General features: G+C 72.5%; 48 protein-coding genes and 1 riboswitch (2 of these 49 cut by a window edge). Of the genes, 17 read left to right on the top strand and 31 right to left on the bottom strand.

Translation table 11 applies throughout. The features are described from left to right. The 4 genes in view from ACGFRF_RS22525 to ACGFRF_RS22510 are tightly spaced (each overlapping or abutting the next) and all read left to right on the top strand, a layout consistent with a single transcriptional unit that may run on beyond the window. A protein-coding gene (locus tag ACGFRF_RS22525; protein ID WP_393742555.1) for a polyprenyl synthetase family protein crosses the window boundary here: on the top strand, positions 1–1,182 show its 3' portion. Its footprint begins 147 nt before the window's first position; 1,182 of the gene's 1,329 nt are visible here — the last part of the coding sequence; its start codon lies beyond the left edge, outside the window; the stop codon is at positions 1,180–1,182. Continuing rightward, positions 1,179–2,720 carry a phytoene desaturase family protein gene (crtI, locus tag ACGFRF_RS22520; protein ID WP_393742553.1) on the top strand — a complete coding sequence of 514 codons (1,542 nt, stop codon included), beginning with the start codon at positions 1,179–1,181 and terminating at the stop codon, positions 2,718–2,720. The genes ACGFRF_RS22525 and crtI overlap by 4 nt, the downstream gene beginning before the upstream one ends. After that, positions 2,717–3,736 carry a phytoene/squalene synthase family protein gene (locus ACGFRF_RS22515; protein WP_393742551.1) on the top strand — a complete coding sequence of 340 codons (1,020 nt, stop codon included), beginning with the start codon at positions 2,717–2,719 and terminating at the stop codon, positions 3,734–3,736. Before crtI ends, ACGFRF_RS22515 begins: the two co-directional genes overlap by 4 nt. Continuing rightward, positions 3,733–4,749, top strand: a complete 1,017-nt coding sequence (locus ACGFRF_RS22510) for a DUF5914 domain-containing protein (protein WP_393742549.1) — start codon at positions 3,733–3,735, stop codon at positions 4,747–4,749. The genes ACGFRF_RS22515 and ACGFRF_RS22510 overlap by 4 nt, the downstream gene beginning before the upstream one ends. A 164-nt stretch (positions 4,750–4,913) precedes the next feature. On the opposite strand, the gene ACGFRF_RS22505 is transcribed toward ACGFRF_RS22510, so the two are convergent. Both ACGFRF_RS22505 and ACGFRF_RS22500 read right to left on the bottom strand, forming a co-directional pair. Further along, positions 4,914–5,342 carry a hypothetical protein gene (locus tag ACGFRF_RS22505; RefSeq protein WP_393742547.1) on the bottom strand — a complete coding sequence of 143 codons (429 nt, stop codon included), beginning with the start codon at positions 5,340–5,342 and terminating at the stop codon, positions 4,914–4,916. A 111-nt stretch (positions 5,343–5,453) separates the two neighbouring features. Further along, a complete protein-coding gene (locus ACGFRF_RS22500; protein WP_393742545.1) occupies positions 5,454–6,524 on the bottom strand; it encodes a LysR family transcriptional regulator in 1,071 nt (356 codons plus the stop codon). A gap of 184 nt (positions 6,525–6,708) precedes the next feature. On the opposite strand from ACGFRF_RS22500, the gene snpA reads away from it, so the two are divergent. Further along, positions 6,709–7,398: a snapalysin gene (gene snpA / locus ACGFRF_RS22495; protein ID WP_393742543.1), complete on the top strand. Its 690-nt coding sequence runs from the start codon at positions 6,709–6,711 to the stop codon at positions 7,396–7,398. Positions 7,399–7,545: 147 nt separating this feature from the next. Here the strand turns inward: snpA and ACGFRF_RS22490 are convergent, their stop codons facing one another. Beyond that, positions 7,546–8,217 carry a PepSY domain-containing protein gene (locus ACGFRF_RS22490; protein ID WP_393742541.1) on the bottom strand — a complete coding sequence of 224 codons (672 nt, stop codon included), beginning with the start codon at positions 8,215–8,217 and terminating at the stop codon, positions 7,546–7,548. Between the two features lie 374 nt (positions 8,218–8,591). Between ACGFRF_RS22490 and ACGFRF_RS22485 the strand changes: the two genes are divergently transcribed. Then, positions 8,592–10,109, top strand: a complete 1,518-nt coding sequence (locus ACGFRF_RS22485) for an MFS transporter (RefSeq protein ID WP_393742540.1) — start codon at positions 8,592–8,594, stop codon at positions 10,107–10,109. Positions 10,110–10,504: 395 nt separating this feature from the next. Here the strand turns inward: ACGFRF_RS22485 and ACGFRF_RS22480 are convergent, their stop codons facing one another. The 6 genes from ACGFRF_RS22480 to ACGFRF_RS22455 all read right to left on the bottom strand — a co-directional run bounded on the left by ACGFRF_RS22480 (position 10,505) and on the right by ACGFRF_RS22455 (position 18,565). Next, complete coding sequence (locus ACGFRF_RS22480) at positions 10,505–10,840, bottom strand: STAS domain-containing protein (RefSeq protein ID WP_393742538.1); 336 nt, start codon at positions 10,838–10,840, stop codon at positions 10,505–10,507. Next, complete coding sequence (locus tag ACGFRF_RS22475) at positions 10,837–12,177, bottom strand: PP2C family protein-serine/threonine phosphatase (protein ID WP_393742536.1); 1,341 nt, start codon at positions 12,175–12,177, stop codon at positions 10,837–10,839. The genes ACGFRF_RS22480 and ACGFRF_RS22475 overlap by 4 nt, the downstream gene beginning before the upstream one ends. After that, complete coding sequence (locus ACGFRF_RS22470; protein ID WP_393742534.1) at positions 12,177–12,980, bottom strand: alpha/beta fold hydrolase; 804 nt, start codon at positions 12,978–12,980, stop codon at positions 12,177–12,179. Before ACGFRF_RS22470 ends, ACGFRF_RS22475 begins: the two co-directional genes overlap by 1 nt. Positions 12,981–13,084: 104 nt before the next feature. After that, the gene (locus tag ACGFRF_RS22465) at positions 13,085–15,376 is read right to left on the bottom strand and encodes a prolyl oligopeptidase family serine peptidase (protein WP_393742532.1); all 2,292 of its coding nucleotides are present in this window, start codon (positions 15,374–15,376) and stop codon (positions 13,085–13,087) included. Then, complete coding sequence (locus ACGFRF_RS22460) at positions 15,349–17,133, bottom strand: N-acetylglutaminylglutamine amidotransferase (RefSeq protein WP_393742530.1); 1,785 nt, start codon at positions 17,131–17,133, stop codon at positions 15,349–15,351. Before ACGFRF_RS22460 ends, ACGFRF_RS22465 begins: the two co-directional genes overlap by 28 nt. A 238-nt stretch (positions 17,134–17,371) precedes the next feature. Continuing rightward, positions 17,372–18,565 carry a YbdK family carboxylate-amine ligase gene (locus tag ACGFRF_RS22455; protein ID WP_393742528.1) on the bottom strand — a complete coding sequence of 398 codons (1,194 nt, stop codon included), beginning with the start codon at positions 18,563–18,565 and terminating at the stop codon, positions 17,372–17,374. Positions 18,566–19,089: 524 nt separating this feature from the next. On the opposite strand from ACGFRF_RS22455, the gene ACGFRF_RS22450 reads away from it, so the two are divergent. Next, a complete protein-coding gene (locus ACGFRF_RS22450; protein WP_393742526.1) occupies positions 19,090–19,683 on the top strand; it encodes a PRC-barrel domain-containing protein in 594 nt (197 codons plus the stop codon). Further along, positions 19,680–20,111 carry a PRC-barrel domain-containing protein gene (locus ACGFRF_RS22445; protein ID WP_393742524.1) on the top strand — a complete coding sequence of 144 codons (432 nt, stop codon included), beginning with the start codon at positions 19,680–19,682 and terminating at the stop codon, positions 20,109–20,111. Before ACGFRF_RS22450 ends, ACGFRF_RS22445 begins: the two co-directional genes overlap by 4 nt. 185 nt (positions 20,112–20,296) lie before the next feature. Here ACGFRF_RS22445 and ACGFRF_RS22440 read toward each other — a convergent pair whose 3' ends face one another. Continuing rightward, positions 20,297–21,169 (bottom strand): SGNH/GDSL hydrolase family protein, encoded by an 873-nt coding sequence (locus ACGFRF_RS22440; RefSeq protein ID WP_393742522.1) that lies wholly within the window; start codon positions 21,167–21,169, stop codon positions 20,297–20,299. A gap of 357 nt (positions 21,170–21,526) precedes the next feature. Here ACGFRF_RS22440 and ACGFRF_RS22435 point away from each other — a divergent pair, with 357 nt between their 5' ends. After that, the gene (locus ACGFRF_RS22435) at positions 21,527–22,081 is read left to right on the top strand and encodes a TetR family transcriptional regulator (RefSeq protein ID WP_393742520.1); all 555 of its coding nucleotides are present in this window, start codon (positions 21,527–21,529) and stop codon (positions 22,079–22,081) included. A gap of 187 nt (positions 22,082–22,268) precedes the next feature. Next, the gene (locus tag ACGFRF_RS22430) at positions 22,269–23,927 is read left to right on the top strand and encodes a catalase (protein ID WP_393742518.1); all 1,659 of its coding nucleotides are present in this window, start codon (positions 22,269–22,271) and stop codon (positions 23,925–23,927) included. A gap of 185 nt (positions 23,928–24,112) precedes the next feature. On the opposite strand, the gene ACGFRF_RS22425 is transcribed toward ACGFRF_RS22430, so the two are convergent. The 8 genes from ACGFRF_RS22425 to ACGFRF_RS22390 all read right to left on the bottom strand — a co-directional run bounded on the left by ACGFRF_RS22425 (position 24,113) and on the right by ACGFRF_RS22390 (position 30,911). Next, positions 24,113–24,955, bottom strand: a complete 843-nt coding sequence (locus ACGFRF_RS22425; RefSeq protein ID WP_393742702.1) for an oxygenase MpaB family protein — start codon at positions 24,953–24,955, stop codon at positions 24,113–24,115. Positions 24,956–25,020: 65 nt separating this feature from the next. Further along, on the bottom strand, positions 25,021–25,512 hold the full coding sequence (locus ACGFRF_RS22420) for an MSMEG_6728 family protein (RefSeq protein ID WP_393742516.1): 492 nt from the start codon (positions 25,510–25,512) through the stop codon (positions 25,021–25,023). A gap of 37 nt (positions 25,513–25,549) precedes the next feature. Next, complete coding sequence (locus tag ACGFRF_RS22415) at positions 25,550–25,783, bottom strand: DUF2945 domain-containing protein (protein WP_393742514.1); 234 nt, start codon at positions 25,781–25,783, stop codon at positions 25,550–25,552. Between the two features lie 54 nt (positions 25,784–25,837). After that, positions 25,838–26,719 (bottom strand): SDR family oxidoreductase, encoded by an 882-nt coding sequence (locus tag ACGFRF_RS22410; RefSeq protein ID WP_393742512.1) that lies wholly within the window; start codon positions 26,717–26,719, stop codon positions 25,838–25,840. 142 nt (positions 26,720–26,861) lie between these two features. Then, positions 26,862–27,314 (bottom strand): hypothetical protein, encoded by a 453-nt coding sequence (locus tag ACGFRF_RS22405; RefSeq protein ID WP_393742510.1) that lies wholly within the window; start codon positions 27,312–27,314, stop codon positions 26,862–26,864. Beyond that, positions 27,307–29,043 carry a phytoene desaturase family protein gene (locus ACGFRF_RS22400; RefSeq protein ID WP_393742508.1) on the bottom strand — a complete coding sequence of 579 codons (1,737 nt, stop codon included), beginning with the start codon at positions 29,041–29,043 and terminating at the stop codon, positions 27,307–27,309. Before ACGFRF_RS22400 ends, ACGFRF_RS22405 begins: the two co-directional genes overlap by 8 nt. Further along, positions 29,036–29,527, bottom strand: a complete 492-nt coding sequence (locus tag ACGFRF_RS22395) for an SRPBCC family protein (RefSeq protein WP_393742506.1) — start codon at positions 29,525–29,527, stop codon at positions 29,036–29,038. Before ACGFRF_RS22395 ends, ACGFRF_RS22400 begins: the two co-directional genes overlap by 8 nt. Before the next feature lie 211 nt (positions 29,528–29,738). Further along, on the bottom strand, positions 29,739–30,911 hold the full coding sequence (locus ACGFRF_RS22390) for a S1 family peptidase (protein ID WP_393742504.1): 1,173 nt from the start codon (positions 30,909–30,911) through the stop codon (positions 29,739–29,741). A 411-nt stretch (positions 30,912–31,322) separates the two neighbouring features. Here ACGFRF_RS22390 and ACGFRF_RS22385 point away from each other — a divergent pair, with 411 nt between their 5' ends. Next, complete coding sequence (locus ACGFRF_RS22385) at positions 31,323–32,315, top strand: glycoside hydrolase family 5 protein (RefSeq protein WP_393742502.1); 993 nt, start codon at positions 31,323–31,325, stop codon at positions 32,313–32,315. Positions 32,316–32,376: 61 nt separating this feature from the next. On the opposite strand, the gene ACGFRF_RS22380 is transcribed toward ACGFRF_RS22385, so the two are convergent. Beyond that, positions 32,377–33,864: a glycosyltransferase family 2 protein gene (locus tag ACGFRF_RS22380; protein WP_393742700.1), complete on the bottom strand. Its 1,488-nt coding sequence runs from the start codon at positions 33,862–33,864 to the stop codon at positions 32,377–32,379. A 521-nt stretch (positions 33,865–34,385) separates the two neighbouring features. On the opposite strand from ACGFRF_RS22380, the gene ACGFRF_RS22375 reads away from it, so the two are divergent. Beyond that, positions 34,386–36,818, top strand: coding sequence for a SpoIIE family protein phosphatase (locus tag ACGFRF_RS22375; protein ID WP_393742500.1), 2,433 nt, complete (start codon positions 34,386–34,388; stop codon positions 36,816–36,818). Between the two features lie 79 nt (positions 36,819–36,897). Here the strand turns inward: ACGFRF_RS22375 and ACGFRF_RS22370 are convergent, their stop codons facing one another. Together ACGFRF_RS22370 and ACGFRF_RS22365 are read right to left on the bottom strand one after the other, a co-directional pair. Beyond that, positions 36,898–37,155 (bottom strand): hypothetical protein, encoded by a 258-nt coding sequence (locus tag ACGFRF_RS22370; RefSeq protein ID WP_393742498.1) that lies wholly within the window; start codon positions 37,153–37,155, stop codon positions 36,898–36,900. Then, on the bottom strand, positions 37,142–37,399 hold the full coding sequence (locus tag ACGFRF_RS22365; RefSeq protein ID WP_393742496.1) for a DUF6400 family protein: 258 nt from the start codon (positions 37,397–37,399) through the stop codon (positions 37,142–37,144). The genes ACGFRF_RS22370 and ACGFRF_RS22365 overlap by 14 nt, the downstream gene beginning before the upstream one ends. 310 nt (positions 37,400–37,709) lie before the next feature. Here ACGFRF_RS22365 and ACGFRF_RS22360 point away from each other — a divergent pair, with 310 nt between their 5' ends. Beyond that, entirely contained in the window at positions 37,710–39,380 is a 1,671-nt protein-coding gene (locus ACGFRF_RS22360) for a TROVE domain-containing protein (RefSeq protein ID WP_393742494.1), read from the top strand. 78 nt (positions 39,381–39,458) lie between these two features. Continuing rightward, entirely contained in the window at positions 39,459–39,662 is a 204-nt protein-coding gene (locus ACGFRF_RS22355) for a hypothetical protein (RefSeq protein ID WP_393742492.1), read from the top strand. 63 nt (positions 39,663–39,725) lie between these two features. Here ACGFRF_RS22355 and ACGFRF_RS22350 read toward each other — a convergent pair whose 3' ends face one another. Beyond that, positions 39,726–40,292 (bottom strand): TetR/AcrR family transcriptional regulator, encoded by a 567-nt coding sequence (locus ACGFRF_RS22350; RefSeq protein WP_393742490.1) that lies wholly within the window; start codon positions 40,290–40,292, stop codon positions 39,726–39,728. Positions 40,293–40,378: 86 nt separating this feature from the next. Here ACGFRF_RS22350 and ACGFRF_RS22345 point away from each other — a divergent pair, with 86 nt between their 5' ends. Further along, positions 40,379–40,840, top strand: coding sequence for a nuclear transport factor 2 family protein (locus ACGFRF_RS22345; protein WP_393742488.1), 462 nt, complete (start codon positions 40,379–40,381; stop codon positions 40,838–40,840). Positions 40,841–40,927: 87 nt separating this feature from the next. Here the strand turns inward: ACGFRF_RS22345 and ACGFRF_RS22340 are convergent, their stop codons facing one another. From ACGFRF_RS22340 to ACGFRF_RS22310, 7 genes are all read right to left on the bottom strand, one after another. After that, on the bottom strand, positions 40,928–41,722 hold the full coding sequence (locus tag ACGFRF_RS22340) for an SDR family NAD(P)-dependent oxidoreductase (RefSeq protein WP_393742486.1): 795 nt from the start codon (positions 41,720–41,722) through the stop codon (positions 40,928–40,930). 136 nt (positions 41,723–41,858) lie between these two features. Further along, positions 41,859–42,857, bottom strand: coding sequence for a type I glyceraldehyde-3-phosphate dehydrogenase (gap, locus tag ACGFRF_RS22335; protein ID WP_393742484.1), 999 nt, complete (start codon positions 42,855–42,857; stop codon positions 41,859–41,861). 97 nt (positions 42,858–42,954) lie between these two features. Further along, the gene (locus ACGFRF_RS22330; RefSeq protein ID WP_393742482.1) at positions 42,955–43,911 is read right to left on the bottom strand and encodes a GlxA family transcriptional regulator; all 957 of its coding nucleotides are present in this window, start codon (positions 43,909–43,911) and stop codon (positions 42,955–42,957) included. Positions 43,912–43,953: 42 nt separating this feature from the next. Next, complete coding sequence (locus ACGFRF_RS22325; RefSeq protein ID WP_393742480.1) at positions 43,954–44,994, bottom strand: LacI family DNA-binding transcriptional regulator; 1,041 nt, start codon at positions 44,992–44,994, stop codon at positions 43,954–43,956. 64 nt (positions 44,995–45,058) lie between these two features. After that, positions 45,059–47,500, bottom strand: coding sequence for a glycoside hydrolase family 3 C-terminal domain-containing protein (locus ACGFRF_RS22320; RefSeq protein ID WP_393742478.1), 2,442 nt, complete (start codon positions 47,498–47,500; stop codon positions 45,059–45,061). A 31-nt stretch (positions 47,501–47,531) separates the two neighbouring features. Then, positions 47,532–49,286: a discoidin domain-containing protein gene (locus ACGFRF_RS22315; protein ID WP_393742476.1), complete on the bottom strand. Its 1,755-nt coding sequence runs from the start codon at positions 49,284–49,286 to the stop codon at positions 47,532–47,534. A gap of 48 nt (positions 49,287–49,334) precedes the next feature. Beyond that, the gene (locus tag ACGFRF_RS22310; protein ID WP_393742474.1) at positions 49,335–50,408 is read right to left on the bottom strand and encodes a DUF1996 domain-containing protein; all 1,074 of its coding nucleotides are present in this window, start codon (positions 50,406–50,408) and stop codon (positions 49,335–49,337) included. 296 nt (positions 50,409–50,704) lie between these two features. Here ACGFRF_RS22310 and ACGFRF_RS22305 point away from each other — a divergent pair, with 296 nt between their 5' ends. After that, the gene (locus tag ACGFRF_RS22305; RefSeq protein ID WP_393742472.1) at positions 50,705–52,507 is read left to right on the top strand and encodes a coagulation factor 5/8 type domain-containing protein; all 1,803 of its coding nucleotides are present in this window, start codon (positions 50,705–50,707) and stop codon (positions 52,505–52,507) included. A gap of 142 nt (positions 52,508–52,649) precedes the next feature. After that, positions 52,650–52,719, top strand: a riboswitch (guanidine-III (ykkC-III) riboswitch). A 10-nt stretch (positions 52,720–52,729) separates the two neighbouring features. Further along, the gene (locus tag ACGFRF_RS22300) at positions 52,730–53,608 is read left to right on the top strand and encodes an MBL fold metallo-hydrolase (protein ID WP_393742470.1); all 879 of its coding nucleotides are present in this window, start codon (positions 52,730–52,732) and stop codon (positions 53,606–53,608) included. Between the two features lie 117 nt (positions 53,609–53,725). On the opposite strand, the gene ACGFRF_RS22295 is transcribed toward ACGFRF_RS22300, so the two are convergent. Together ACGFRF_RS22295 and ACGFRF_RS22290 are read right to left on the bottom strand one after the other, a co-directional pair. Beyond that, positions 53,726–54,862 carry an XdhC family protein gene (locus tag ACGFRF_RS22295; protein ID WP_393742468.1) on the bottom strand — a complete coding sequence of 379 codons (1,137 nt, stop codon included), beginning with the start codon at positions 54,860–54,862 and terminating at the stop codon, positions 53,726–53,728. Next, positions 54,855–56,541, bottom strand: the 3' portion of a protein-coding gene (locus tag ACGFRF_RS22290) for a xanthine dehydrogenase family protein molybdopterin-binding subunit (protein WP_393742466.1). The gene runs 446 nt beyond the window's last position; the window shows 1,687 of its 2,133 coding nt (coding positions 447–2,133); the start codon falls outside the window, past its right edge — the gene reads right to left on this strand; the stop codon is at positions 54,855–54,857. Before ACGFRF_RS22290 ends, ACGFRF_RS22295 begins: the two co-directional genes overlap by 8 nt.

Raw genomic sequence — 56,541 nt, 5'->3', positions numbered from 1 at the left:
GGGGCCGGTGCGGCGCGCGCCGTCGACCGGGACGTGTACGCGGCCGTGGGCCGGGTGCTGGACGAGGTGCTGGCCGACCGGATCGACCGGGCCCGGAGCGTGGACCCGCTCTTCGCCGACGACCTCGCCGTGCGGGTCGCGCACTTCACCCGGCGGGGCGGCAGACGCGTCCGCTCGCGACTGCTCTGGTGGGCACTGCGCGCCTGCGGCGGCGACGACGCGTCCACCATGGCGGCCCTGCGGCTGGGAGCCGCGCTGGAGCTGCTGCAGACCTGTGCGCTCGTCCAGGACGACGTGATGGACGGTTCGCCGCGGCGCCGGGGCAGGCCCGCCCTGCACGCGGACGTCAGCGCCCAGTACGCCCGTACCGCCGGGCCCGGCCGTGTCGCGCGGTTCGGGGACGCGGCGGCCGTCCTTGCCGGGGATCTCGCCCTCGCGTGGGCGGACGACCTGGTGACCGAGACGGCTCTGCCCGCCGGCACCGAGCATGTGGTGCGCCGTCTGTGGAGCGACCTGCGCACGGAGATGGTGGCGGGGCAGTACCTCGATGTCCAGGGACAGGTCACGGCGTCCCGTTCGCTGCCGGGGGCGCTGCGCTCCGCCTGTCTCAAGAGCGCCCTGTACTCCGTCGAGCGGCCCCTGGCACTGGGCGCGGCACTGGCGAGGGCGGACGACGCCACGACGGGCGCCCTGTGCTCGGCGGGCCGCCGCATCGGCCTGGCATTCCAACTGCGCGACGACCTGAGCGACGTCTTCGCCGATGCGGAGCGAACGGGCAGGTCCGCGGGCGGTGACATCCGCGAGGGCAAGCCGACCTACCTGATCGCCCTGGCCCTCGCCGGGGCCGAGGCGGCCGGGGACCGGGCGGCCCTGGCCGTGCTCGACCGGTCGCTAGGCAAGGGCGACCTGACCCCGGAGGGCCTCGACGAGGTGCGGGAGGTCCTGGAACGCACCGGTGCCCGAGCCAGGGTCGAGACGAAGATCGGCCGCCTCGTGGCCCAGGGACTCCGCCATTTCGACGGTGCGCTGCTCGACCGGGAAGCCGGAAGCCGCCTGCGCGAGCTGCTCGTGGTCGCGGTGTCCGGCACGCCGACCGGGCCGGGCGCCGGGGCGTGGACGTCCGAGCCGGACCACGACGTCGCCGTGCCCCTGATCGCCGCCGGCGAGGAGACCCGCGTATGAGCCGCACCCTGCCCGGTCCCAGTGACCATGTCGTCGTCGTGGGCGCCGGGCTTTCCGGGCTGTCGGCCGCCCTGCACCTGCTGGGCGCCGGCCGCCGCGTCACCGTCGTGGAGCGCGACCCGCTGCCCGGCGGCCGTGCCGGACGCCTGGATCTCGTGGGCTACCGTGTGGACACCGGTCCCACGGTGCTGACCATGCCGGACCTCGTAGAGGAGGCGTTTGCCGCGGTCGGTGACAGTCTGTACGACCGCGTCGAACTGGTCGCGCTGCATCCCGCCTACCGCGCCCGCTTCGCCGACGGCAGCTCGCTCGACGTGCACACCGACGCCGATGCCATGGCCGCGGAGGTGACGCGATTCGCCGGTGCCGCGGAGGCGGCGGGCTACCGGCGGCTGCGGGGGTGGCTGGAGCGGCTCTACCGGGTACAGATGCGCCGGTTCATCGACGCCAACTTCGATTCCCCGCTGGGTCTGCTCAACGGTGACCTGGCGCGCTTGGCCGCCCTCGGCGGCTTCGGCGGTCTGGACGCCCGGATCGGCCGTTTCCTGCGGGACGAGCGGCTGCGCCGTGTGTTCTCCTTCCAGGCCCTGTACGCGGGGGTGCCCCCGGCCCGGGCGCTGGCGGCGTACGCGGTGATCGCCTACATGGACACCGTCGCCGGCGTCTACTTCCCCCGGGGCGGTATGCACACGCTGCCGCAGGCGATGGCGGACGCGGCCGCCGACGCGGGCGCCCAACTGCGGTTCGGACAGCGGGTGACACGTCTGGAACGCTCCGGCGAGCGGATCACGGCGGTCGTCACCGACCAGGCCCGGATCCCCTGCGACGCCGTCGTCCTCACCCCGGACCTGCCCGTCGCCTACGGTCTGCTCGGCCGCCGGCCCCGACGCCCGCTGCGGCTGCGCCACTCCCCCTCCGCGGTGGTCCTGCACGCGGGCACCGACCGCACCTGGCCCCAACTGGCCCACCACACCATCCTTTTCGGCGCCGCCTGGCACCGCACCTTCGAGGAACTGACCCGTACCGGCCGCCTGATGAGCGATCCCTCGCTGCTCGTCACGCGGCCCACCGCCACCGATCCCACGCTCGCGCCCCCGGGCCGCCATCTGCACTACATCCTCGCGCCCTGTCCCAACACCGAGGTGGGGCCCGGGGCGCGGGCCTGGACCGATCTCGCGCCGCGCTACCGCTGCGAGCTGCTGCGGGAACTGGAGCGGCGCGGCCTCGAGGGCATCGAGGCCGCCATCGAGCAGGAGTGCCTCGTCACGCCGGCCACCTGGCAGTCCCAGGGGCACGCGGCCGGCACCCCGTTCTCGGCCGCGCACACCTTCGCCCAGACCGGTCCGTTCCGTCCGCGCAACCTGGTGCGCGGCACGGAGAACGCCGTCCTCGCGGGCTGCGGCACCACCCCGGGCGTCGGCGTGCCGACCGTACTGCTGTCGGGAAAGCTGGCCGCGGCACGGATCACCGGCTTCCCCCAGCCCTTTTCCGCACGCGCGCGCACGTCACCGCCCCCCACGAAGGAGAACGCCGTATGACCGACCGCGAACTGGACGCGGCGGGGATCACCGACGCGGCGCTGCGCACGGCCTATCGCCACTGCCGCGCCCTCAACGCCCGCCACGGCAGGACGTATTTCCTCGCCACCCGGCTCCTGCCCGTCGAGCGCAGGCCGGCCGTGCACGCCCTGTACGGCTTCGCGCGCTGGGCGGACGACATCGTCGACTCGCTCGACCCCGGGATCCGCGCCGACCAGCGAGGAGCAGCGCTGGCCGGGCTCCAGGAGAGCCTCGACGAGGGACTGCGCGGTGGGCACAGCCCCGAACCGGTGGTGTACGCGCTCGCCGACACCGCTCGCCGCTACGACATCTCCCACGCGTACTTCCGCGACTTCATGACCGCCATGAGCGCCGATCTGGTGGTCACGGACTACCCCACCTACGCCGACCTGCGCGCCTACATGCACGGCTCCGCGGCCGTCATCGGGTTGCAGATGCTGCCGGTCCTGGGCACGGTGGTTCCCCGTGACGAGGCGGCGCCGCACGCGGCCGCCCTCGGCGTGGCCTTCCAGTTGAGCAACTTCCTGCGGGACGTGGGCGAGGACCTCGACCGCGGCCGGGTGTACCTGCCCGCCGATCTGCTCCACGCGTACGGTGTCGACCGCGCCCTGCTGCGCTGGAGCCGCGACACGGGCCGGACCGACGCCCGCGTCACCGCCGTGCTGAAGGAGTTCGAAGCGCTGACCAGAGGTGTCTACCGGGATGCGGCGCCGGGTCTCGGCATGCTGGATCCGGTGTCCCGGCCCTGTATCCGCACCGCGTTCGTCCTGTACGGCGGCATTCTGGACGCAGTCGCCCGCGACGGCTACGCGGTGCTGCACCGCCGGGCGGTGGTTCCCCGGCGCCGGCGCGCCGTGGTCGCCGCGGACGGGCTCGCCCGGGTGGTCGCGGCACGGTTGCGCGCCCGCGGCGACCTTCACCGCGGGGGAGCCGTGAAAGCGAGCCCGCTGCCCGCCGGCCCGGTGACCCCGTGCGTGCATCAGGAGGCCGCGTGAATCCCGCCCGGCCGGGCAGGCGGAGAGGTCTCCCGCTCTCCCTGCGCCGGCACCCCGTCGCCTGGGACGGGCAGCGGCCCACGTGGCGCGACGCCAAGCCGGCGTTGATCGCCGGGGCGCTGAAACGGGCGCAGACCCGTCCGTCCGGCAACTGGTACGTCGTGGGCGCCTCGCGCAGTCTTGGCGACGACCGTCCCCTGGCGCGGACCGTCGCGGGGCGGGAGCTGGTCGTCTGGCGGGCCGCCGACGGCCGTCCGGTGGCCGGGCCGGGCGTGTGTCCGCATCTGGGTGCTCCGCTGGGGGACAGCCCCGTGCGCTGTGGCACCCTCGTGTGTCATTGGCACGGGCTGGCCCTGGACGGCACCTCGTTCGCCGACTGGCACCCGCTGCCGGTGCACGACGACGGTGTTCTGCTGTGGGTACGGCTGGACGAGGTCGGCGGCGAGCCACCGCTGGACGAGCCGGTGGTGCCCCGCCGTCCCGACCTCGCCCGGGCCCTGTCGGCCGTCTATGTCGCGATGGGCGTGTGCGAGCCTGAGGATGTCGTGGCCAATCGTCTGGATCCCTGGCACGGGGCGTGGTTCCACCCCTATTCGTTCGTCGACCTGACGGTGGTCGACGCACCGGCAGCCTCCGGTGGCGGGCCGGACGACGGCTTCGTCGTGGACGTCTCCTTCAAGGTGGCGGGGCGGCTCGTCGTCCCGGTGCGGGCCGTCTTCACCGCGCCCGGACCACGCACGGTCGTCATGCACATCGTCGACGGCGAGGGCCGGGGTTCCGTCGTCGAGACGCATGCCACGCCGCTGGGTCCGGACGAGCGGGGCCGGCCGCGCACGGCGGTCGTCGAAGCCGTCGTCGCGGCCTCCGACCGCCGTGGATTCGCCGTCGCGCGCCGGGCGGCCCCGGTGCTGCGCCCGCTCGTCCGGGCCGCCGCCGGACGCCTGTGGCGCGACGACCTGGCCTATGCCGAGCGCCGCTGGCTCCTGCGCTCCACGGGCCGTTTCCCCGGCTGATCCCCTGCGCCTGGCCGGGGCGCGGTACGCGCGGGCCCTTTCGGGATGCGCTGAGCCCGCGGCCCCGGACGCGGTCGCCGGGTCCGCCACCCGGCCCGGGCCGGCCGTGCCTCGTGCGGTCCGGCGCGTTCGCCGAAGGGAAGGCGCCATGTGCTGCCCGATCGTCAGATACGGCCCTGGGTCAAGCGGGTGAGGGGTCCGTGCGTGTGGCGTTCGGCTCGGCGGCCCATGGCGTACGACGCTGCGGTCAGCGCGGTGAGACCCGCGCCCATGCCGGCGGCCACCAGCTTGCGTTGGGCGACCACCGCCCAGGCCGTCCTGGCCGTGGTCGCGACCTGTCCCGACGCGGTGATCAGCGCCTGACGCCCGGTCTCGACGCCTCGGGCCGCCGTGTGGACGGCCGCACTCGTCACCCCGGCCGCTCGCTCGGTGCCGGCGTTCGCGGCTGACACCGCGTCATCGGCGGTCGCGGCGGCCTTCTTCGCCGCGCGGCCGGCCGGTGCCGTCGCCTTGTCCGCCGTCTGCCGGGCCTTCGACGCGGTCTCCTCCTCGGGTGCGGACTTCCGGCTCGTGTCGTTGTTCGATGCAGTCATGGGCTTCGCGTTGCCCGCCCCTGTCAGGGCAAACGTGCCGGCCCCCACGCTCCGCCGGAATGAGGGTGTATGCCCGCCATGTGCCGTCGTGGTTCGCGTGGCTGGGAGACCCTAGGGCATCCGTCGGCCGACCGCCACCGGCCGCTTGCACGGCGACGGGTCCGCATGAACGTTCCGGCATGCGTCCGGCGCGTCCGCCGCACCGGGCAAACCCGACGTCCCCGGCGTACCTGAACCGTTCGGGGCGACGGGCCGACGCGCGCGCTCCAGCCACTCCAGGTAGACCGGCGCCTCACGGGCCGCCGCCCAGTAGGCCTCCTCCAACTCCGGGTAGGCGGAGTCCAGTTCGGCCTCGGTGCGGGCCGCCAGCAGCAGGCGTACGCCGATCGGGTCTCCTTCCAGGGGGCGGATCGCAAGGTGGGGACGGGGGTGGGCGGTGGGCTGGCTGACCGTGACCACCTCGCCGATGGCGGCCAGCGAGTACGCGGTGAGGTAGTCGCCGTGCAGCATCTCGGAATCCAGGCCCGCGGCACGCAGCACCCGGCACAGGGCGTCCCACTCGCCGTCGACCGTGGAGTCGACCATCCATCGGTCGCCTGCCAGGTCGGCAAGCCGTACCCGCTGCCGTGCCGCCGCCGGATGGTCCGCGGCGAGCGTGACGAACTGCGGTTCGCGCTCGACGAGCACGCGCACGCACAGGCCCGGCGGAATGCGCAGCGGACTGCCCTCGACCTCGTGCACAAAAGCCATGTCGAGCCGGCCCGCGGCGACCATGCTCAGCAGGGCGTTGGCGGACACGTTCATCTGCAGCGCCGGTTCGGTGCGCGGGGCCCGTGCCCGCAGCCGGCGCAGCCAGCCCGGGAGGGCCCGGCTCGCCGTGGCGCCGATGCGCAGCTGGAACCCGCCGGCGGCCCGGGCGGCCGCCGCCCTGGTCTCGGTGACGATCGCCGCGAACTCCGCCACCAGCGGCCTGGCCCGGCTCAGCACCACCAGCCCCAGTGGGGTGGGTCGGCAGCCGGTCCGGTCGCGCACGAAGAGCTGGGCACCGAGCGCGTTCTCGATGCGTCGCAGCTGGGTGCTCAACGAGGGCTGGGCCATGCCGAGTTCGCGAGCCGCTTTGTGCAGGCTGCCGGTGTCGGCGATGGCGCAGAGAACGCGCAGGTGCCTCACCTCGAGCTCCATGGGGGGAGCCTAGGGCGGCGCGGGGGCACCGCACCAGATGTTCAAGTTCCAACGAAAGCGGACGAGTCGGCCGCCGATAGCCCCGTGCTATCCCCGATTGCCATCATCCGCCGCCCCGTTGGCCTGCCCGAGACTCACTGGCGACCGATCGTTCAACCCCACAGGACGAGTAGGAGCCCCCCACATGGCTTCGTTCCGCACGAGCACCAGCCCGAAGAGCACCAGGAGACTCCTGGCCCTCGCGCTCGGCCTCGGTCTGGCCTCCGCCGCACTCGGCACCGCGAGCCCGGCGAGCGCCCAGAGCACCGCGAAGGCCCCGGCCCACACCGCCACCGCCGGCTACGTCGGCACGACCGAGAGCGCCGGCAACAAGGCGTTCTTCGACGCCGTGATGAAGTCGGTGGCGAAGAGGCAGGCCGACCAGCCCTCCCTGAAGGTGGTGACCGTCTACTACAACGCCTCCCAGGCCCCGAGCTTCCGCTCCCAGATATCGAGCGCCGCCTCCATATGGAACAGCTCCGTGTCGAACGTCAAGCTCCAGGCGACGTCGGGCAGCGCGGACTTCACCTACTACGAGGGCAACGACTCGCGCGGGTCCTACGCCTCGACCAACGGCCACGGCAGCGGCTACATCTTCCTGGACTACGCGCAGAACCAGCAGTACGACTCCATCCGTGTCACCGCACACGAGACCGGCCACGTGCTGGGCCTGCCCGACCACTACAGCGGCCCGTGCAGTGAACTGATGTCGGGCGGCGGCCCCGGCCCGTCCTGCACCAACCGGTACCCGAACTCCACCGAGCGCGCCCGGGTCAACCAGCTCTGGGCCAACGGCCTCGCCAAGGCCCTCGCCAAGGTGAACCGGACGGGCTGAATTCGTTGAGCGAGACGGACCGAGCCCGGTCCGTACCGCTGCCATGGCCCAAGAAGCGGCCCTCGCCGCCCGGACCGGGTTCCGGGCGGCGAGGGCCGCTTCGCGCGCTGCCTCAGGCTTTCGTGCGCACTACGACGTGCACGCCGGTCAGTCCCGGTCGACGTGTTCCCGAAGGATCGTGCGGTTGGTCGCGTCGATGTCGAAGGTCGTCCTGTTCCAGTCGTCGGTCGTCACGACGTCGACGGACCACACCGGCGCTCCCCCGTCGGAGTCGTCGAGTTCGACGGAACGCACGGTGCCCTTGGTCTTGTCCGTGGCGGTCTGCGCCGCCTGCTGAGCGGTCACGGTGGCTTTGCGCAGCCGGTCCGCCAGCTCGCGCTTGTCGTCGGCGTCCTGGTCCGTGTCGGCCTGCGCCCGGTCGGCCTTGCCGGTGACCGCGTCGACGCGGACGGTGTGAGCGGTCCCGTCGGCCGTGGCCACCTCGGCCTCCCAATCCGGGCTGTCGCCGGGACCCTCCAGCTCGATCGAGACGGGCTTCGATGTCGACACCGTCGCCATGGCGGCACGCAGCGCCTGGTCGTAGCCGACCTTGACCTTCGACAGGAGCGCCTTGCGCTCGGCCTGGTCCTCGGTGAGGGTGCCGCCGCTCGCCGAAGCGGAGGGCGACGGCGGAACCACCTGGGCGACCTCGACCGCGGCCGCCCTGGTGGCCCCCGCGTCGTCCGTGCCGCAGCCCGCGAGGAGGGCTCCCGCCGTGGTCGCCACACAGAGCAGGCCGATGCCTCGTGCGACCGGCAGGCGGTCACGCCAGGGAGCCAAGTCATCCCGTTTTGTCACCATATGAACACGTTAAGTGAGAAGGGCGCCCTCGTCCATCCGGAGCAGCCCCCCGCGGGCGTTCCGCCGCGGCGGGAGGCGAGCCGGAACGGACACTCGACGACACGGCGGCCAGCGGACCGGCATGAGGCCGGTGCCGCTGTGCGGTGCAGCCGGTCGGAACGGACCCAGTCGCGTTCGGGCTGCTACCCGGGGTGACGGACGCACCGTTTCCGTGGGATCGGGGGCGGCGTGGGGACGGGTCGGCCTCGGCCGGGCTTTGCACGGGAGTGTTCCGGTCGCAGGCTGTGGTGTGTGCCCATGCCCCGGTGGGGAACCTGACTCGCCCGGGCGCTGCCCCGGTGAGAGGAGTCCCAGTGACAGCGTCGGCGCCAGCCGCGGGCGATCGCGACCCGGGCGCTCAGGAAGCGGGGTACGAGCCGGATCCGCACCGGTGGCGGGCCTTGTGGGTCACCTTGGTCGCCGGCTTCATGAGTCTGCTGGACGTGACGATCGTGGCGGTCGCCCTGCCCACCATCCAGCGCGACCTTCACGCCTCCCCCGCGCAGGTGCAGTGGGTGGTGTCCGGATACGCCCTGACCTTCGCCCTCGCCCTCGTCACCGCCGGGCGCCTCGGCGACGCCCTGGACCGGCGCCGCATCTTTCTGCTGGCCCTCAGCAGCTTCGTGCTATGCAGCGCGGCCTGCGGAGCGGCTCCCGGCATCACGCTGCTGGTGCTGGCCCGGCTCGCCCAGGGTCTGGCGGCCGGCTTCATGGCCCCGCAGAACTCCGCGCTCATCCAGCAGATGTTCCGCGGCGCCGAACGCGGCCGCGCGTTCGGCTTCTTCGGCGCGACCGTCGGCATCTCCTCCGCGGCCGGTCCCCTCACCGGCGGCGCCATCCTCGCCCTGGCCTCCGGTGAGCAGGGCTGGCGGTGGATCTTCTACGTCAACCTCCCCATCGGCATCCTCGCCGTCCTCCTCGGGCGGCGCCTGCTGCCCCGTACCCAGCGGTCCGGCCGGGGGCAGGTGGACCTGCCCGGCGTGCTGTTCCTCGGCCTCGGTGTGCTGGCGTTCATGTACCCGCTGGTCCAGGCGGAGTCCGGCGGCATCGGCGGCCTGTGGTGGCTGTTCGTCGTCGGCGCGGCGGTCTTCGCCGTCTTCGTCCAGTGGCAGCGCCACCTCGTCACCCGCGGTGCCCAGCCGCTGCTCGACCCGCGCCTGTTCAGCACCGTGCGCGGCTATGCCGTCGGTGCCGGTGTCGGCACGCTGTACTTCATCGGCTTCAGCGGTGTCTGGCTGGTCTTCGCCCTCTTCTACCAGCGCGGCCTCGGCTTCTCCCCGCTCCGCTCCGGCCTCGCCGTGACCCCCTTCGCCCTCGGCTCGGCCAGCGCAGCGGTGATCGCCGGCCGGCTGGTGGACCGGTTCGGCCGCCTGCTCACCGTGTGCGGCCTCACGGGCGTGATCGCCGGCCTGGGCGGCACCGCGCTGCTGCTCCGTTTCGCGCCCCTCCCCATCGCTCCCTGGATCGCCGCCCCGGTGCTGTTCCTCGGCGGCGTCGGCGGCGGCTTCGTGGTCTCGCCCAACATCACCATGACGCTGCGGGACGTGCCCGTGCGGATGGCGGGCGCGGCGGGCGGCGCTCTGCAGACCGGGCAGCGGCTCGGCGCCGCGGTGGGCACCGCTGCCCTGCCCGGCCTCTTCTACCTGGTGCTCAGCAGGACCGACGACTACCGCCGCGGGCTCGTCGCCGCGCTGGGCTGCGCCCTCGCCGGCATGGTGGCGTCCCTGGCCCTCGCGACGTTCGACTGGCAGCGCGACCGGCGAAGGCGTCAGCCGCACCCCAGGTGCCCGGACGAGGTCGCCAACAGCCCGGTGCACGCCCGGCAGACCTGACCACCGCACGACGAACCGGCCCGGCCGGCGGACCGCCCGCCGGCCGGCTTGCTGTCCACCCATCGGCGATGGGGACCGCGACAGGGGTGGGGTGAGGGAACCGGAGCGTCCATGCGGGTTGCATCTTCCCCGGGAGCGAGTCGAACCCGGCCCCGTCGCCGTTGTCCAGACCATCGATCCGTTGCCTCGAGAAAGGCCTCCCATGAGCCGTAGCACCATGCTCGCCCTGTGCGCTCTCCTCACTGCCGCAGCAACCGGGTTCCTCGCCACCACCGCCTTGCGCAATCGCTGAACTCCGCGTGACGGCCGCCGGGCCCCGTGAGGGCGGAATGCCGGCGCCCGACGGCCGTCACCGGGCATGCCTGGGTACGGATCGCCGCGACGAGGAGCCGACGTCAGGCTTCGGGGGCGTCGCCATCGGCGTGGAGAGTGAAGATCTGGTCGAGGCCGACGATGGTGAGGGTGCGCAGCAGGCCGGGAGGGACGGCGGCCAGAACGATGTCGGCGCCGGCGGTCTCGGCGTGGTGGCGGGCGGCCAGGAGTGCGGTGATGCCGGTGGAGTCGCAGAACTCCAGGCCGGACAGATCGAGAGTCAGACGCTGGCCGGGGGCCAGCACAAGGTGCTCGACCTGTCGGCGCAGAGCGGCGGCCCGGTCGTAGTCGAGTTCTCCGGCCACGTGCAGAACGGGTCCGGTGGCGGCGTCGTGGCGCGTGATGTTCAGCGGGGTCATCGTGAGTGATTCGTTGCCGGGCGGGTGGAGGGGTCGGTGGCGGGAACGCCCAGGGCGAGCAGGGCGGTGTCGTCGTCCAGGCCGTCGCCGAAGCCCTCGAGCAGCCCGGTGAGCGCGGTGACCACCTCGCGGGGTGTCGCGGGTGACTGATCGGCGGCGAAGGCGAGCAGGGCCTCTTCGCCGAACAGGTGGTCACGGCTGGTACCCGTGCGGGCCTCGGTGAGCCCGTCGGTGTAGAGCAGGATCGTTTCGCCGGGCGACAGGGTGGCCTTGGCGGCGGTGAAGGGCGCGGTGGACAGGACGCCGACGAGCAGCCCGCCGGGGGTGGGCAGGAACTCGGCCTGGCCGTCGGCTCGCAGGACGAGAGCCGGTGGGTGGCCCCCGGACGCGAGACGCACCTCGGTGGTTCCGTCGGTGCCGGGGTCGAGGACGCCGAAGATGCACGTGCAGTAACGCGGATCGCCGGAGGCGGTGTACCGCCCGTGCAGGACGGTGTTCAGCGTGGTCAGCGCGGTGGCGGGATCGGGGTCGTGGTGGGCCGCGGCGCGCAGGGTGTAGCGGGTCAGCGAGGTGAGCGCGGCCGCCTCGGGGCCCTTGCCGCACACATCGCCGAGGAAGAACGCCCACCTGCCTTCGTCGATGGGGAAGAGGTCGTAGAAGTCGCCGCCCAGCCGGTCCGGCGAAGCCGTGTGGTAGTAGACGGCCGTCTCCATCCCGGGCAGGGTCGGCAAGCTGTCGGGGAGCAGCGACCTCTGCAGGACGGCCAGCGCGTCGGCGAGCCGCTCGCGGTCGGCCTCGGCCTGCCTGCGGGCTTCCTCGGCCTCCGCGTGCGCCCGTTCGGCTTCGGCGCGGGCGCGTTCGGCGTCCTGGCGGCGGCGGAGCAGTTCCTCCTCGTAGGCGCGCCGGTCGGAGGCATCGAAAACCGTGCTCCGGATCAGCAGGGGCTGCCCCTCGCCGCCGTGCTTGATCACGGAAGAGACCAGCACCGGCAGCCGGCCTCCCTTGGCGGTCCTCACCTCCAGGGCGATGCCCCGTAGCTCGCCCTGCATCCGCAGCAGCGGCGCGAAGTGCGTCTCGTGGTAGAGCTTGCCGCCGACGGTCAGCAGGTCGACGAAGCGCATCCTTCCGACGACGCTCTCACGCTCCAGGCCGAGCCAGTCCAGCAGCGTGGTGTTGATCTTGGCGATGGTGCCGTCCATCAACGTGGACAGGTACCCGCAGGGAGCCGACTCGTAGAGCTCCTCCGCACTGTCCTCCAGCAGCGCGGCGAAGGCGGCTTCCATGCGCCCCTCGCCTCCGGTTCCGGACGACTCGGGCGGACCGCCCGTGCGGCACATCACGACGAGCCCTCCAGGAAGGCGAGGATCGCCTGGGCGGTGGCCTCGGGAGCGCTCAGCTGTGGGCAGTGCCCGGTAGCGTCGAGGGTGACCAGGTGGGAGGAGGGGATCGCCTCGTGCACATAGGCGCCGACCTCGCGAGGGGCGATGACGTCCTGGGCGCAGTCCAGGACCAGGGTCGGCACGGTCACGGTCTTCAGGTCGTCCCGGCTGTCGGTCAGGAAGGTGGTCCTGGCGAAGACGCGGGCGATGTCGGGATCGGTGGCGCAGAAGCTGTTGGTGAGTTCCTCCCCCAGTTCGGGCCGGTCGGGATTGCCCATGATCACCGGGGCCATGGCGGAGGACCAGCCCAGGTAGTTCGACTCCAACGAGACCAGCAGCTCGTCGATGTCCTCCGCGGTGAAGCCGCCGCGATAACCGTCGTCGTCGATGTAGCAGGGCGAGGGGGCAACCATCACCAGCGCGCCGATCCGCTCCGGCACGGTCCGGGCGGCCAGCACCCCGACCATGGCGCTGACCGAATGCCCCACGAACACGGCCCGTTCGAGATCCAACGCCTCGCAGACATCGGCCACGTCCTGGGCGTAGCCGTTCAGCGAGGAGTACCGCTCCTCGCTCCAGGCCGACGGATCCGATCCGCCGGAGCCGACGTAGTCGAACAGCACGACCCGGTACCGCTCCGCCAGTGCCGGCACGATCAGGCGCCACATGTTCTGGTCGCACCCGAACCCGTGGGCGAGCACGACCACCGGGGCGTCGAGGGGACCGGTGAGCGTGACGTTGTTCCGGCGCTGGATGTCCATGACCTCCATGGTGTCATCCGGTCCGGGTGGGCCGGACGCCGGTCCCGGTCCCCACACCTCGCGGAGGGCGGCGCTCCGGCAGCCGATGTGCGGCGCCCTGGGCATCAGCTCGTCAGGTGTCGCTGGATCCAGTCGGCAGCCGTACGGCGGAACAGACGGCGGTTGTCCGCGCGACGGAACTCGTGGCCCTCCTCGTGGAGCAGCAGGAGTTCGGCGTCCAGACCGCGTTCCCGAGCCGCCCTGACGAACTGCTCCGACTCCCCCACGGGCACGTTGGTGTCGTGTTCGCCGTGCACGGCCAGCACCGGTACGCGCAGGGCGTCGACACGGCTCATCGGTGACAGCGCCCGCAGCAGCGCCCGGTCACGTTCCGGATGCCCGTACTTGTGGGCGGCCGACTCGGCGATCCAGGGCTCGGTGCCGGCGAAGAAGGTGGTCAGGTCCGACATCCCGCACACCGCCACCCCGGTGCGGAACAGATCCGGATGCCAGACGAGGGAGGCCATGGTCAGGTAGCCGCCGTACGAGCGGCCCATCACCGCGAGGCGTCGCGGGTCGGCCAGTCCTTCCACGACGACGTGGGCCGCGCAGTCGGCGACGTCGTCGAGTGCGGCGAAACGGCCTGCACCGAGGTCCGCGTCGACGAAGGAGCGACCGTACCCGGACGAGCCGCGGATGTCGGGTGCGAAGACGTCCAGTCCCCGGCCGAGCAGTTCGTGGTAGAGCGGGTCCAGCACCGGGCGCTCCTGCTCCTCGGGACCACCGTGCAGATGCAGGACACAGGGCGCCGGCTCCTCCGGGGACCGGCCCGGTGCACGGTAGTACCAGCCGCCGAGGGCCAGTCCGTCGCGCGCGACGGGGCGCAGGGGTACGGGCCGTACGGGCGGGCGGCCGGGCGGTACGGCGTCCTCGTCACGGGAGGACCAGGGCGTGCGCAGCGCCGCTCCCTGGTGCAGCCACCACACCCCCGGGCGGCGCCGGGAACCCGACAGTGCCACCACGGGGCCGTCGGCGACCGGGGTGGGCGCCACCCGGGTGACCACCTCGTGGGGCAGCGTGAACGCATGGGACGGGCCTGCCGCGGCGTGCGGCTCCGGAAGGCCCGCGCCGTCTCCGTCCGGTGCGGCCGCGTTCAGGGTGGTGACCTCCAGCTCGCTGACGCCCCGCACGTTCCAGGACAGCGCGGCGCTGCGCCCTGCCCGGTCGAGGGCCAGCAGTTCCAGGTCGCAGCCCGGCCGAGCCGCGGCGACCCGCCGGCCCAGCCACTGTCCCTGCGGGCCGAGGCGGACCGCGACCAGGGCAGCGAACTCGCCTGCGCTGTCGCTGCGCAGCCACAGGGTGCGGCCGTCGGGCGAGAAGCCGCCGATCCACGGGTCGCCGTCGGCGACACGGAGCGAGCCGGTGACGGCGCGGTCCCGCAGGCGTACGACGAGCGCCTCGCGACGACCCCGTGGCCCTCGGCGCAGCAGGGCGAGTTCGCGGTCCCGGCTCAGGGCGCACACACGCAGGGTCGGCGCCGCGGCCTCGCTCGCGAGCAGCACCGGCGCGGTGCCGCCTTCGGGGTCGACGAGGTAGGCCGCCAGGGTCCGGTGGCCGGGTCCCTCCGACGGCGCGGGACGACTCCCGCGGACCACGGTCGCCTCCTGGTGGGAGGCGACCGTGAGCGGCGCTCCGCCCAGGAGGACCGCATGCCCGTCGCGTCCGGTCCAGCCGCCGGTGTGGGCGGGTACCGGTGGGTCCGTCGTCGCGGTCGGCCCGTCGGATCCGGTGTGCGCGAGTCCGGCGGGCGCGGCTTCGGTGACGGTCACCGCGACGGCCGAGCCGTCCGGTGACCAGCAGCCGAGGTGGGCGGAGGAGCCGGGCTGCCCTCCGGCCAGCAGCCGCCGCATGGTGCCGTCGGGGCGCACGCACAGGACCCGGGTGAGTTCCCCGCCGCCGGGTGCGGTGGTGTAGGCGATCCAGCGGCCGTCGGGAGACCAGGCCACCTCGATCACCGGGTCCGGGTCGGCGTCCAGCAGGTGGAGCCGGCCGCCGTCCACGGGGCCGGCCCACAGCTGCGGCACGCCGGTGCGGTCGCAGATGAAGGCGACGTTCCGGCCGTCGGGGTCCGCGGAGGGATACCAGCAGCCGTGCGCGATGAGCGGCTGTGGCACGTCGAGCGGGGCCGCGGTGTCGGGCAGGGGGACGGGCTCCGGCGCCGGATGGGCCGCCGTCGCCACCGGTCCCCCGGCGGGTTCGGGATGCGGGTGGCCGCGCAGGGGGGCGGCGCCCGTCGGCCCTGCCCGGCCGGTGGGTCGCGCGTCCCGGGCGGGTTCGGCGAGGCCGACGTGTGGAGCCGTCGGCCCGTCGGCGCCCGGCACTGTCGGGGTCAGCGGATGCCGTGCGTCTGCAGCCATGTCTCCAGCAGCGCTACCTGCCACAGTGTGTTCGCTCCTCGCCGGGTGCGGTGCGCGTTGGGTGCCGCGAGCAGTTCGGCGACGTAGTCCTGGCGGAAGACGCCACGCTTCCTGGCTTCCGGGGCGGTGAGCGCCCCGCGGACCCGCTGCAGCACGGGGCCTGCCATGTGCTTGATCGCCGGGACCGGGAAGTAGCCCTTGGGCCGGTCGACGACCTCCCGTGGGAGGACCTTGCGTCCGGCGGCCTTCAGGACGCCCTTTCCGCCGTCGGCGAGCTTCAGCTCGGGCGGGCAGGCGGCGGCCAGCTCGACCAGTTCGTGGTCCAGGAAGGGCACCCGGGCCTCCAGGCCCCAGTCCATCGTCATGTTGTCCACGCGCTTGACGGGATCGTCGACCATCATCACGTGTGTGTCCAGGCGGAGATCGGCGTCCAGCGCCGTCTCGGCGCCCTCGTCCGCCATGTGGGCGCGCACGAACTCGGCGGAGGCGTCCCGCTCGGGCAGCAGACCGGGCTCGAGGATGCGGGACAGCTCGGTGTGGGACCGGTCGAAGTAGGTGTCGATGTACGCCTGCGCGGCCCGCTGCCGCGGCACGTCCGCCATCGCCGGGTACCAGTGGTAGCCCGCGAAGACCTCGTCGGCGCCCTGGCCGCTCTGGACGACCTTCACCTCCTTGGCGACCTGCTCGGACAGCAGGTGGAAGGCCACCACGTCATGGCTCATCATGGGTTCGCTCATGGCGCACACCGCCGACTCCAGGGCCCCTGACACCCGGTCGGACGGCACCATGAGCTGGTGGTGGCGGGTGTCGAAGTGGCGCGCCACGAGGTCGGAGTAGTGGAACTCGTCGCCCTCCTCGCCCCCCTCGGACTCGAACCCGACGCTGAAGGTCGCGAGGTCGTGCTGTCCCTCGTCGGCCAGCAGGGCGACGATGAGGCTGGAGTCCAGCCCGCCGGACAGCAGCACGCCCACGGGCACGTCGGCCACCATCCGGCGGCGCACGGCCGTGCGCAGCGCGTCCAGCACCGCGTCCGTCCAGTCCTCGGCGCTCAGGCCGGCGTGCTCCGGGCGGCGCGTGTACGCGGGCTGCCAGTAGCAGTAGTCACGGTGGGTTCCGTCCGGTTCGACGACGCGTACGGTGGCGGGAGGGAGCTTGCGCACGCCGTTCAGGACGGTGTGGGGGGCGGCCACGGTGGCGTGCCAGCTGAAGTACTGGTGCAGGGCCACCGGGTCGAGGGAGGTGTCGACGTCGCCGCCCGCCAGGAGGGCCGGCAGTGAGGAGGCGAACCGCAACCGGTCGGGGGTCTGCGCGAGGTACAGCGGTTTGATGCCCAGTCGGTCGCGGGCCAGCACCAGGCGTCCGCTGTCCAGCTCGACGATCGCGAAGGCGAACATGCCGTAGAAGTGCTCGACGCAGTCGGTGCCCCACTGCCGGTAGGCCTTCAGCACCACCTCGGTGTCGGAGTCGGAGAAGAACTCGTGGCCGAGCGTGCGGAGTTCGTCACGCAGCTCGCGGTAGTTGTAGACGCAACCGTTGAAGACGCCGGCGATCCTCGCGCAGGGGTCCGCCATGGGCTGGGCGCCGCTCTCCGACAGGTCGATGATCTTCAGTCGGCGGTGACCGAGGGCCACCGGTCCCTGGGCCCACAGGCCTCGCCCGTCGGGGCCGCGCGGCGCGAGCCGGTCGGTCATCCGTTCCACCGCCGCGATGTCCGGCCGCTCGCCGTCGAACCGTACCTCTCCGCTGAGCCCGCACATCAGCGGCTCCCCCTTCCCTCGGTTGCGGACCCTGCCGTGCAGGCGTTCCGGCTCGTGCGGCGGTGCCGTCGTCCGGGCGGTCCTGTCCGCGCGGGGTGTTCCGGGAACGGATGGACGGGGGCCGGGGGGTGCTGCGTGCTGTGCATGGGGGTGCGACTCTCCTTGGTCGGACAGTGGTCGCCGGTGGTCCGGAGTACGAGGCCGGGCCCGTACGAGGATCTCCGGCGGTCTGGACGGGTCACGCGCTCGGTGCCGGGGTGGCGAATGTGCCGGTGCGCGCAGGGGCACCGAGGGGGTCCGGCTGTGCGGTGCGGCGCCGCGGAGGGGCCGTGGGGCGCGGCGTCCGCCGTTCGCCGCGGGTCTCGGCCACCATCAGGTCGATGCTGGCGAGGAGGTCGTCGGCCCGGGCGGCCCGGCGCAGCCGGTCCGCCGCGGTGCCCGCGGCCAGTGCCTCCTCGAGCAGCCCGTGCACGGTCTCCCAGTCACCGCACGCCTCCAGCGCCGGGCGCAGTCTGGCCAGCATGCCGGTGAGCACGGCCGGGGCCGGTGCCGCGCAGCGGGTCGCGGGGTCGACCAGGTCTCCTTCCAGGCCCGATCGCGCCGCTCGCCAGGTGGCGGCGCGCAGCCAGTCGTGGCGGCCGTCGCACAGGGGGCCGTCCGCACGTTCCAGCCGCTCGCGGGCCTCGTGCACCAGGGCGCGGAAGAGACCCGCGACCAGCACCACGGTCTCCACCCGCGGGCAGGCGTCGCAGATCCGCAGTTCCAGCGTGTTCTGGTGGGCCGAGGGCCGGACGTCGTGGTAGATCATGCCGGCGTCACTGATGACGCCCGAGCGGATCAGCTCCGCGACGGTCCTGTCGTAGTCGGCGGCGTCCGGGTGGCAGCCGACCGGCCCGGCGGTCGGCCACCGCTGCCACAGCATGGTCCGCCAGCTGGCGTAACCGGTGTCGGACCCCAGCCAGAACGGGGAGCTGGCCGAGAGGGCCAGCAGTGGCGGCAGCCAGGCCGAGACCAGGCACATGGCGCGGACGGCGGTGTCCCGGTCGGGCACGTCGACGTGGATCTGCGCGCTGCAGATGAGCTGCTCTTCGGCCACGCGGCGGTAGTCGTCGGCCATGCGCCGGTAGCGGGGGTCGGCCGTGACGTCCCGCGAGCCGAAGCCGGCCAGGGGAACGGTTCCGGCGGCCACGACCGCGAGGCCGAGGGTGGCTGCCGCCGCGTCGAGGCGGCGCCGGGACGAGGCGAGGTCCGTCCACAGGCCGTCGAGCGTGTCGTGCACGCCGCTGTTGCTCTCCACCACCGACTGCTGCAGCTCGCTGGTGAAGCCGGGTCTTTCCATGCGGCCGAGCAGCTGTGCGGCGCGTGGTACGAGGTACCCGCTTTCGACGTCGAGCACATGGAACTCTTCTTCTGCCCCGAGGCGCGCTGTCACGGTTTCTCTCCTGCGATGGTCGCGACGGTCCGCATCCGCCCTTCGGGTCGGCCTGCGGCCGGGTGGCGGGCGATTGGCGTGGTGTCGAGTTCCCTGATCAGCCACCGACAAGCGTGACGGTTTACATTTTGAGACATGTATCGCTCATAAGAGCACAACCATCGGGAGGGCCGAGTCCCTCCCCGGCCGCTGCTGCCGTCCCGTGGTCACCTCACACCTACCCGCGCATCAGCAACGAACGCCCCGACCGCGCCTGCGCGACGGCTGCCCTTCTCAAGGCGTGGTGTCCGCGCGCCGCGGGCAGCCGGAAGCACGAGGGGGGCGGTACGACGAGCGTGATGGCCAAGAGCGGCCAAGAGGAGGTCGGCAATGGTGTGGTGGGTCTGGATGGTCCTACTCGTCGCGGCGGTCGGACTGCTGAGCGGGGCGGCGCTGGCGGTTCAGGCCAAGCGCCGTGCCGGGACGGTGATCGCGGTGCCCGAGGGCCGGCGGCCGGGCCGAGGGGGTCGGCGGTGACCGGGCCGATGCTCGCTTCCGAGCTGCACAAGCGGGTGGTCGTGACGCTGGGTGGCGAAGCGGTGGCACAGGTCAAGGACACCGTGTTCGACGCCGGAGCGGGCCGGATCACCGGTTTCACGCTCAGCGGGCGGGGGTTGCTGGCCGGACCCTTGAAGCGGAGTCTGCCGTTCTCCGCAGTGCACGCCGTGGGGCCCGCGGCCGTGATGGTCGCGAGCGAGGCGGTCTTCGAGGACCGGGACGCGGTCATGGGGCCGGACGCGGCCCGGCAGGGTCAGGTGATCGGTGTGCCCGTGATCACCGACCAGGGCACCGAGGTGGGTACCGTGCGCGACGTGGTGATCGAGGGCGGCACCAGCGGACGCGTGATCGGCTTCGAGATCGCCGCCGACGAGAACCTGGACCGCCGACGGCGCAGGGTGTTCATCCCCCGCGGGCACACCTGCGCCGTGTCGGGGCAGGCGGTGGTCGTCCCGGCACGGGCGCGCCACTTCGTCGCCGAGGACCTCCCCAGCTTCGGGGCACAGGTGGCAGCGTTCCGCGCGGACGCCGGCCGGCGGTACGCGGACACCCCTGCACGCGGCGAAGGAGACCTCGCATGATGCTGTTCACACAGGCCCAGGGCCTTCCGGTGATCACCGCCGAGGAGGCGGCGGCCCTGGGCACCGTGCGGGACCTGACCATCGACTGCCGTACCAGGAGCGTCGCCTGCCTGCGCCTGTCCGGCGCCCCGGAGGGCGCCGCTGTCATCGCCTGGGGCGCGGTGGAAGCCGTGGGACAGGACGCCGTGATCGTGCGCTCCCGGGTCGCCGTCGAGTCCGGGCACACCGATGTGCCTGAGCATCACAAGGCCGTCGGGAGCCGGGTGCTGACGGAACACGGGGTGGAGCACGGCACCGTCAAGGACGTCTCCTTCGATCCCGTCTCCGGAAAGATCCTGACCGTCTACACCGCCCTCGGCGACATCACGGGAGATCGCCTCATCGGCCTCGGCTCCCATGCCCTGGTCGTACATGCCGGATCCGCCTGACGCCCCCTATGAAGGCGGTCGCGCAGCCGGGACGGCGGTCGCGTCCGAGCGGTGCCGCGGCCCGCTCGGGGACCGGCCGCGGCACACCCAGGATCCGGAGCGCGGCAGCGCCGCCCCGGCGGAGTCCGTGTTGCCCCGTCAGGCGCTTGTACACGGCGCCGGACGGGTGATCACGCAAGCGTCGGTCAGCCGAGACCGAGGGTGTTCATGGTGCGCTCGGCCATGCGCTGTTCGCCGAGGGCGTTGGGGTGGACCGGGACCACGCTCTGCCCGAAGAGGAGCGGCTCGATCCACCGGGTGCCGACGGGCTTGCACGCGTCATGGCCCTCGGACGCCTGGGCGAAGTCGACGTACGTGGCTCCGGTCTCCTCGGCGGCGCGCTGGACGACGGTGTTGAGGTGCGCCTGCAGGGCGCGCAGGTACGGCACGTCTCCGGAGGCGATCGGCAGTCTGGCGAAGCAGGACGGGTCGGCCGTGGCCGGCGTGATCCACGGGTAACCGAGGACCGCCACACGGGCGTCGGGCGCCTTGCCCCGGACGCTGCGCAGGGCGGCCTCGAGGGCGGGGTAGGTATTCGTGTCGATCGCCTCGTCGAAGGAGGTGCCGTACCGGTCCTTGCACGGGCTGCCCTTGCCGCCGCTGAGCAGGCCGGCGGTGCCACAGGCCGTGATGGCGTTGATGAAGGTGCCGTTGTCGTTGCCGCCGATCGTGAGCGTCACCAGGTCGGTGTCCGAGGTGACCGCGTCGGCCTGCGGGGGGACACCGGGGTACTGGGCCTCGGTGAAGTCCTTGGTCTGGGCCGCACCGCAGGTGACGTCGGTCAGCCTGGCTCCCGTGCGGGAGGCGATGACGTGCGGGTAGTTGGCCGTGGAGCGCAGGCAGAGCAGGTTGGTGGGGTCGATGGGCAGGACGCCCGAGGCGGCGCTGTAACTGTCGCCGAGTGCCGCGTAGTTCAGGGGTGTCGTGGCGTGGGCGGGAGCGGCGGTGAGGCCGAGGGCCAGCACGCCGGCGACCGCGGAGGTGACGGCGACGGCACGGCGCAAGGCAGGCACGGGCATGGGCTCTCTCTTCTCGTGGTGGGGTCACGGAGCACGCGGACAGGGCGGTGCCCGGGTGTGTGCTGGTGCGCGAGAATGCGGCGGCTCGAGCCAGGGGGAGGTGCCGGCCGACGACGCGTGGGCGAGGGGGCGCACGCACGACGGCGGCCGTGAAGTGCCGGTCGTGGGATTACCGCTGGGTTCTACCGATAGGTAATGTGCGGGCGCAGGAACGCGGAGTCAACATCGTTGACCGAACTTCTTGAAACACCCACGTATCGCGCGGCCGGCAACTCCCGCCCGGCAGGGGACCGTTGTGAGCCGTCGGTGTCCCGGAACGCCGGGGGGACGGAACTTCGCGCCGCCTATCCTTGCCGCATGCCGTCGACCGGATCCGCTTCTCCCACGCGCGAGGCCATCCGCACCGCCGCCGCCCGGTTGTTCCGGGACCAGGGGTTCGCCCGGACCACGGTCCGCCGGATCGCGGCCGACGCCGGGACCGACCCGGCGCTGGTGATCCGCCACTTCAAGAGCAAGGAGCTGCTGTTCCTGGAGACGATGCATCTGACGATCGACGACGAGCCGCTGCTCGACGTCCCGTTGGAACGGCTGGGCGAGCGGCTCGCCGCGCTCCTGCTCGACCTCGACGGGGCCGCCCGCGGCATCTTTCTGGCTCTGGTGCGCGGCAGCAACGAGCCGCAGATCCTCGACCGTCTGCGCCGGACCCACGAGAACGTGCTCCTCGGGCCCCTGCGCAACCGTCTGTCCGGGCCCGACGCCGACCTGCGTGCGCGGCTTGCGGCCGCCCTGGCCGGAGGCCTGCTCTACGCGCTGTGGGTGGCGCGGGACGAAGGCCTGCTGCGCACCGACCGCGCCGACCTCGTCGCCCGCTACGGCGCCCTCCTGCAGGACACCCTCACACCGCCGCGGTGACGGTCCGCGGCGAGCGGGGACCGCCGGGGCGGGGACGGGACACGGCGGCTGTGCCGCGCGGGTGATCGTGACCACCCGGCCGGTGGAGCGGACAGGCGCAAGCGGTGACGGCGGGGCACCCGCGGGTACTCAGTCGGCCGCGGCAGCCGCTGTCGCGTCCCGCCCGCGTCGAAGGAGTTCCCCGACCATGACGGACGTAGCAAGCACGGGTCCCGCCTCCGGTGACGACCGAGGGATCCTGACCAACCGCCAAGGCCACCAGGTCTACGACAACCAGAACCAGCGCACCGTCGGCGCCCGCGGACCCGCGACACTGGAGAACTACCAGTTCCTGGAGAAGATCAGCCACTTCGACCGGGAACGCATCCCCGAGCGCGTGGTGCACGCCCGCGGCGTGACCGCGTACGGCTTCTTCGAGGCGTACGGCGCCTGGGGCGACGAACCGATCAGCCGCTACACGCGCGCCAAGCTGTTCCAGGAGCGCGGCAGGCGCACCGACCTCGCCGTCCGCTTCTCCACCGTCATCGGCGGCCGGGACTCCTCCGAGGCGGCGCGCGACCCCCGTGGCTTCGCCGTGAAGTTCTACACCGAGGACGGCAACTGGGACCTGGTCGGCAACAACCTGGGCGTGTTCTTCATCCGGGACGCCATCAAGTTCCCCGACGTCATCCACGCCCTCAAGCCGGACCCGGTGGACTTCGAGCAGAAGCCGAACCGGATCTTCGACTTCATGTCGCAGACGCCCGAGTCGATGCACATGCTCGTGAACCTGTTCAGTCCGCGCGGCATCCCCGCCGACTACCGCCATATGCAGGGCTTCGGCGTCAACACCTACAAGTGGGTCAACGCCGAGGGCAACACCGTGCTCGTGAAGTACCACTGGATGCCCAGGCAGGGGGTGCGCTCCATGACCGAGGAGGACGCCGCCAACGTCCAGGCGGACTCCCTCGGCCACGCCACCAAGGACCTGTACGAGGCCGTCGCGCGGGGCGAGTACCCCGAGTGGGAGCTGCTCGTGCAGATCATGGAGGACCACGAGCACCCGGAGCTGGACTTCGATCCGCTGGACGACACCAAGACCTGGCCCGAACAGGACTTCCCGCCCAAGCCCGTGGGCCGGATGGTGCTGGACCGGATGCCCGGGAACTTCTTCGCCGACAACGAGCAGATCTCCTTCGGCACCGGTGTGCTCGTCGACGGCCTGGACTTCTCCGACGACAAGATGCTCGTAGGCCGTACCTTCTCCTACAGCGACACCCAGCGCTACCGCGTCGGCCCCAACTACCTCCAGCTGCCCGTCAACCAGGCGAAGAACGCCTCCGTGCGCACCAACCAGCGCGACGGCCTGATGACCTACCACGTCGACGGCGGCGCGGAGAACGCGAGCGTCAACTACGAGCCGTCGATCCGCGGTGGCCTGCGCGAGGCCCAGTACCCGGCGCACGACGAGCAAGGCCCGGAGATCCACGGCCGGCTCACCCGTAAGCGCATCCCCCGCACCAACGACTACCGGCAGGCGGGCCAGCGGTACCTGCTCATGGAGCAGTGGGAGCGCGACGATCTGGTGACCAACCTGGTGGGCCAGCTCGCCCGGTGCGACCGGCCCATCCAGGAGCGGATGGTGTGGCACCTGCTGCTGGTGGAGAACGACCTCGGCCTCCGGGTCGGCGAGGGCCTCGGTATCCGCCCGGCGGACGTCGCGGACCTCGAACCGCTGGCCGGCCAGGACCTCACCGAGGAGGACAAGGAGCGGCTGGCGAACCTCGGCAAGAACCCGCCGCGCGACGTCCACGGCATCACCATGACGCACTGCGTCCCGAACGAGCGGCACGTGGTGACCCGCTGAACACCGACGGCACGGACAGCGGGTTGTGCCCGCGTGCCGCGGCCGGTTCGGGAACCGGCCGCGGCACTTCCTAAGACACCGGTTGGCCAGGAGACCTCACCTCTGACACTGTCCGGCTTTCCGCCCCGGACGGGCGCAGTCGCCGCCGAACGGGTGATCGTGGAGGACCGGTGGCCGGAGTGCGGCTACGACGGTGCGGGTGGCGGTCGCTCCGGGGCCTGGCCGGGGGCCATCGCCCACCGGACGGTGCGCGTGAGCAGGCGTCCGGCGGGGACCACCGTGAGGTCCTCGACGAGCGGTACGCGTGGCAGCCGTAGCAGGCCCCGGGCCCAGGGCGGGAGCAGCGCCACGGCGTTCGCGGCCAGGATGCCGTACGCGGGCCGCACGACGAGCGGCAGGGGCGGATCCACCAGCAGGAAGCGGGCCGCGGCCCAGGCCTCGGGGGTGGCGCGCAGTTCGGGCCGGTAGGCGGCCAGCCGCCGGCCCAGGGCACGGCGGTCGCGCGGCGGATCGACGACCCCCAGTGCCTCGGCGACGACCGCGGTGTCGGCGACGTAGGCGTCGTAACCGTCCGCGTCCAGCGGGTCCCGGCCGAAGCGCTCGTGAGCGCGCAGGAAGCTCTCCGTCTCGGCAGCGTGCACCCACCCGAGCAGATGGGGGTCGGCCGCGTGGTACCGCTGCCCTTGTGGCGCCCTCCCGCGTATCCGCTCGTGGATGCCCCGGACCCGGTCGACGGCCGCCTGGGCGTCGGCCGCCGTACCGTACGTGGTCACCGCCAGGAAGGCGCTGGTGCGCTGCAGCCGGCCCCAGGGGTCACCGCGGAAACCGGAGTGGGCCGCCACGGCCGCCATGGCCAGGGGGTGCAGGGACTGCAGGAGCAGTGCGCTGACGCCTCCGATGAACATCGAGGCGTCTCCGTGCACGGTGCGGATGGGACGGCCGGGCGCGAACCAGCGCGGGCCGGCCGTGTCGTGGATCCGTGCCCGCACGGCCCGTCCGTCGGGCCCGGCGACCCGGCGGAAGATCATCGTGCCCAGCTGGGCGCGCAGGTCCGGCAGCACGGCCACTCCGTCTCTCGCCGCTGTCCCAGCCGTCAGGGATGACGGGTGGGCGCCTCATCGACTTCCCGGTCGGACGTGGGCCACACATAGGGCAGGTCGTCGGGGATGCCGGGGAACTCGTGCGCGTACACGTCGCGGTCCTTGCGGACGAGTGCCGACCGGTGGCTGCGGTGGAAAGCCTCGTCACCGAGCCAGGGCGGCAGCTCGCCGGCAGCCGAGAGGGCAGGCTGGTCACGGACCGGGGCACCGGGGCGGCATCCGGCGTAACCGGCCACCAGTGAGGCCGCACAGCTGTCCTGGTGCCCCCGCTCCCGCCACACCCGGCAGATCTCCAGGCCGTAGCGGACGAGGGCCTCCTCGTATCCGCGCCACATGCGTACGGCGGGATGCCGGCGCCAGCCGTACCCCGGGACGGTCAGACCGCGCAGGACCTGCAGCGCCTCGACGCGCTGTTTGCCCAGGCGGCGGCGGTCCAGGAGGAGTGCGCTGCGGCGGAAGTCGGGATCGGGCAGGAAGGTCTGCATGAGCCCCGTCCTTCGGTGGGGTGTGGGCCGGCGGGGCTCACTTCTTGCGCAGGGCGGACGGTTTGTGGACCGCCGACCTGCCGGACTTGGCACTGCGGACCTCGTACTGCGGGTCCTCGGGGGAGGCGTCGACCGTGCGGCCGGCGGCCTTCGTCCGCCGGGTGATCTTGCGCTCGACCTCTCCTTCGGTGGTCGATCCGTGGCTCTTCCAGGCCACCTTGTCGCCCGTGCCCAGGTGTTCGTCCGAGTCCTTGCGCTTCTTGTCGGCCATGGTGGTCGGTCCTTTCGCGGTGGATCCGGCTCGGCCGGAGCCGGTCGGCGGGTCTCAGGGTGCGCGGCCCGTCGCCGCGCGGTCGGCGTCACCCCCGGCGCCGAGCAGTCCGGTGGAGACGAAGGGTTCCTCGGCCTCCAGACGGGGCAGGTCCCGGCGGGCCACGCGCAGCACGACCGAGGGCAGGGCCGCACGCACCGGTTGGACCAGCCGCAGCCAGGACGGCGCGTACACGGACGTGCGCCGCCGTTCCAGACCGCGCACGAGCCGGGCGGCGACCGTCGCCGCATCCGTCACCCGGCGGGCGGGCGGCGGCATGCCCCCGCGCAGTTCGCGCAGCACCGCATGCCGGTCGGCGTCGCGCACCATGTCCGTGTCGGTCCAGTTGAGGTAGCCGATGCCCACGGCGACGCCCCGGTGGGCCACTTCGGCGCGCAGGGAGTGCGCGAAGGCCTCGACACCGGCTTTGGAGGCGCAGTAGGCGCTCATCAGCGGGGCGGCGCCGAGCGAGGCCAGGGAGGCGATCTGCAGGTAGTAGCCCGCCGTCGCGTACAGGTCGGGCAGGAAGGCCAGGGCCGTGTGGGCACTGCCGACGAGGTTCACGTCGATGACGCGCCGCCAGTCGGCGGGGTCGGTGGCGTCGAAGGGGCCGCCGAGCGCGATACCGGCGTTGGCGATCACGACGGACGGGCGCCCGAGGCGGTGGTGCACCTCCCGCGCGGCCGCCCGCAGGGCCGGCAGGTCGGTGACGTCGACCTCGACCGCCAGGGCGGGGGTGGGCATGCGGCCGGCGGTCGCCTCCAGCAGGTCCTTCTCATGGCCGAGGAGCGCCGGTCTGGCGCCGCGCCGGGCGACCTCGTACGCGAGTGCGGCGCCCAGTCCGCGGGCCGCACCGGTCACCACGACCGTCCGGTTCCTCAAGGGGCTGCTTGCCACGAGTGCGCCTTTCTCTCGTGCCGGGGGGCTTCCCGCGCCGGCCGTCCCGGCCCGGGAGCTCCCGTTGCGATCCGCCGGCCGGTCCCCCGCTCCCCGATCCACCGGACGGCCGCTGTCCGCCGGCACCGGCGCCGCCGCGCGGTCAGTCGTCCTCGGGCGACGGCAGGGCCGCGTGATCGCAGTGACCGATGGTGCGGCGGGCTTCCTTCATCTCCGCCTCGTAGAGGTGGTCCCGGCCGTGGGCGAGTTCGTTCACGGCGCTGCGTTCCAGCTCCTGGAACGGCCGGTAGTAGGTGTCGTTGTAGGCCTCGACGATCTGGAACGTCCAGCGCCCCGGGATGACGTTGCGCCCCAGGATCTCGCTCTCCACCTTGTCGGCCCACTCCGGGTGCCCGGCCTCGCGCAGGAGTCGTACCGTGCGGTCCAGTTCCAGGTCGGCCCCGCCGGTCAGCTGGTGAAAGCTGTAGAGATGGCCGCGGGCCCGTTCGGTGGTCTCCAGCGCCTTCGACAGCGACCCGAGCGCTTCCACGGTCTTGTCGTCGATGCCGTGGGGGCGCCGGTGCCGGCGGTCGGGACCGTCCTGGTGCTCACTCATGCCGTTCTCCGCTGTGTGGCCGGATGCCGGCCCCGCCGGGCCGGTGGATGCCGTCTGTGTCCACCTCTTCCCCACGGACCGGGCGATCGGATGCGGCTTCGGCCGGACGGGTGGGCCTGCGCCCCGTCCGGTCCCGGCGGGCGAGCAGGCGCTGGACGCGGGCCAGCGGGAGCGCCCGGTGGGCGCGCAGTGCGGCACGGGCGGCATTGGCGCCGGGGCCGCCGTGCACGCCTCCTCCGGGGTGGGCGCCGGCGGAGGCGAGGAAGAGTCCCGGGAGGGGTGTCTCGGGGCGCCCGGTGCCGGGGACCGGCCGGAAGACGAGCTGCTGGTGGATGTTGGTCGTGCCCCCGTTGATGGCGCCGTCCAGGAGGTTGGCGTCCAGCGCCTGGAGGGTGGGCGGCGCGAGGACGCGGCGGGCGCGGATGCGGGAGCGGAAGCCGGGTGCGAACCGTTCGACCTGGCGTTCCACGCGATCAGCCATGCGTTCCTGGTCCGCCGGGCCCCAGTCACCGGTGATGCCCTCGTCGCCGGCGTCCGCCCGGATGTCGTGCGGGACGTGCGTGTAGGCCCAGGCCGACTCGGTGCCCTGGGGAGAACGCGTGGGGTCCGAGGTGGTCATCTGCCCGAACAGGGCGAAGGGGCGGTCGGGCACCTGGTGCATGGCGATCTGCGCGGCGAAGCGGGTCAGCTCGTCCATGCCGTCGGCCAGGTGGACGGTCCCGGCCTGACAGGCCCGCTCGGCCTGCCAGGGCACCGGGCCGTCGAGGGCCCAGTCGACCTTGAAGGTGGCGAAGTCCCACTGGAAGCGCCGCAGGTCGTCCAGCAGCTGTGCGGGCAGGTGCTCGGGGCCGACGAGTTCCCGGTAGAGGACGGGCACGGCCACGTCGGCCAGCACGGCCCGCAGCGCGGGCACCGCCTCCCCGGCGGCGGTCCGCACCCCCACGGCCCGCCCGTCGCACACGGTGACGGTCTCCACCCGCTCGCCGCAGCGCAGCTCTCCCCCATGCGCCAGCAGTCGATGGACCAGTGCCTCGGTCAGCGCGCCCGAGCCGCCGACCGGCGCGGGAAAGCCGTACGTCTGGCCCAGCATCGACATCAGCCAGCCGAAGCCGCCGCTGCCCGCCGACTCGGGGGCGAGATCCGCGTGCAGGGCGTTCCCGGCCAGCAGCAGCCGGCCGCCCTCGCCACGGAACTCCTCCTCCCCCATCCGGCGCACCGGAAGGATCAGGGACCGCGCCGTGCGCAGACCGCCCGCGGCCCGCAGCGTGCGGGCCAGCCGGGCCCCGGCTCGGACCGGCGGGAACGGGGTGAACAGGGCGTTCAGCAGATCCGGGCGCAGCGTCTGCCACAGGGCGAACAGGCGCCGCCAGGCCGCGCCGTCGCCGGGTGCGAACGCCTCCAGCGAGTCGGCCGTGGCGTCGATGCGCCGGTCCAGTACGACGCACCGGCCGTCGCTCAGCGGATGCGCCAGCACCCGCGGGGCGTGGCTCCAGCGCAGCCCGTGGTTTTCCAGCCGGAGCGCGGACAGCACGGGGGACGCGGCGGCCAGGGGATAGAAGGAGCTGAAGAGGTCGTTGACGAAGTCGGGGTGGACCCCTCGGTCGTGGCGGACCCCGCCGCCCGGCTCCGGCTGTTCCTCCAGCACCTGGACGCTCCACCCCGCGTCCGCCAGTATGTTGGCGGCCACCAGTCCGTTGGGTCCCGCCCCGATCACCACGGCGTCAGGCATGACTGGCCCCCTTTCCGCCGCGTGCCCGTCGCGAGAAGGGACCGCTGCGGCGCTCACCGTCCTCGCAGGCGGTGGCGAGCCGGGCCAGCATGGCGCGGTGGCGCAGCTGGATCAGCGCTTCGAAACCCCAGTTGTGCAGGGCGCCGCCCGCCCCCTGGAGCGGGTGCTCGTCGACGATGACCAGGCAGTACCGGCCCCACTCCCGCAGCTCGATGGCGATCCGGGCGGTGCCGAGGAAGCCCGCGTGGGCCTCCAGCTCCAGGACGGATCCCTCCCGGCAGCGCCGTACGACCGTCTCGTTGCCGAGCCGGAACGGTCCCAGCCGGACCTGGTACGCGATGGATGCCTCCTGCTGCGGCCACTGGCCGTTCTTCGGCCGGGAGGACGCGGTTCCCACCACCCACTCCGCGTACCGGCTGCCGTCGGCGAGGACGTCCCACACCGCGGCGGGGCTGGCCTTGATGAGTCGATGACGTACCGCCACGCGTACCTCCGGTTGGTCGAGCCGGCGAGGGGCCAACCCCGAGTGCCCTGGTGCGGACGGACCAACCGTGCAGCTCCGAGCGGGTGTGCCGGAGGCGGGAGGCGGCGCGGGGCGACCAGGTGGACGTGTCGCCCGGCACACGGAGCCGGGGGCCCGCCGTGGTGCGCGGAGCCCCCGGGTGCGACCGAGTACGGTCACTGCGTGTGCGGGGTCAGCCCGTGTATGTGTGCAGGGTCAGGCCGTATCGGTTGAGGATCTCGTTGATCGGCTGGAACCAGGTCTCGCCGCCGCTGGTGCAGTTGCCCCAGCCGCCGGAGGTGACGCCCTGTGCCTGGTCCCCGGTGATGAAGGAACCGCCGGAGTCGCCGGGCTCCGCACAGACGCTCGTTCTGGTCAGCTCGCGCACCGCGCCCTGGCTGTAGTTGACGGTCTCGTTCGTCGCCAGCACGGTCCCGCAGTGCCAGTGCGTCGTCGATCCCGAACGGCACACGGAGGAACCGACGGGCGCCACGGCCGAGCCGCGTACGAGCTGGTCGGGCACCGTGCCCCAGCCGAGCACGACCGGCACCGTCCACCAGCCGCTGCCGACGCTCACCCAGGCGTAGTCGTTGTCCGGGAACGAGGAGCCCTGGAAGGTGCCGACGTAGGAGCCGTCCCAGCCGCTGACCCCGGCGCCGGGCCCGCCGCAGTGCCCGGCGGTCACGAAGCCGCCGTACACCGAGAAGCCTATGGAGCAGCGGACGTTGCCCGTGTAGTAGGGGTCGCCGCCGACCGTGCCCGCGGCGAAGGTCCGGGGGGCCGTGGAGACGGCCTGGACGGTGACGGGGCCCGCCTTGCGGGCCTGTGCCACGAAGCGCTGGACATCGTTGTCGGAGCGCTTGTCCCGGACGATGTCGACGACGACCTTGTTGGCCGCCGGATCGACGTGCCAGCCGCTGACGCCCGAGGGGGCGGACAGCCGGTCGAGGTGCGCCTTGACCGCGTCGAGCCGCCGGGCGGTGTGCTCGGCCGTGCGGACGCCGGCCCCGACCGCCCTGATCTCCCGGCGCGTGGCCGTCGTGGCGTCCGGGGTGAGGGCGATCGTCAGGCGCCCGTTCGCCGCGTCGAACCAGGAGCCCGCGTAGGCGTCCCCGGCCAGTCGGCGCACCTTCGGTGCGAGAGCCGAAGCGGTCCGCTCGGCCGCGAGCCGTGCCTCGGCCTGCTTCCGCGTCAGGCCGAGGTCGCGCTGCAGGGCGGTCACGAGTCCGTCGGAGGCCGGCTTGGTGGACGCGGTGGGCCCGGGGGTGGAGTCCGTCGCCGAGGCGGGGAACGTTCCTGCCGCGGCCGACCCGCCGAGAACCAGGAGGCCGGCCAGGAGGGCATGCGTAAGTCTTCTGCGTCTCAAGGGAGTTGCCCTTCGTCGTTCCAGTGGTGGGGGTGGAACAGCCGATTCCTGAGAGCGCTCTCATGCGTGGCGGTGCAGAGCTTAGCCACGCCGACACGCCAGGTCCATGCCAATGCACGGAATTCGGCGACGAAATTCAGCGGGCGATGCCGGGCCGCGCCCGCGCCACACCGCAGGAGGCCGTGGAACCCGCCGTCTGACGTGCCCCGCACGACGCGGGCCGGCGGACCGGTGACATACGAAGCCGTGACCCAGGGGAGTGAAAATCTCCGCTCCTCGCACGAAGCGCGCCGGCGCTGCAGCACTTGCGACGTCTCTTTCGTCAGATTTGCTGTGCAGCACCATCCCGAAGAACCGGAGGCAGAGGTGCGCTCACTCACTTCCCGCAGGCGTTGGGTCACCCGAAGTTCCGTGGCCCTGGCGGCGACGCTCGGTCTCCTTTCCGCGACCACGGCGCACGGAGAGGAACTCCGACCGGCTGCCAAGGCCAGGACCCCGGTCCAGGCATACGGCAAGGTCCACGTCTGCGGCACGCAACTGTGCTCCCGATCCGGCAGGCCGGTCCAGCTGCGCGGTCTGAGCACGCACGGCACGCAGTGGTTCGCCCACTGCCTGACCGACCGCGCCCTGGACGTGCTGGCGCGCGACTGGAAGGTGAGCGTGCTGCGTGTCGCGACGTACGCGCGCCAGGGCGGGTACGAGGCCGATCCGAAGAAGTTCACCGATCTGGTGCACCAGGTGATCGAGCGGGCGAGCGCCCGTGGCATGTACGTCATCGTCGACTGGCACATGGTCAACCCGGGCGATCCCAACAAGGACTTCGACAACGCCAGGAAGTTCTTCACGGACATCGCGCGTCGGCACAAGCACCGGACCAATGTGATCTACGAACTCGCCAACGAGCCCCACGGGGTGAGCTGGTCCACCATCAAGAGCTACTCGGAGAAGCTCATTCCGGTGATCCGCTCCCAGGACCCGGACAGCGTGGTCCTCGTCCCGACGCCGGGCTGGTCCACGTTCAGCGGGTCCGAGGGATCCGACGAGCGGACGGTGGTCGAGCATCCCGTGGCCGCGAAGAACATCATGTACACCTTCCACTTCTACGCGCGGGTGGCGGCCGAGGGATACATGGCGATCCTGAACCGCGCCTCGTCCAAGCTCCCGGTCTTCGTGACCGAGTGGGGCATCGCGTCCTGGACGGGGTACGGCAGCGACTTCCCCATGGCTCAGAAGTGGGTCGATCTGATGGCGAGGAAGAAGATCGGCTGGACGAACTGGAGCCTGTCCGACGACGACCGGGAACACGCGGTCTTCAAGAAGGGCACCTGCCACGCCGGTACCTTCTCCCGCGCCGGCTCTCTCACACCGAGCGGCGCCTGGGTCCGCTCACGCATCAGAGGCTGAGGCCCGAACAGCGACGAGGTCCTCAGAGCCCGCGTCCGGGCTCTGAGGACCTCGTCGCATGTCACCGGCGCCCGGGAGCCTTCGCGGGCTCGCTCGGTTCCCTCCGCGCAGCGGCAGGGACCCGTGCTCGGCCGGTGTCCCGCGGCGGGACGAGAACACGGCCGACGATGACGGCGTAGAACAGGCCCGAGGCCAGCATCAGGCTGTAATCCGGTGGGTAGAGGGTGAACGCCCGCCAGGCCGCGGCGCTCACCCACACGAGAGCCGTACCGCCGTTCCAGGCCCACACACCGGTCCACAGCCGCCTGTTGGTGCTCCGGCCCGCGGCCGCCGAGCCGGTCGGCCGCCAGGCCTGACGCCTGCCACGCACGATGTCCCAGACGGCGAACAGGTGCGCCCAGCCGTACAACAGGCGTACGGCCCATGCGTCGAGCCGGTAACGGCATCTGTGCCACCACGGGAAGATCAGCGTCGTGTAGAGGACGCTGGGAAGGACCAGCAGCGTGTACTCGACCTTCAGCTTTTCGGGCATGACCAGCAGCAGGACGATCGGGATCAGCGGCGCCACGAAGGTGAAGAGCGCCGTGTGGAGGTAGTAGAGGAAGCCGGAGACGTAGCAGAGCCGGGTGCTGAGCCGGAGTTCCGTGTCCCAGAACTTCTTGCTTCCCAGCAGGCTCATGGAACCCGAGCACCAGCGATACTGCTGATGGTAGAACGCGTTCACGTTGTCAGGGCAGTTGCCGGTGGCGAGGGCGATCGGCACATAGCGCAGGGACCAGCCCAGACGGCGCAGGTCGAAGCCCGTGTGCACGTCCTCCGAGTGCTCGATCAGGGTGGTACCGCCGTTGGCTTCCAGCGCTGTCCGCCGGTACACGGCGCAGCTCCCCACGCAGATGGCGCCGTCGTGGCGCTGACGGGAGACCTGGACCGCCCGGTAGAACAACTCCTGGACCGAACCCGCGCCGCGCTCGACCCACGTCTGCCGGTCGAGCACGCGGAAATACTGCGGTGACTGGACGATGCCGATGCCCGGGTCGTGCTCCATGTACGGCAGCAGTTCCTCCAGGAGGTCCGCCCGGGGGGCGAAGTCGGCATCGAGGATCAGGATGTACTCCTCGTCGGAGATGCCCAGGCCGTAGTGCAGGTTGCCGGCCTTCTTGAACCAGCCCCGGTTGGGCCGGCTCCCGTAGACGAAGCCGAACGTCTCGGCCATGGCGGCGAGCCTCGGACTGGCGGAGTCGTCGAGTACGTAAGGGGTGGCCTTGCCGGGATACCGGTCGGCGAGCCGGCGCACATGCGTCCAGGTGTTCTCCAGAACCTCGACGGGCTCGCCGCACACCGGCAGGAAGACCGCGACCGTCGGGTACGCCTGCGGACGCCAGCCCTCGACCAGTCGGCGGTGGGCCCGCAGGTCGAAGTCGGCGGTGAAGGCGTTCACGCGCAGGGAGACGACGTAGTAGAGGACGGTGAAGCCCAGGCACGGCAGCAGGACGATCAGCCATGACGCGGACTGGGCCAGCCTGAACTGGCTGTAGAGGAGACAGCACATGCTGATGAGCGAAGCGGCCGTGAGTACCCAGAGGTGACGCCTGACGTAGGAGTACTTCTCCGTGTCGTCCGGAGGCTCGGGGAGTACACAGCTGCCGCTCGGTCCGAGCCGGGGAGTTGTCTGCCGGACGACCGTCGACCGGACCTGCGTTGCGAGGGCGTCAGGGGAATCAAGGCTCATGCATTGCTCCTTGAAGTGGGGGTCACCTCCAACCCGTAGCCAGCGCGGGCGTGCCCTCTGCGCTCGGCTGGGCCGATTGCTGCACGGGTCGCTCGAAGGAAGGATGCGCCGAAGTGGCACCCGCCGAAGAGCCGGCTAAGGCATCCCTGAGGGTCCCTCCGGGGGTGAGAGAACGGGCGCGGAGCCGGCCGGCTCTTCCTTCCGGAGCGTCCGTCCCGGCAGGTCCCGGCGTGGGCGGCGCGGCGCGCGCGTACACGGGGGCGCTGCGGGCGCGGAGACACACCGGGGGCTATGTGAGACCGTGGTGCAAGGAAAACCCGCCCGCGGATGGGGCCGACACCATGGGTCTCAGGGATACGGCGAACGCGCACCGGGGCGATCCGTTCGGCATCACGTCGGCCGCCGTCGTCCTGGTGGACGTACACGGCATGATCCGTTACTGGAGCGGAAGGGCGCAGGCCCTGCTCGGCTACCCGGCCGACGACGTGCTGGGGCGACCGGCCCTGTCCGTCCTGGCGAGCGAGGATGCACCGGCGTCCACTTTGTCCGGCGCGCGGCGGGTCGGTGACGGCTGGGAGGGCCTGGTCACCCTGCGTCATCGTGCCGGTCACCGGGTGCAGCTCGCGGTGCGGGCGTGTCCGCTGCGCGCGGAGCAGGGCTCCGGCTGGCTCGCCGTGGCCTGTGACGTCACCGCCTCGCGCCAGTGGGACCTGGACCAGGCAGTGGTGCGCGGCCTCCTGGAGGAGTCACCGATCGGCATCGGGGTCCTCGACACCGAGCTGCGGTTCCAGTGGGTGAACCGGGTGCTGGCGGCGATGGAGGGACTGCCGCAGCCCGACGGGGCCGACGGCGCGGCCGCGTCCCCGGGACCGGGGCAGGTGCCGCCGTCCGTGGACTGGCAGGCCCGCCAGGTGCTGATGTGGGGCCGGGTCACGCCGGCCCTGGAGCATGTGACGCCCCCGCCCGGCATGCCCCGGCGGAACTCGCAGGGCCATCTCAGGCTCCGCTCGTCGTTCCCGCTGCGGGACCTCGAGGGCAAGACGCTCGGGGTGTGCCACACCGCCGTGGAGGTCACCGCCCAGGACCGGGCCCGCGAGCGGCTCGCCCTGGTCAACGAGGCGGCGCAGCGCATCGGCACCACCCTGGACCTGGACCGCACCGTGCAGGAGCTGGCCGAGGTCCTCGTGCCGCAGCTCGCCGACTTCGTGGCGATCGACCTCTTCCACGGCGTCCTCGCGGCCAAGGACCTCGCTCCCGGACCGGTCCCCCACGGCACGCTGCAGCGGGCGGCGCACCTGTCGATCCGCAAGGAGCTGCCGGAGGCGATCGTCGCCATCGGGGCGCCCGCGCAGTACCCGCCCCATTCCCCGCAACAACGCTGTCTGACCACCGGCCGGCCCATCCGGGATCCCGTGCTGGGCCCGACGACGTGGTGGCTCACGGGTGATCCGCAGCGCCTGGCCAAGCTCATCGAGCTCGGCGTGCACACCCATCTGGTGGTGCCGCTGCGGGCACGAGGCGTGACCATGGGAGTGGTGACGCTGCTGCGCTGGGAGAACCCCGACCCGTTCGACGAGGACGATCTTCTGCTGGTGGAGGAGCTGGTGGCCCGCGCCGCGGTGTGCGTGGACAACGCCCGGCGTTTCGTCCGCGAGCACAACGCCGCCCTGGCCCTCCAGACCAGCCTCCTCCCCCCCGACCTGCCCGATCACTGCGCCGTCGAGGTCGCCTACCGCTATCTGCCGACCGACGCGGAGGCGGGCGTGGGCGGCGACTGGTTCGACGTCATCCCGCTGTCCGGCGCCCGCGTCGCCCTGGTCGTGGGGGACGTCGTCGGCCACGGCCTCCACGCGGCGGCCAGCATGGGCCGGCTGCGCGCGGCCGTACAGACCCTCGCCGACCTGGACCTGCCCCCCGACGAGCTGCTCGCCCACGTCGACGACCTCGTCCTGCGCCTCGCGGACGAGGCGGAAGCGGCCCCGAACAGCCCGCTGGTGATCGGCGCGACCTGTGTCTACGCCGTCTACGACCCGATCTCGCGGAAGCTGAACGTGGCGCGCGCCGGGCATCCCACCCCCGCCATCGCCCACCTCAGCGAGCCCGTCGAGCTGCCCGACATCCCGGCGGGCCCTCCGCTGGGGCTGGGCGGTCTGCCCTTCGAGTCGGCCGAGATCGAGCTGGAGGAGGGCAGCGTCGTCGCCCTCTACACCGACGGTCTGATCGAGGCCTCGGACCGCGATGTCGACGTCGGCTTCGAACGCCTCTGCTTCGCCCTGGCCCATCCCGACCGGCCGCTGGAGGAGATCTGCGACACGATGGTCCGCATCCTGCTGCCGGACCATCCGCGCGACGACGTCGCCTTCCTCATCGCCCGGACCCGCGCCCTGACCCCCGACCGGGTGGCGTCCTGGGAGGTGCCCGCCGATCCCCAGGCGGTGCGCGAGGCGCGGGACAAGGCCACGTGCCAGCTGGCCTCGTGGGGCCTGGAGGACGCCGCCTTCACCACCGAACTGATCGTGAGCGAACTGGTCACCAACGCCATCACGCATGCCGCCGGACCGATCAGCCTTCGCCTGGTCCACGAACGGACCCTCATCACCGAGGTGTCGGACACCAGCAACACCTCCCCCCACCTGCGCCGCGCCCGGAGCACCGACGAGGGAGGGCGCGGTCTGTTCCTGGTCGCGCAGCTCGCCCAGCGCTGGGGCACCCGGTACACCGCCACGGGCAAGACCATCTGGGCGGAGCAGCCACTGCCCGGCGGTCCCTGTTGAGATCCGTCGCCGAGCCGGTCCGGGATCCTCGGGGATCACCCGCCGTGCGGCCCGCGTCCGTCAGGCACGGGCCGCCGCCTCACTGTCGCCGCAGGCCGCTGCTCGTCCGCGTCCACCGGGTGCGGGTGGCGCCGAAGCCCGTCTCGTGGTCCCAGATGTGGGTGCATGAGGGGCACTGCAGGTGGAGGAGGCTGCCGGTGTTGGCGAGCAGGTAGCGCCAGTGGTCCGGGCACCTGCGACGCTGCTCGCAGGTGGGGCATCCCCGGTGGTCCTCGCAGTTCGGGCAGGTCACCCAGGCGCGGCGCCCGATGTCCGCCTGCGGGTCAAGCGGAAGCACGGCCGTCCCCGCGTTGCGGGAGGACACCGACCGAGACGAGGGTGTCGTACAGCCGTTGCTGTTCCTCGTCGAGGCCGGAGTACAGCAGGTCGTAGGCCTCCTCCTCGCGCCGCAGCGTCTCGACGGGGTCCCAGCCGGGCCCGAGTGCGTCCATGACGTGGGCCCGGCGGACCATCTCATGGCGGGTGAGATCGACGGCGAAGTCGACCGGCTCGGCGGAAGGAGTGCGGTCATGCGGAGACATGGGAGCGAACTTAGGTACGCCTTCCCGGCCACGACAAGAGCAGGTGGGGCACATCACAGCAGGTCGGCGGCGCGCCACGGAAGGCTGTGCCCGGAAGGACGGCCGAAACAAATCAGGTGCGCGGGCCGGAGGAAGGCGGGTAGCGTCCCTCGTGACGTCTTCCGATGCGCCGCGCCCCGGTTACTTCCTGTCGACGCACACCGGTGCCCATCTTCATCTCGGGAGACGTCTCCCTCACGTCACCTCTTGGACACTTTCCGTTTCACCTCTTCCGCCCTGTTCGTCGCACCCTTCAGGGGGATTTCTCTGCATGACCCGGTTCAACCGCCAGCAGGCCAAGGTCGAAGCCAGGACCGAGATTCAGGCCGAGGTACCCGGGTTGACCGCGGGTGGGTCGACCTCGCCGCTCTCCACGTACGGACAGTGGATCCGTCCCGCGGGGCGGACACCGGCCGTGCCCTCGGCCGTGTTCGTCAACCACGAGGGCGGGGCCGGGTACGCGCGGCCGCCGAAGGAGGAACTGTTCCTGCTCGCCGTCAGCAACATGGTCGGGCAGGAGAGCTTCTACGAGGACGCCCGCTCCCGCGACGAGCGCTACGCGGGCCTCGTGCGGCGGCTCGCCGTCAGTGACCCGGCGTGGGCTCTGGGGCTGCTCCGCTGGCTGCGCACCGAGGCGCACATGCGGTCCGCGTCCGTGGTCGGTGCGGCCGAGTTCGTGCGGGCCCGGATGGAGGCCCAGGCCCCGGGGTTCTCGCGGCACGCGGTCGACGCGGTGCTGCAACGGGCCGACGAACCGGGCGAGTTGCTCGGCTACTGGACCTCGCGGTACGGGCGCCGGCTGCCGCAGCCCCTCAAGCGCGGTGTCGCCGACGCCGTACGGCGGCTCTACACCGGCCGCGCACTCCTGAAGTACGACACCGGGTCCCGGGGATTCCGCTTCGGTGACGTGCTCCGGCTGACACATCCCACGCCCGCTCCCGACCGGCCCTGGCAGGGGGAGCTGTTCCGGTACGCCCTCGACCGGCGGTACCGGGCCGACTCCGCCCTGCCGCCCGCCGGTCACCCTCTCCTCAGCGCCCGTCACACCCTCATGGGCGTCCCCGTGGACGAGCGGTACGCCCTCGTCACCTCGGCCGGCGGGGCCGAACGGCTCTCCGCCGCCGGGATGACATGGGAATCCGTGGCCGGATGGCTCCAGCGGCCCCTCGACGCCGCCGTCTGGGAGGCCCTGATCCCGTCCATGGGCCCCATGGCCCTCGTCCGCAATCTACGCAACCTCGATGTCGCCGGCGTCAGCGACCGTGTCGCAGCCGAAGTCGCCCGCCGGATCTCCGACCCGGACGAGGTACGCCGCTCCCGCCAGTTCCCGTTCCGGTACCTCGCCGCCCACCGCAACGCGCCCTCACCGCGCTGGCACGACGCCCTGGAGACCGCCCTCCAGCACTCGCTCTCCCACGTGCCCGCACTGCCCGGCCGTACCCTCGTGCTCGTCGACCGGTCCGGGTCCATGTTCGACACGCCCAGCGCCCGTACGCAGCTCAACCGCGCCGACTCCGCCGCCGTCTTCGGCACCGCCCTCGCCCTCCGCGCCGAACACGCCGACCTCGTCGAGTACGGCACCGGGAGCCAGGTCGTCGGCCTCACACCCGGCCAGTCCGTCCTGCGTGCGGTGGACCGGTTCCACGACCTGGGCGGCACCGACACCGGCGCGGCGGTCCGCCGGCACTACCGCCACCACGATCGCGTCGTCATCGTCACCGACGAGCAGGCTCACCGGTCGTCCGCCGTCGATCCGTTCCTCGTCGTCCCCCGGCACATCCCCGTCTACACCTGGAACCTCGCCGGCTACTCCTACGGCCACACGGCCCCCGGACGGCACCGTCACACCTTCGGCGGCCTCGGCGACGCCGCCTTCCGCCTCATCCCCCTTCTGGAATCCGGCCTGGGCGCGGTATGGCCCTGGGACGCCGACGCACGGTAGGAGGGGTCGTCGTCGGACAGCGCCCGTTCGGCCGACCGGCGAGCGTTTCCCTTACCGGCATCGGTCGTTAGGGCAGACATGATCAAGAAACTCGCCTGTGTCACCGTCATGGCCGCCGCTCTTCTGGCCGCCGCCCCTGCCGCCGGGGCGGCGCCGGGCCCCCACTCCTCCACCGGCGCTCCGGGAGCGTCCCTCCTGCGGGGTCTCCTCGGGTCGCTGGAAGTAGGGCATCCGGCCACCTCCCTGCAGACGATTCTGCCCCCGGGAGTCACCGGCAGGTGACGGTGCGGAAGCCGTGTGGACGTCCGGGCCACCGGGCGCTCGTCCGGGGTTGCCGGAGGGGGGTCAGGGCGTTGGGAGCAGGGTCGCCGCGGCCTCGCGGGCGTGCCGGGCCGGGGTCGGGTCGCCGCTGATGCCGGCCGTCACGATGGCTCCTTCGGCGAGCAGGCAGACCGGTTCGGCGACCCGCACCCCGGTGGCGTGGACCCACACTGCGATCTGGTCGTGGAACGCCTGCTTGTGCGACCGCACTTCGGCCAGCACCGCCTCGGACGACGAGCCGAGTTCGCCGTAGGCGTTGATCCAGGCGCAGCCGCGGAAACCGGGCTGTGCGAACCACTCGGCAAGCCAGTCGAAGAGCGCGAGTACGCGCTCGCGCGCATCCGGGACCTGCTCCACTCGGGCGGCCAGGTCGCCTCTCCAACGCCGGTCGCGACGTCTGAGCACCGCCACGACGAGTTCCTCCTTCGTCGCGAAGAACCGGTATATCCGCTTCAGCGGCAGACCGGATGCCGTGCGGACCTCGTCCATGCCGACCGCCTGGATGCCCCGCTCGTAGAAGAGCCGCTCCGCCGCGTCGAGCAGTGCTTCGCGGTCGAGGCGGTTCTGTTCCTCGGTGATCGGGGCTGGCATCCGGGCTCCTTGACGTTGAGAACGATCGTTCCCTACCTTAGTCACCACGGATCGAGAACGCACGTTCTCCACATGAGGAGGCCGCAGTGCCCGAACATCGCCCGCCCTTCCCCCCGTTCACCCGGGAGACCGCTCTGCAGAAGGTGCAGGCCGCCGAGGACGCGTGGAACTCCCGCGACCCCCACCGGGTGGCCTCGGCCTACACGCCGGACTCGGCATGGCGGAACCGGGACGAGTTCGTCACCGGCCGCGAGGAGATCGTCGCCTTTCTGACGCGGAAGTGGGAGCGCGAACTGGACTACGCGCTGCGCAAGAGCCTCTGGGCGTTCGAGGGGAACCGGATCGCCGTCCGGTTCCAGTACGAGTGCCACGACGCGGAAGGCCAGTGGTGGCGCAGTTACGGCAACGAACTGTGGGAGTTCGACGAGCACGGCCTGATGCGACGCCGCGAGGCGAGCATCAACGACGTCGCCATCACCGAAGCCGACAGGCGTATCCACGGCCCTCGCCCCGCGGGCGGGCACGGCATCGACATCCCGCTCCGGTAGCGCCCGCCACCGCGCCATCCCGAGGCGGTGGGCCCGGGCAGCACGATCGCCTGCGCCCACCGCCTCGCTCCGACGGCGTGGAGACGGTCAGGGAAGGATCGAGTCGATGTACCCGCCGTCGACGCGCAGGGCTCCCCCGGTCGTGGCCGAGGCCTGCTCGGAGCTGAGGTAGACGACCATGTGGGCGATCTCCTCCGGCTCGATCAGCCGCTGCAGCAGGGACTGCGGGCGGTGCTCGCGCATGAACGCGCGCTGCGCCTCGTCCCAGGGCAGGTCGCGGTCGACGAGTTCGTACACGAAGTCCTCCACCCCGCCGGTGTGCGTGGGCCCCGCGATCACGGAGTTCACCGTCACGCCCGTGCCCGCCGCCTTCTTGGCGAATCCGCGGCTCACCGCCAGCAGCGCGGTCTTCGACATCCCGTAATGGATCATCTCCGCGGGGATGACGACCGCCGAGTCGCTGGCGACGTACTGGACGCGCCCCCAGCCGCGTTCGGTCATGCCCGGCAGGTACAGCCGGGTCAGCCGTACGGCGGCGAGGACGTTCACCTCGAAATAGCGCCGCCACTCCTCGTCGGTGATCTCCAGCGGGTCGGCGGCACCGAAGACACCCAGGTTGTTGACGAGGATGTCCACGTCCGGCAGCAGCTCGGCCACGCGGCCCGCGCCCTCGTCGCCGGAGACATCGGCGGCCACCGGCACCAGGTCGGCGCCCGGTGCCTGCCCGGCCAGCGACTCGACGGTGTCGGCCACCCGCTGCTCGTCGCGGCCGTTGATGCCCACGCGGGCCCCCGCCCGGGCGAGGGCCACGGCGATGGCCGCGCCGATGCCCTGCGTGGAGCCGGTGACCAGGGCCGTACGTCCTGTCAGGTCGATGTGCATGGGCGGACGGGTTCCCTGCACGCGCGACAGCATGCGACAGCCGGTCGCATGTGACCGTCCGGGGCGCCGGACGGTCGGAGGGCGCGAGCGCGATCGGCCTTCGGCCTGCTCGGTTCCGGTCCGCCCCGGGTGTCGCTCAGCCGGCCGCGAGGAGTCCCAGCGTGTCCACCACGCGGTTCGAGAAGCCCCACTCGTTGTCGTACCAGGCGACGACCTTGATGTGCCGGCCGTCGACGCGGGTGAGCGCCGAGTCGAAGATCGACGAGGCCGGGTTGCCGACGATGTCGGAGGACACGAGCGGGTCGTCCGCGTACTCCAGGACGCCGGCGAGCGGCCCGGCCGCGGCATCGCGGTAGGCGGCGAGCACCTCGTCGCGCGTCACGTCACGGGCGACGGTCGTGTTGAGTTCGACGATCGAGCCCACCGGAACCGGTACGCGGATGGAGTCGCCCGACAGCTTGCCGTCCAGGTTCGGCAGCACGAGGCCGATGGCCTTCGCAGCGCCCGTCGTGGTCGGGACGATGTTGACGGCGGCGGCGCGGGCACGACGCGCGTCACGGTGCGGGCCGTCCTGCAGGTTCTGTTCCTGGGTGTAGGCGTGCACCGTGGTCATGAACCCGTGCTCGATCCCGGCGAGGCCGTCGAGCACCGAGGCCAGCGGCGCGAGCGCGTTGGTCGTGCAGGAGGCGTTCGAGACGATGGTGTGCAAGGCCGCGTCGTAGGCATCGGTGTTGACCCCGAAGGCCAGCGTCACATCGGCACCGTCCGACGGAGCACCGACGAGTACCTTCTTCGCACCGGCGTCGAGGTGCGCGCGGGCGGCCTTGGCGGAGGTGAACCGGCCGGTCGCCTCGAGCACGATGTCGACGCCCAGCTCGGCCCACGGCAGCCGCGCCGGTTCGCGTTCGGCGAGCACCCGGATGCGGCGGCCGTCGACCACGAGGGCGTCGCCGTCGGCGGTCACCGGGCGGCCGAGCCGGCCTGCCGTCGTGTCGTAGGCGAGCAGCCGGGCGAGGGTCGCGGGCTCCGTGAGGTCGTTGACGGCGACGATCTCGAGGTTGCTGGAGCGCTCCAGCAGGGCGCGCAGCACATTGCGCCCGATGCGGCCGAATCCGTTGATGGCGATGCGAGTCATGAGTGGTGTCCCTTCGTCCGGGACCAGCCTCGCGTGCCGGATCGGCTCGCGGCCGTGGCGTGAGCGCCATGGTTCGCAAGGATCGCGCCAGGGGGCGCTACTCGCCGCGGGCGAAGGTGCGCCGGTACTCGCTCGGTGTGGTGCCGAGGATGCGCTGGAAGTGCGACCGGAGGTTCGCGCCGGTCCCGAGACCGACGTCGTTGGCGATCTGCTCGATGCTGCGCTCGGAACGTTCCAGCAGCTCACGGGCCATGTCGATGCGGGCGCGCATGACCCACTGCATCGGGGTGTAGCCGGTGTCCTCGGCGAAGCGGCGGGAGAAGGTGCGGGGCGAGACCGCCGCGTGCTGGGCGAGTGTCCCGAGGCTGAGGGGCTCGTCGAGGCGGTGCAGGGCCCACTCGCGGGTGGCGGCGAACCGCTCGCCGAGCGGTTCGGGCACGCTGCGCGGCACGTACTGGGCCTGTCCGCCGCTGCGGTAGGGGGCCGCGACCAGCCGGCGGGCCGCATGGTTGGACGCGGCCACTCCGAGATCGCCGCGCAGGATGTGCAGGCACAGGTCGATGCCGGACGCGGCACCGGCCGACGTCAGCACACTGCCCTCGTCGACGAAGAGCACGTTCTCGTCGACCCGGACGCGCGGGTGCTTCGTCGCGAACGCGCGCGTGTAGTGCCAATGGGTCGTGGCGCGTCTGCCGTCCAGCAGGCCCGTGGCGGCGAGCGCGAAGGCACCCGTCGAGATGGCGGCGAGCCGTGCTCCGCGGTCGTGGGCGGCGATCAGCGCCTCCACGACCGCCGACGGCGGGTCGTCGCGGTCAGGGAACCGGTAGCCGGGGATGAAGACGATGTCGGCCCAGTCGAGGGCTTCGAGGCCGTACGCGACGTGGTAGGACAGACCGTCGCCGCCGGTCACGGCTCCTGGTGCGGCACCACACACCCGTACCTCGTACGGCATGCTCGCGCGTGTGGTGAACACCTGCGCCGGGATGCCGACATCGAGGGGTTTGGCCCCTTCGAGCACGACGACGGCGACGCGGTGAAGGCGTGGGGGTGGCACGGCAACAGCGTACGGGAGGGTGCGGGACCGGCCCGGTCCGCGTCAGGCCGACTCCCGCACCACCAGCTCCGGGTCGAACACGATCGAGGTGGGCTCGGTGCGGGCGCCGTGGATGTGCTCGTCGAGGAGGCGGGCCATCTCGGCGGCCATGTCCTCCACGGGCTGGCGGACGGTCGTGAGCCGCGGTCGGCAGGTGACGGCCACGGTGGAGTCGTCGAAGCCGACCACCGCCACGTCCTGGGGCACCCGCCGGCCGCGTTCCCGCAGTACCTGGCAGGCGCCCTGGGCCATGAGGTCGTTGGCCGCGAACACCCCGTCCAGGTCGGGGTGTTCGGCGAGCAGGTCGGTCATGGCGGCGACCCCGCTGTCCAGGGTGAAGCCGCCCTCGGCGACGGGCACGTAGGGATGGCCGTGGCGGGCGAGGGTGTCACGGAAGCCGGCCAGCCGCTCCTGGCTCGCGGCGACCGCCAACGGCCCGCTGATCGTGGCCGGTTTGCGGCGCCCCTGGGCGAGCAGGTGCTCGGCGGCGAGCCGGCCGCCGTCCCGGTGGGCGAGGTCGACGTAGCTGAGCGGGACCGGGCGGGAGGGGCGGGCGAAGAGCACGGCGGGCAGCCGGGCCTCGGCGAGCAGCGCGGGCAGCGGGTCGTCGGCGTGGCTGGAGACCACCAGTGCGCCGTCCGCCCGCCCCTGCCGCAGATAGGTGAGCACCTCCTGGCGGGAGTCGGCCGACTCGGCGAACATCAGGACCGGGTGCACCGAGCGCGGCCGGAGGAAGCCGACGATCCCGGCGACCACCCGCCCGAAGAAGGGGTCCGCGAACACCCGGGCGGCGAAGGCGGCCTGGGCCCCGTCGGAGGCGTCCCCGGCTCCGGACACCACCAGCGCCACGGTCTCGGCCCGGCGGGTGACCAGGGAGCGGGCGGCCCGGTTGGGTGCGTACCCGGTCCGCTCGATGGCTTGGCGGACCAGTTCCTGGATGGCCGGGTCCACGTTGCGTACGCCGTTGACGACCCGGGACACGGTGGCCCGGGAGACACCTGCCTCCCGGGCGACGTCCTCCAGCGTCGGGGCCTGTCTGCTCATGCCCGCACCCTAACGGCCCGGCGGCCTGCGGGGATAGAGCGCTCTCCGGTGCGGGGCGCGGCTCTCAGGGCCGGTCGCGCACGCGCACCTCCAGGGACAGGGGCAGATCGCCCGCCGAGCGACCGGCCAGTACCCGGTACGGTCCCGGTTCCGTGCGCCAGCCGCCCGCGCGGACGTCCCAGTGGCACAGGGCGCGGGCCGGGATCCGCACCTGCGCGACGACTGTGTCACCGGGCCGCGCCCGCACCGCCGTCCACCCGGCGAGCCATCGCTCGGGGTACGCGACGGCGGTCGCGGCGGGGCGGGCGAGATAGACCTGTACGACCGCCCGTCCGGCGCGCGGTCCGGTGTTGCGCAGCCGCACGCGCACGGTGATGTCCTCGCCCGCCGCCGTCTCCGCCGGCCCCGACAGTTCCTCGTGGGCCCACGTCGTGTAGCCGAGTCCGTGCCCGAACCAGTACGCGGGTGTGCGGCGGGCGCGCAGCCACCCGCGGTGGCCGACGTGCACGCCTTCGTCGTAGGGGAGGCGGCCGGCGTCCGGGCGGGTGCGGGTGACGGGGGCGTCGGCGAGTCGGGCGGGCCAGGTGGTGGGCAGCCGTCCGCCGGGCTCGGTCCGGCCGAGGAGGACGTCGGCCAGGCCACCGCCTCCCTCCTGGCCGGGGAACCAGGCGAGGAGCAGCGCGCCGACGTCGTCCCGCCAGGGCAGTTCCACCGGGCCGCCGCTGTTGACCACGGCCACCGTGCGCGGGTTGGCCCTGGCGACGGCGCGGACCAGGGCGTCCTGGTCCGTGCCGAGCGCGAGGTGCGGGCGGTCGCGCCCTTCTGATTCGTGCTGTTCGCCGGTGCCGACGACTACCACGGCCGCGTCCGCCTCGCGTGCCGCCCGGGACGCGGCCGCGAGGGCCTCGGCGGGGTCGGGTCCGGGTGGTGCGGCGCCGACGACGGTGGCCCGGCCGGTGCCGGGGGCGAGTTCCCTGCGGGCGACGAGCAACGGGGTGGTGCCGGCGGTCAGGTGAGCCGTGACGACCTGGGTGGGCGGGTTCACGTGGATCACGGCGGGGTCGTCCGTGGTGGTGGCGAACACACCGTCCAGGAGCGGGTGTCCGTCGAGGTGGAGGCTGAGTCGGCCGAATCCGGCGAGGCCGATCCGCCAGGTGCCCGATGTCCGGGGGTGCAGTCGCGCGCTGATCTCCACGGTGTGCGCGCCGGGTGGCAGCGGGGGCTCCAACTGGCGGCCGCTGCGGCGGTGTTCGGCATGCAGCTCGGTGCCGGAGTCGTCGAGGACGCGCAGGAGCACGCCGGGGGTGGTGGTGCGCGGGTCGGACCCGAGGTCCAGGTCCAGGGGTGGGGGCGGGCCGTCCGGGGCGGGGCCGGGTACGTGGACGACCCGGGCGCGGCCGCGCAGGCCCGCCCTGATGCCGTCCAGGACCGACACCTCGTCCTGGGGGAAGACACCGGCGCTGCCGCCGCCCTGGGTGCGGGTGCGGGCGGCGGCGGCGCCGATGACGGCGACCGTGCGCAGGCGCGCGGGGTCCAGGGGCAGGACGCCCCGGTTGGCCAGCAGGACGGCCCCGGCCGCGACCGCCCGCCGGGCCAGGGCCCGCGCCCGCCGGGACCGCGGGTGCGGGCGGGCCGGCCGGTACGGCCTGCCGAGCACACCGCACCAGGCGGCGAGCCGCAGCAGCCGGCGCACCTTGTCGTCCACGGCCGGCTCCTCGACCTCGCCGGCCTCCACGGCCCGGACCAGCGACTCGCCCCACTGACCCGCGGGTCCCGGCATCTGGAGGTCCAGCCCGGCGCGCGCGGTCTGCCGGGTGCCGCGGACGGCGCCCCAGTCGGAGACGACGACGCCGTCGAAGCCCCACTCGCTCTTCAAGGGCGCGGTCAGCAGCTCGTGGGCGGTCATGGTGGTGCCGTTCACCTGGTTGTATCCGGCCATCACCAGCCGCACGCCCGCCGCCACAGCCGCCTCGAACGGCGCGAGGTAGACCTCGCGGAGCGTCCGCTCGTCGATGCGCACGTCGACCGTCAGCCGGTCCGTCTCGGCGTCGTTCGCCACGAAGTGCTTGGCCGTGGCGGCGACGCCCTGCGCCTGGATGCCCCGGATCAGGGCGGCCCCCATCCGGCCGGTCAGCACGGGGTCCTCGGAGAAGCACTCGAAGTGCCGCCCGGCCAGGGGGCTGCGGTGGAGGTTGAGGTTGGGGGCGAGGATCACGTGCACGCCCTTGCGCCGGGCCTCCGAGGCGAGGAGGCCGCCGAGTTCCTCGACCAGCCGCTCGTCCCAGGTGGCGGCGAGCGCGGAGGCCGAGGGCAGCAGGACGGAGGTGGCGCGTTCGTCCCAGCTCTCCCCGCGCACGCCCGCGGGACCGTCCGACAGCACCAACTCCCCCAATGCGATGTCCGGTTCGGCCGCCGTGCGCCAGGTGGTGGCGCCGGTGAGCAGCCGGACCCTGGACCGCAGGGTCAGTTTGTCGAGCAGCCGGTCGAGTTCGTCCTCGTCGGCCATCCCCACCCCCTTCTGTCGCCGACCGCTCAGGTCAGCTGTAGACGCCGAACTCGTACAGCGAGTAGCCCCAGCCCGTGCCGCGGGCGGTGCCGTTGACGCGGACGTAGCGGCCGGTACCGGTGACGTCGAAGTCGTCCACGCCGCCGTTTCCGTCCGTCACCGTGCGCACGGTCTGCCAGTTCTGCCCGTCGTCGGAGGTCTGCACGGTGTACGCCTTGGCGTAGGAGGCCTCCCACAGCAGCTGGACGTGGCGGAACGTGGTGCGGGCGCCGAGGTCGACCCGGATCCACTGCGGGTCGCTCCAGTCACTGGCCCAGCGGGTGCTCGGGTTGCCGTCGACCGCGTTGCCCGCGGGGCACGGGCAGTCGCCGTAACTCGGCTGGTACGAGGAGGCGGTGGCGGGCTTGCCGAGGGCGATGTTCGTGCCGCTGGGTGTGGGCGGGACGACTCGGACGGAGCGGGTCTCGACGCCGACGTTGCCGTGGCCGTCGGTCACCTTCACATAGACCTTCCAGACGCCGGGCCGGTCCGGCGCGGTGACCTTGAAACGGCCGCCGCCGAGGTTGCTGAAGGGCAGCGGGGTGAGGTTCTTGCTCTGGTCGATGTACATGCTGTTGTCGAGGACTTCGTAGGAGAGCGGGTCCCCGTCGGGATCGGTGGCCTTGACCGCGAGGGTCAGGTCCCGGCCCGCCTGCACCTTGCCCGCGTCGCCCTCGACGGTCAGGTCCGCGATGACGGGCGGGGTGTTGTCGTGGGAGGTGTCCGCTCCGTAGGCCCTCTTCACGGCGTAGTAGGACAGGCGTTTCTGTCCGGCGGGCAGCAGGTTGAACCAGATGCCGCCGAAGTCGTACTCGGTGCCGTAGTGGAACATCGTGGCACCGAGCGCGACTCCCTTGTGTCCGGTGGCGCAGCCCCAGGCCCGGGTGTACCCGTCGGCCTTGGCCCGGTCGCTCGGCTCGAGCGGCACGCCGTTGGCGTCGTCGGGCACCTCCCACTCACCGGCCGGGCCCGTCTCGGTGACGATGTAGGGCTTGGTGTAACCGCCCTGCTCCCAGGCGGACTTCACGTCGCAGACCGCGTTGTAGGAGTTGACGGCGTACAGGTCGAGGTCGGGTGCGTTCCTCTTGAAGTACGGCCATGCGCCCACCCATGCGTCGGTGGAGGTCACGGGGTGGTTGGGGTCGACGGCGTGGATCTTCTTCGCGACGTCGTTCACGAAGGTCGTGTAGGCGTCGCGCTGCCGCTCCAACTCCGTGCCGCTGTAACAGTTCTGGAGGCCGAGCACCGACTCGTTGCCGACGTCCCACATCAGCACGCCCGGGTTGTCCTTGTAGGTCTGCACCCACTTCGGGAACTCGTCCAGCATCTGGTTCTTGTAGGCGGTGTCGGTCACGTAGTTCACACAGCCGCCGCTGCCCGGGCCGCCGCCGGGCTGGAGCCAGAACCCGGCGATGACCTTGATGCCGTGCGCGGCGGCCGAGTCGAACAGCGGCTTGCCGGTGGCGTCGGTACCCCAGGTGCGGATGGTGTTGACGCCCATGGACTTCAGATCGGGCAGGTACTTCTCGGCGTCGGCTATGGACGGGCCCCAGGTCAGGCCCTTGATCTGGTACGGCTGTCCGTCGACGGTCAGCTGCCAGTTGCCCTGGGCGCCGGTGACCTTGACGACGCTGCCGGCCGCGTGGGCCTGTGCGGCGGGCAGGGCCGTGAGGGCGCCGACGGTCAGCACGCCGGCGGTGAGGGGCGCGGCGAGGCGGCGCGCGCGGGTGCGTGGTGGTGGGGTCATGATGGTGGGATCTCCGTGTGGGGTGCGGGTGTCGTCGGGTGGGGTCCGCTACGGCAGGCGGTAGTCGGCGTTCAGGGCCGCGCCCGCCTCCGGGTGGGTCTCGTCGTAGCCGCGCGCGTCGCACTGCAGTCCGCCGACGATGCAGTGGTCGACCAGCGCCTTGAGGGTGCGGTCGTCCCAGGCGTTGAAGAAGTCGTAGTGGAAGCTGTGGCCCGGTCCGCTGGCCAGCCGTACCCGCGACATGTCTCCGTTGACGGGGAACGCCATCTTGAACTCGATCATCGGCAGGGCCACCGGATGGTCGGCGGGGCAGACGTTGTCGTTCGTGCCGGGCTTGACCACGGGGTAGGACATGTGGCTCCTGTGGTCGGGGGTGTCGAGGTACCTGCCGTCCCAGCAACTGGGCGCCTGGAAGCGGATGTTGAGCTGGACGTCGGCCCGGTTCGGGCAGGTCGCCGGGAACTCGGTGTTGAAGTAGCTGTCGCCGCACTCCCAGCCCTCTACGAAGCCGCGGTGGTGGCGGAACTCGTCGGCGGTCTGCATCGGGTTGCCGACGACGAACCTCAGGCCCTTGGGGAAGGGCCGGACCCTGGTGTAGTCGGTGACGCCGGCCTTGTAGTAGATGACCTGCGGGCCGATGGGCAGGATCGGCTTGTCGCCGTTGTAGAGGGTGGGCATCCAGTAGCCGGACAGGTCGCCGGGGGCCTTGCAGGTGGTGCCGCCCGCGCTCAGTGAGGCGGTCGTGCTGCCGGCGTCGGTGGTGGTGTTGCCCATGAACGTGTGGTCGTGGGACGCGCCGGGTTGCCGCGGATAGACGATCGGGTCGTCCGGCTGGGTGTGGCTGACCGCGCAGTTGGCCTGGAACTCGTGGAAGTAGCGGTGCGGCGGGTTCTGCGTGGCCGGGGGGAGGCCGGTGACGGGCGGGTCGGCGGGGATGTAGCCGTCACCGTCGGGGTCCTCAGGCGAGGAGGCGGTCGACAGCGCCATGGTGTGGCCGGTGTGCACGGTGGCGCCGGTGGACCGCGGTGGGGACGACGCGGCGACACCGGTGACGCCGAACGAGGTCAGCAGCAGGGCGGAGGTGACCAGCGCGCCCGAGAGGATCTTCGATCTCCGTGACATGGGGGCTCCTCGACGGGAGGGGAGGGGAGGTCGTACGGAGGTGGGAGAGCGCTCTCCCACCGCTGGAGTGTTGGGGCGGCGACGTGAGGGTGTCAAGGGAGACGACCAAAGAATCAGGGAAGCCGCATCGCTCACTTCTCGAAGGCAGCGACCGCGAAGTGACGGTCACTCAGGCGAAGCGCACGGAATTTCGGTCGCAACTCTTGACGCATCGTTCACGTCAATGAAGCATCCAACAGCGAGAGAGCGCTCCCCCACCCCCACTTCGTTCATTTACTGAACAAGGAGAGCCGCGCATGTCCCCCTCTTCCCCCACCTCCCCCGCTTCCCCTTCTTCGCCGTCCGTCGGCCGCCGGGCCGTCATCGGTGCCGCGGCGGCCGCCGTGCCCGTGCTGGTCGGCGTGTCCACGCCCGCCCGGGCAGCCGGCTCGTCCCGCACGTCCCCCCGCGCCCTGCCCGGCGGGGGCGACCTCGGCCCGAACGTGCTGGTGTTCGACCCCGGCACACCCGGTATCCAGGCGAAACTGGACCAGGTCTTCCAGCAGCAGGAGTCGGCCCAGTTCGGCAGCGGCCGCTACGCCCTGCTGTTCAAGCCCGGCACGTACAACGGCCTGAACGCCCAGCTCGGCTTCTACACCTCCATCGCGGGCCTCGGCCTGTCTCCCGACGACACGACGATCAACGGTGACGTCACGGTCGACGCGGGCTGGTTCAACGGCAACGCCACGCAGAACTTCTGGCGTTCGGCGGAGAACCTGGCGCTGGTCCCCGCGAACGGCACGAACCGGTGGGCGGTGGCCCAGGCGGCGCCCTTCCGCCGTATGCACGTCCGAGGCGGGCTCAACCTCGCCCCCTCCGGCTACGGTTGGGCGAGCGGCGGCTACATCGCGGACAGCCGGATCGACGGTCAGGTCGGGCCGTACTCGCAGCAGCAGTGGTACACCCGCGACAGCGCCATCGGCAGCTGGCTCAACGGCGTGTGGAACATGGTGTTCTCCGGCGTCCAGGGTGCCCCGGCACAGAGCTTCCCCAACCCGCCCTACACCACGCTCGACACCACTCCCGTCTCCCGGGAGAAGCCCTTCCTGTACGTCAGCGGCAGCGAGTTCCGGGTCTTCCTGCCGGAGAAGCGGACCGGCGCCCGCGGGGTCAGCTGGGGCAACGGCACGCCGCGGGGCACGTCCCTGTCGCTGTCGCAGTTCTACGTCGCGAAGCCGGGCGTCAGCGCGGCCACCCTCAACCAGGCGCTCGCGCAGGGACTGCACCTGCTGCTGACGCCGGGCGTCTACCACGTGGACCAGCCGATCCAGGTGGGCCGTGCCGGCACCGTGGTACTGGGCCTGGGGTACGCGACGCTCGTCCCCGACAACGGGACCACGGTGCTGAAGGTGGCCGACGTCGACGGCGTACGGCTCGCGGGGTTCCTCATAGACGCCGGACCGGTCAACTCCCCGACGCTGCTCGAGGTCGGACCGGCCGGCTCGGCGAACGACCACTCCGCCAACCCGACCACCGTGCAGGACGTCTTCGTGCGCATCGGCGGCGCGGGCGCCGGCAAGGCGACCACGAGCATGGTGATCAACAGCCGGCACACCATCGTCGACCACACCTGGGTGTGGCGCGCCGACCACGGCACGGGTGTCGGCTGGGACACCAACCGCGCCGACTACGGTGTCGTGGTCAACGGCGACGACGTGCTGTGCACCGGACTGTTCGTGGAGCACTTCAACAAGTACGACGTGCAGTGGTTCGGTCAGCGGGGCCGCACGATCTTCTTCCAGAACGAGAAGGCGTACGACGCCCCGAACCAGGCCGCCGTCCAGAACGGCTCGGTCAAGGGCTACGCGGCCTACCGGGTCGGCGACAACGTCACCACGCACGAGGGCTGGGGACTGGGCAGCTACTGCTACTACAACGTCGACCCGTCGATCGTGCAGCACCACGGCTTCGCCGCGCCGAACCGCCCGGGGGTGAGGTTCCACGACCTGCTGGTCGTCTCGCTCGGCGGCAACGGCCAGTACGAACACGTGATCAACGAGACGGGATCACCGACTTCGGGCACGTCCACGACCCCGTCCACGGTGGTGTCGTACCCCTGAGCCCGGCACCGCCCATGCCGCCCAGGGTCGTCCGGCGTCAGACGCGGTGGCCCTGGGCGGCCACCTGTGCACGCAGGGCCGGCTCCTGCCGCCCGGGGCCGGGGACACCGGTCGCGTCTCCCGGGCCGCGTGGTAGCTTCCCGTCGTCGGGCGCGGACGTGCCTGCCCCGGACGAGATGTGCGCCGTACCCGGCCCGACAGGACGACGCACGTGGAGGCATCGTGGGTACCGGCAGGCAGCTGATCGACTTCACCGGCACCGCTCCCCGGGCGCGCCCTCTGGACGTGAGGTGGATCCACGGCTCGCCGTCGGCCAAGCACAACACCGACCCGGACATCCAGGTCCACGCCTACGACGAGCACACCTTCATCCTGCGGCAGAACATGGCGGTCCACTACGAGGCGCCCTTCCTGTTCCTGCTGTGCGGCAACGAACGGGCCGTACTGATCGACACCGGTGCCACCGAGTCGCCCGAGTTCTTCCCCCTGCGCCGGGTCGTCGACGCACTGCTCGCGGACTGGCTCGCCCGGCATCCCCGGGAGGGCTACGAGCTGCTCGTGCTGCACACCCACGGGCACGGCGACCATGTCGCGGGGGACGGCCAGTTCGCGGGCCGTCCCGCCACCATGGTGGTGGGCGCGGACCGCCCCACCGCCTGGCCGTACTTCGGGTTCGACACGGACCCGGACGCCGTCGCCCGCGTCGACCTCGGTGGACGGGTGCTGGAGTGCCTGGCCACCCCGGGCCACCACGAGGCGGCCGTGACCTTCTACGACCCGGCCACCGGCCTCCTGCTCACCGGTGACAGCGTCTACCCCGGCCGGCTCTACATCCAGGACCTGCCCGCGTTCACCCGCAGCATCGAGCGGCTGATCGCGTTCGCCGACCGCCGGCCGGTCACCCATGTGCTCGGCTGCCACATCGAGATGACCACCGAGCCGGGCGTGGACTACCCGGTGCGCACCACCTACCAGCCGGCCGAGCCCCCGCTCCAGCTGACCCCGGCCCACCTGCGCCGGATCCGGGACGCGCTCACCGAACTCGACGACGGCGTCACCTGGCGCGCTCGCTCCGACTTCGTTCTCTGTCCGCACACCTGAGCGCTCCGGCGGCGGACGCAGTGTGCGGCACCGTGGACGACGGCCGACGCGGTGTGCGGCGCCGGGGAGCCCCCGGCGCCGCACACACCCGCCCCGCCCTCTGAACGCCACCGCTTCTCAGGCGGCCGCCTCGCTGTGCTCCCGATCGCGGTGGATCGGTGTGTTGGAGCCGGTCAGGGGGACGCCCGTCCCGCCCCGCCGGGCGGCGACGATCTCCGCCACGATCGACAGGGCGGTCTCCTCGGGCGTCCGGGCGCCGAGGTCGAGTCCGATCGGTGACCGCAGCCGGGCCAGCTCCCGCTCGCTCACGCCTTCCTCCCGCAGACGCCGGTTCCGGTCCTCGTGGGTGCGGCGCGAGCCCATCGCACCGACGAACGCCACCGGCATGCCGAGGGCCGTCTTCAGCAGGGGCACGTCGAACTTCGCGTCGTGCGTGAGCACGCACAGGACGGTGCGGGCATCGGTCGCGGTGCGCCGCAGATAGCGGTGCGGCCAGTCGACGACGACCTCGTCGGCGTCGGGGAAGCGGGCCCGCGTGGCGAAGACGGGGCGGGCGTCGCAGACGGTCACGTGGTACCCGAGGAACTTCCCGGCCCGGGCCAGCGCCGACGCGAAGTCGACCGCACCGAAGACGATCATGCGCGGGGGCGGCAGGTGGGACTCGACCAGCAGGGTGAGGCCGCCGGGGCAGTGCGAGCCGTCCGCCGAGAGGTCCACCGTGCCGGTGCTGCCCGCCTCCAGCCGGGCCCGGGCTTCGGCCGCCGCCGTCCGGTCCAGCTCGGCGTGGCCGCCGAGGCCGCCTTCGTACGTGCCGTCGTCCCGCACCAGCAGGGTCCGGCCGAGGAGTTCGGCGGGGCCGCGGGCGACCCGGGCCAGGGCCGCCGGCTCGCCCCGGCCGGCGGCCGACAGGGCCGACGCCAGGACCGTCCGGTCCGGCGCTTGCCCGCCGACCGGCGTGATCAGGACGTCGATCGTCCCGCCGCAGGTCAGTCCTACGGCGAAGGCGTCCTCGTCGCTGTAGCCGAACCGCTCGGTGACGCTCTCGCCCGTCTCCAGCGCCGTCCGGCACAGGTCGTAGACCGCGCCCTCCACGCAGCCGCCGGAGACCGAGCCGACGACGGTGCCCGCGCGGTCGACGGCGAGGGCGGCGCCGGGACCGCGCGGCGCGCTGCCGCCGACGGCCACGACGGTGGCGACGGCGAACTCCCGGCCCGCCTCGATCCAGGTGCTCAGCTCCTCGGCCAGGTCAAGCATCCGGCGCTCCTCCGGCCGAGAGGATACGGTCGGGCCGTATGGGCAGGCTGCGGTGGCGTACGCCGGTCGCGTGCCAGACCGCGTTGGCGATGGCGGCCGCCGCGCCCACGATGCCGATCTCACCGATGCCCTTGATGCCGACCGGGTCCTTCGGATCCGGGTCGTCGATCCAGTCGGCCTCGATGTGCGGTACGTCGGCGTGCGTGGCCACGTGGTAGCCCGCGAGGTCGGCGCCGACGTGGCCGCCCGAGGCACGGTCCCGTACGGCCTCCTCGTGCAGCGCCATGGAGATGCCCCAGATCATGCCGCCACGGAACTGATTGCGTGCGGTGAGCGGGTTGACGATGCGGCCCGCCGCGAAGATGCCGAGCATCCTCCGCACGCGCACCTCGCCGGTGGTGGGATCCACGGCCACCTCGGCGAACTGCGCGCCGTAGGAGTGGCGTTCGGCGGGGGCGAGGGCGCCGATGGCCGCGGCGGTGTTCGACCGCACCGTGATGCCCTCCGGCGGGACGGGGCCCAGGGCCAGGCGGTCGCGCAGTTCGTCGGCGGCCGCCGTGACCGCCCAGGCCCAGGAGCGGGTGCCCATGGAGCCACCGGCGATCATCGCCGGTCCGAAGTCGCTGTCGCCGATGCGGACCCGGACGCTCTGCGTGGGTACCCGCAACGCGTCGGCGGCGACCAGGGTGAGGGCCGTACGGGCCCCGGTGCCGATGTCGGCCGCGGCGATCCGGACGGTGAAGGTGCCGTCCGGGTGAGCGGTCACGGTGGCCGTCGACGGGCCGGCGCCCGCCGGGAAGGAGGCCGCCGCGGTGCCGGTGCCGAGCAGCCAGCGGCCGTCCCTGCGCAGTCCGGGGCGTGGGTCGCGGTCCGCCCAGCCGAACCTGCGGGCGCCCTCCCGGAAGCAGGCGGGCAGATTGCGGCCGGCGAACGGCAGGCCGGAGACCGGTCCCTTGTCGGGTTCGTTGCGCAGGCGCAGCTCGACCGGGTCGATCCCGCACTTCTCGGCGAGTTCGTCCAGCGCCGCCTCCAGCGCGAACGACCCCGGTGCCTCACCCGGGGCGCGCATCCACGTCGGGGTCGGCACGTCGAGCCGTACGACACGGTTGGCGGTGTGGTGGGCGTCGGCGTCGTACATCACCCGGGCCGCCCCGGCACTGGATTCGATGAACTCGTGCACGGTGGAGGTGAGGCTGAGCGAGCGGTGCTCCAGTGCCCGCAGCCGTCCGTCGGCGTCGGCGCCGAGCCGGACGCGCTGGGTGGTGGGGCTGCGGTAGCCGGCCAGCGAGAACATCTGGCGGCGGGTCAGGACGACCCGCACCGGGCGCTGCAGGACGGTCGCCGCCATCACGGCGGCCACCTGGTGGGCGCGCACGCCCTTGCTGCCGAAGCCCCCGCCGACGTGCTCGGAGCGCACGCGCACCGAGGCCGGGTCGAGCGAGAAGAGGTTCGCGAGTTCGCCGATGACCCAGGTGGCGCCCTGGTTGGAGTCGACCAGCTCGAGTCGGCCGTCGTCCCAGTGGGCGGTCGCCGCGTGCGGTTCCATCGGGTTGTGGTGCTCTTCGGGGGTGGTGTACTCGGCGTCGACGACGACGGCCGACGCGGCCAGTTCGGCGTCGAGGTCCCCCTTCTCCGTCACCGCCGGCCCATGGCTGTCCAGCGGGTAGGCGTCCGGGTGC

Origin of the sequence: Streptomyces sp. NPDC048521 (assembly GCF_043199855.1) — a bacterium.
Lineage (GTDB): Bacteria > Actinomycetota > Actinomycetes > Streptomycetales > Streptomycetaceae > Streptomyces.
Note: the sequence above shows the minus strand (reverse complement) of the source record. Positions and strands in the feature narration are given on the sequence as shown.

Coding starts and splice junctions, on each gene's coding strand:
- ACGFRF_RS22375 (WP_393742500.1), top strand. CDS start 34,386: ATGGGTCTCAGGGATACGGCGAACGCGCACCGGGGCGATCCGTTCGGC.
- ACGFRF_RS22430 (WP_393742518.1), top strand. CDS start 22,269: ATGACGGACGTAGCAAGCACGGGTCCCGCCTCCGGTGACGACCGAGGG.
- ACGFRF_RS22360 (WP_393742494.1), top strand. CDS start 37,710: ATGACCCGGTTCAACCGCCAGCAGGCCAAGGTCGAAGCCAGGACCGAG.
- ACGFRF_RS22450 (WP_393742526.1), top strand. CDS start 19,090: ATGCTCGCTTCCGAGCTGCACAAGCGGGTGGTCGTGACGCTGGGTGGC.
- ACGFRF_RS22435 (WP_393742520.1), top strand. CDS start 21,527: ATGCCGTCGACCGGATCCGCTTCTCCCACGCGCGAGGCCATCCGCACC.
- ACGFRF_RS22415 (WP_393742514.1), bottom strand. CDS start 25,783: ATGGCCGACAAGAAGCGCAAGGACTCGGACGAACACCTGGGCACGGGC.
- ACGFRF_RS22305 (WP_393742472.1), top strand. CDS start 50,705: ATGTCCCCCTCTTCCCCCACCTCCCCCGCTTCCCCTTCTTCGCCGTCC.
- ACGFRF_RS22380 (WP_393742700.1), bottom strand. CDS start 33,864: ATGTGCTGTCTCCTCTACAGCCAGTTCAGGCTGGCCCAGTCCGCGTCA.
- ACGFRF_RS22405 (WP_393742510.1), bottom strand. CDS start 27,314: ATGAGTGAGCACCAGGACGGTCCCGACCGCCGGCACCGGCGCCCCCAC.
- ACGFRF_RS22355 (WP_393742492.1), top strand. CDS start 39,459: ATGATCAAGAAACTCGCCTGTGTCACCGTCATGGCCGCCGCTCTTCTG.
- ACGFRF_RS22325 (WP_393742480.1), bottom strand. CDS start 44,994: ATGAGCAGACAGGCCCCGACGCTGGAGGACGTCGCCCGGGAGGCAGGT.
- ACGFRF_RS22470 (WP_393742534.1), bottom strand. CDS start 12,980: ATGGACATCCAGCGCCGGAACAACGTCACGCTCACCGGTCCCCTCGAC.
- ACGFRF_RS22475 (WP_393742536.1), bottom strand. CDS start 12,177: ATGTGCCGCACGGGCGGTCCGCCCGAGTCGTCCGGAACCGGAGGCGAG.
- snpA (WP_393742543.1), top strand. CDS start 6,709: ATGGCTTCGTTCCGCACGAGCACCAGCCCGAAGAGCACCAGGAGACTC.
- ACGFRF_RS22340 (WP_393742486.1), bottom strand. CDS start 41,722: ATGCACATCGACCTGACAGGACGTACGGCCCTGGTCACCGGCTCCACG.
- ACGFRF_RS22420 (WP_393742516.1), bottom strand. CDS start 25,512: ATGCAGACCTTCCTGCCCGATCCCGACTTCCGCCGCAGCGCACTCCTC.
- ACGFRF_RS22505 (WP_393742547.1), bottom strand. CDS start 5,342: ATGACTGCATCGAACAACGACACGAGCCGGAAGTCCGCACCCGAGGAG.
- crtI (WP_393742553.1), top strand. CDS start 1,179: ATGAGCCGCACCCTGCCCGGTCCCAGTGACCATGTCGTCGTCGTGGGC.
- ACGFRF_RS22350 (WP_393742490.1), bottom strand. CDS start 40,292: ATGCCAGCCCCGATCACCGAGGAACAGAACCGCCTCGACCGCGAAGCA.
- ACGFRF_RS22460 (WP_393742530.1), bottom strand. CDS start 17,133: ATGTGCGGGCTCAGCGGAGAGGTACGGTTCGACGGCGAGCGGCCGGAC.
- gap (WP_393742484.1), bottom strand. CDS start 42,857: ATGACTCGCATCGCCATCAACGGATTCGGCCGCATCGGGCGCAATGTG.
- ACGFRF_RS22465 (WP_393742532.1), bottom strand. CDS start 15,376: ATGGCTGCAGACGCACGGCATCCGCTGACCCCGACAGTGCCGGGCGCC.
- ACGFRF_RS22445 (WP_393742524.1), top strand. CDS start 19,680: ATGATGCTGTTCACACAGGCCCAGGGCCTTCCGGTGATCACCGCCGAG.
- ACGFRF_RS22480 (WP_393742538.1), bottom strand. CDS start 10,840: ATGACCCCGCTGAACATCACGCGCCACGACGCCGCCACCGGACCCGTT.
- ACGFRF_RS22315 (WP_393742476.1), bottom strand. CDS start 49,286: ATGACCCCACCACCACGCACCCGCGCGCGCCGCCTCGCCGCGCCCCTC.
- ACGFRF_RS22425 (WP_393742702.1), bottom strand. CDS start 24,955: ATGATCTTCCGCCGGGTCGCCGGGCCCGACGGACGGGCCGTGCGGGCA.
- ACGFRF_RS22500 (WP_393742545.1), bottom strand. CDS start 6,524: ATGGAGCTCGAGGTGAGGCACCTGCGCGTTCTCTGCGCCATCGCCGAC.
- ACGFRF_RS22295 (WP_393742468.1), bottom strand. CDS start 54,862: ATGCTTGACCTGGCCGAGGAGCTGAGCACCTGGATCGAGGCGGGCCGG.
- ACGFRF_RS22320 (WP_393742478.1), bottom strand. CDS start 47,500: ATGGCCGACGAGGACGAACTCGACCGGCTGCTCGACAAACTGACCCTG.
- ACGFRF_RS22400 (WP_393742508.1), bottom strand. CDS start 29,043: ATGCCTGACGCCGTGGTGATCGGGGCGGGACCCAACGGACTGGTGGCC.
- ACGFRF_RS22515 (WP_393742551.1), top strand. CDS start 2,717: ATGACCGACCGCGAACTGGACGCGGCGGGGATCACCGACGCGGCGCTG.
- ACGFRF_RS22440 (WP_393742522.1), bottom strand. CDS start 21,169: ATGCCCGTGCCTGCCTTGCGCCGTGCCGTCGCCGTCACCTCCGCGGTC.
- ACGFRF_RS22310 (WP_393742474.1), bottom strand. CDS start 50,408: ATGTCACGGAGATCGAAGATCCTCTCGGGCGCGCTGGTCACCTCCGCC.
- ACGFRF_RS22365 (WP_393742496.1), bottom strand. CDS start 37,399: ATGTCTCCGCATGACCGCACTCCTTCCGCCGAGCCGGTCGACTTCGCC.